This is a genomic window from Cyclobacteriaceae bacterium (genome assembly GCA_030584025.1).
Lineage (GTDB): Bacteria > Bacteroidota > Bacteroidia > Cytophagales > Cyclobacteriaceae > UBA2336.
In genome coordinates this window covers 2,364,528-2,422,198 of the sequence record CP129487.1, presented here as the reverse complement: position 1 = coordinate 2,422,198, position 57,671 = coordinate 2,364,528, and the positions used below count along the sequence as shown (strand labels likewise).

48 protein-coding genes (1 of these 48 only partly in view) are annotated in these 57,671 nt (G+C 43.3%); 30 read left to right on the top strand and 18 right to left on the bottom strand.

From position 1 onward, the window contains the following. The 13 genes from QY309_10800 to QY309_10740 all read left to right on the top strand — a co-directional run. Positions 1-1,828, top strand: partial view of a ligase-associated DNA damage response DEXH box helicase gene (locus QY309_10800; GenBank protein ID WKZ58359.1) — the 3' portion only. 647 nt of this gene lie to the left of the window's left edge; 1,828 of the gene's 2,475 nt are visible here — the last part of the coding sequence; its start codon lies beyond the left edge, outside the window; the stop codon is at positions 1,826-1,828. Positions 1,829-1,873: 45 nt separating this feature from the next. Next, positions 1,874-2,836 (top strand): hypothetical protein, encoded by a 963-nt coding sequence (locus tag QY309_10795; GenBank protein ID WKZ58358.1) that lies wholly within the window; start codon positions 1,874-1,876, stop codon positions 2,834-2,836. A 2-nt stretch (positions 2,837-2,838) separates the two neighbouring features. After that, positions 2,839-3,303: a nuclear transport factor 2 family protein gene (locus QY309_10790; GenBank protein WKZ58357.1), complete on the top strand. Its 465-nt coding sequence runs from the start codon at positions 2,839-2,841 to the stop codon at positions 3,301-3,303. A 41-nt stretch (positions 3,304-3,344) separates the two neighbouring features. Continuing rightward, positions 3,345-3,803, top strand: coding sequence for a hemerythrin domain-containing protein (locus QY309_10785; protein ID WKZ58356.1), 459 nt, complete (start codon positions 3,345-3,347; stop codon positions 3,801-3,803). A 13-nt stretch (positions 3,804-3,816) separates the two neighbouring features. Further along, positions 3,817-4,374 (top strand): hypothetical protein, encoded by a 558-nt coding sequence (locus QY309_10780; protein WKZ58355.1) that lies wholly within the window; start codon positions 3,817-3,819, stop codon positions 4,372-4,374. A 9-nt stretch (positions 4,375-4,383) separates the two neighbouring features. Beyond that, entirely contained in the window at positions 4,384-5,487 is a 1,104-nt protein-coding gene (locus QY309_10775; protein WKZ58354.1) for a serine hydrolase, read from the top strand. Positions 5,488-5,598: 111 nt separating this feature from the next. Beyond that, positions 5,599-7,560 carry a hypothetical protein gene (locus QY309_10770; protein WKZ58353.1) on the top strand — a complete coding sequence of 654 codons (1,962 nt, stop codon included), beginning with the start codon at positions 5,599-5,601 and terminating at the stop codon, positions 7,558-7,560. A 4-nt stretch (positions 7,561-7,564) separates the two neighbouring features. Next, positions 7,565-8,404, top strand: a complete 840-nt coding sequence (locus tag QY309_10765; GenBank protein WKZ58352.1) for a DUF2490 domain-containing protein — start codon at positions 7,565-7,567, stop codon at positions 8,402-8,404. A gap of 47 nt (positions 8,405-8,451) precedes the next feature. Further along, positions 8,452-8,994 (top strand): PepSY-associated TM helix domain-containing protein, encoded by a 543-nt coding sequence (locus QY309_10760; protein ID WKZ58351.1) that lies wholly within the window; start codon positions 8,452-8,454, stop codon positions 8,992-8,994. A 41-nt stretch (positions 8,995-9,035) separates the two neighbouring features. Then, the gene (locus tag QY309_10755; GenBank protein WKZ58350.1) at positions 9,036-9,725 is read left to right on the top strand and encodes a response regulator transcription factor; all 690 of its coding nucleotides are present in this window, start codon (positions 9,036-9,038) and stop codon (positions 9,723-9,725) included. Next, positions 9,700-11,082 carry a HAMP domain-containing sensor histidine kinase gene (locus tag QY309_10750; protein WKZ58349.1) on the top strand — a complete coding sequence of 461 codons (1,383 nt, stop codon included), beginning with the start codon at positions 9,700-9,702 and terminating at the stop codon, positions 11,080-11,082. Before QY309_10755 ends, QY309_10750 begins: the two co-directional genes overlap by 26 nt. Before the next feature lie 157 nt (positions 11,083-11,239). Beyond that, on the top strand, positions 11,240-12,880 hold the full coding sequence (locus QY309_10745; protein WKZ58348.1) for a SulP family inorganic anion transporter: 1,641 nt from the start codon (positions 11,240-11,242) through the stop codon (positions 12,878-12,880). A 3-nt stretch (positions 12,881-12,883) separates the two neighbouring features. After that, entirely contained in the window at positions 12,884-13,687 is an 804-nt protein-coding gene (locus QY309_10740; GenBank protein ID WKZ58347.1) for a universal stress protein, read from the top strand. Here the strand turns inward: QY309_10740 and QY309_10735 are convergent. Beyond that, on the bottom strand, positions 13,677-14,840 hold the full coding sequence (locus tag QY309_10735; GenBank protein ID WKZ58346.1) for a hypothetical protein: 1,164 nt from the start codon (positions 14,838-14,840) through the stop codon (positions 13,677-13,679). The genes QY309_10740 and QY309_10735 overlap by 11 nt on opposite strands. A 108-nt stretch (positions 14,841-14,948) precedes the next feature. Then, complete coding sequence (locus QY309_10730) at positions 14,949-15,698, bottom strand: prolyl oligopeptidase family serine peptidase (GenBank protein ID WKZ58345.1); 750 nt, start codon at positions 15,696-15,698, stop codon at positions 14,949-14,951. Between the two features lie 57 nt (positions 15,699-15,755). On the opposite strand from QY309_10730, the gene pdeM reads away from it, so the two are divergent. Together pdeM and QY309_10720 are read left to right on the top strand one after the other, a co-directional pair. Continuing rightward, entirely contained in the window at positions 15,756-16,421 is a 666-nt protein-coding gene (gene pdeM, locus QY309_10725; protein ID WKZ58344.1) for a ligase-associated DNA damage response endonuclease PdeM, read from the top strand. Beyond that, on the top strand, positions 16,411-17,778 hold the full coding sequence (locus QY309_10720) for a CapA family protein (protein ID WKZ58343.1): 1,368 nt from the start codon (positions 16,411-16,413) through the stop codon (positions 17,776-17,778). The genes pdeM and QY309_10720 overlap by 11 nt, the downstream gene beginning before the upstream one ends. Here the strand turns inward: QY309_10720 and QY309_10715 are convergent. Beyond that, positions 17,775-18,491: a hypothetical protein gene (locus QY309_10715; GenBank protein WKZ58342.1), complete on the bottom strand. Its 717-nt coding sequence runs from the start codon at positions 18,489-18,491 to the stop codon at positions 17,775-17,777. The two genes, QY309_10720 and QY309_10715, sit on opposite strands and share 4 nt — an antisense overlap. 113 nt (positions 18,492-18,604) lie before the next feature. Between QY309_10715 and QY309_10710 the strand changes: the two genes are divergently transcribed. Then, entirely contained in the window at positions 18,605-20,314 is a 1,710-nt protein-coding gene (locus QY309_10710; GenBank protein WKZ58341.1) for an amidohydrolase, read from the top strand. A 72-nt stretch (positions 20,315-20,386) separates the two neighbouring features. Here QY309_10710 and QY309_10705 read toward each other — a convergent pair whose 3' ends face one another. Then, positions 20,387-20,791, bottom strand: a complete 405-nt coding sequence (locus QY309_10705) for a TerB family tellurite resistance protein (GenBank protein ID WKZ58340.1) — start codon at positions 20,789-20,791, stop codon at positions 20,387-20,389. 127 nt (positions 20,792-20,918) lie between these two features. Here QY309_10705 and QY309_10700 point away from each other — a divergent pair, with 127 nt between their 5' ends. From QY309_10700 to QY309_10680, 5 genes are all read left to right on the top strand, one after another. Further along, positions 20,919-21,611 carry a head GIN domain-containing protein gene (locus QY309_10700; GenBank protein WKZ58339.1) on the top strand — a complete coding sequence of 231 codons (693 nt, stop codon included), beginning with the start codon at positions 20,919-20,921 and terminating at the stop codon, positions 21,609-21,611. A gap of 125 nt (positions 21,612-21,736) precedes the next feature. Beyond that, complete coding sequence (locus QY309_10695) at positions 21,737-22,534, top strand: sterol desaturase family protein (GenBank protein ID WKZ58338.1); 798 nt, start codon at positions 21,737-21,739, stop codon at positions 22,532-22,534. Between the two features lie 131 nt (positions 22,535-22,665). Continuing rightward, the gene (locus tag QY309_10690; protein ID WKZ58337.1) at positions 22,666-24,828 is read left to right on the top strand and encodes a glutamine synthetase III; all 2,163 of its coding nucleotides are present in this window, start codon (positions 22,666-22,668) and stop codon (positions 24,826-24,828) included. Positions 24,829-24,941: 113 nt separating this feature from the next. Then, complete coding sequence (locus QY309_10685; GenBank protein ID WKZ58336.1) at positions 24,942-26,420, top strand: M28 family peptidase; 1,479 nt, start codon at positions 24,942-24,944, stop codon at positions 26,418-26,420. Between the two features lie 18 nt (positions 26,421-26,438). Further along, positions 26,439-27,929 (top strand): M28 family peptidase, encoded by a 1,491-nt coding sequence (locus tag QY309_10680; GenBank protein ID WKZ58335.1) that lies wholly within the window; start codon positions 26,439-26,441, stop codon positions 27,927-27,929. Positions 27,930-27,938: 9 nt separating this feature from the next. On the opposite strand, the gene QY309_10675 is transcribed toward QY309_10680, so the two are convergent. Together QY309_10675 and QY309_10670 are read right to left on the bottom strand one after the other, a co-directional pair. After that, positions 27,939-28,751 (bottom strand): alpha/beta hydrolase, encoded by an 813-nt coding sequence (locus QY309_10675; GenBank protein ID WKZ58334.1) that lies wholly within the window; start codon positions 28,749-28,751, stop codon positions 27,939-27,941. A gap of 76 nt (positions 28,752-28,827) precedes the next feature. Continuing rightward, positions 28,828-30,477 (bottom strand): S41 family peptidase, encoded by a 1,650-nt coding sequence (locus QY309_10670; protein ID WKZ58333.1) that lies wholly within the window; start codon positions 30,475-30,477, stop codon positions 28,828-28,830. A 211-nt stretch (positions 30,478-30,688) separates the two neighbouring features. Between QY309_10670 and QY309_10665 the strand changes: the two genes are divergently transcribed. Continuing rightward, positions 30,689-33,649 carry an insulinase family protein gene (locus QY309_10665; GenBank protein ID WKZ58332.1) on the top strand — a complete coding sequence of 987 codons (2,961 nt, stop codon included), beginning with the start codon at positions 30,689-30,691 and terminating at the stop codon, positions 33,647-33,649. 181 nt (positions 33,650-33,830) lie between these two features. Here QY309_10665 and QY309_10660 read toward each other — a convergent pair whose 3' ends face one another. The 4 genes from QY309_10660 to QY309_10645 form a co-directional block, all read right to left on the bottom strand. Beyond that, a complete protein-coding gene (locus tag QY309_10660; protein WKZ58331.1) occupies positions 33,831-34,055 on the bottom strand; it encodes a hypothetical protein in 225 nt (74 codons plus the stop codon). A gap of 67 nt (positions 34,056-34,122) precedes the next feature. After that, positions 34,123-35,121: a beta-ketoacyl-ACP synthase III gene (locus QY309_10655; protein ID WKZ58330.1), complete on the bottom strand. Its 999-nt coding sequence runs from the start codon at positions 35,119-35,121 to the stop codon at positions 34,123-34,125. Positions 35,122-35,295: 174 nt separating this feature from the next. Further along, positions 35,296-35,721 (bottom strand): hypothetical protein, encoded by a 426-nt coding sequence (locus QY309_10650; protein WKZ58329.1) that lies wholly within the window; start codon positions 35,719-35,721, stop codon positions 35,296-35,298. Positions 35,722-35,849: 128 nt separating this feature from the next. Next, positions 35,850-38,852 (bottom strand): class I tRNA ligase family protein, encoded by a 3,003-nt coding sequence (locus QY309_10645; protein ID WKZ58328.1) that lies wholly within the window; start codon positions 38,850-38,852, stop codon positions 35,850-35,852. A gap of 172 nt (positions 38,853-39,024) precedes the next feature. Here QY309_10645 and QY309_10640 point away from each other — a divergent pair, with 172 nt between their 5' ends. From QY309_10640 to QY309_10620, 5 genes are all read left to right on the top strand, one after another. Then, positions 39,025-41,169, top strand: a complete 2,145-nt coding sequence (locus QY309_10640; GenBank protein ID WKZ58327.1) for a TonB-dependent receptor — start codon at positions 39,025-39,027, stop codon at positions 41,167-41,169. A 19-nt stretch (positions 41,170-41,188) separates the two neighbouring features. After that, positions 41,189-41,836 carry a hypothetical protein gene (locus tag QY309_10635; protein ID WKZ58326.1) on the top strand — a complete coding sequence of 216 codons (648 nt, stop codon included), beginning with the start codon at positions 41,189-41,191 and terminating at the stop codon, positions 41,834-41,836. Positions 41,837-41,942: 106 nt separating this feature from the next. Beyond that, positions 41,943-42,623 carry a hypothetical protein gene (locus QY309_10630; protein WKZ58325.1) on the top strand — a complete coding sequence of 227 codons (681 nt, stop codon included), beginning with the start codon at positions 41,943-41,945 and terminating at the stop codon, positions 42,621-42,623. Positions 42,624-42,642: 19 nt separating this feature from the next. After that, on the top strand, positions 42,643-43,656 hold the full coding sequence (locus QY309_10625) for a histidine kinase (GenBank protein ID WKZ58324.1): 1,014 nt from the start codon (positions 42,643-42,645) through the stop codon (positions 43,654-43,656). Further along, a complete protein-coding gene (locus QY309_10620) occupies positions 43,653-44,414 on the top strand; it encodes a LytTR family DNA-binding domain-containing protein (GenBank protein WKZ58323.1) in 762 nt (253 codons plus the stop codon). The genes QY309_10625 and QY309_10620 overlap by 4 nt, the downstream gene beginning before the upstream one ends. Here QY309_10620 and QY309_10615 read toward each other — a convergent pair. Continuing rightward, positions 44,392-44,811, bottom strand: a complete 420-nt coding sequence (locus QY309_10615) for a response regulator (protein WKZ58322.1) — start codon at positions 44,809-44,811, stop codon at positions 44,392-44,394. The two genes, QY309_10620 and QY309_10615, sit on opposite strands and share 23 nt — an antisense overlap. 145 nt (positions 44,812-44,956) lie before the next feature. On the opposite strand from QY309_10615, the gene QY309_10610 reads away from it, so the two are divergent. The 3 genes from QY309_10610 to QY309_10600 all read left to right on the top strand — a co-directional run bounded on the left by QY309_10610 (position 44,957) and on the right by QY309_10600 (position 49,899). Beyond that, on the top strand, positions 44,957-45,844 hold the full coding sequence (locus QY309_10610; protein ID WKZ58321.1) for a hypothetical protein: 888 nt from the start codon (positions 44,957-44,959) through the stop codon (positions 45,842-45,844). A gap of 102 nt (positions 45,845-45,946) precedes the next feature. Next, positions 45,947-49,003 (top strand): ATP-binding cassette domain-containing protein, encoded by a 3,057-nt coding sequence (locus QY309_10605; GenBank protein WKZ58320.1) that lies wholly within the window; start codon positions 45,947-45,949, stop codon positions 49,001-49,003. Between the two features lie 128 nt (positions 49,004-49,131). Beyond that, positions 49,132-49,899, top strand: coding sequence for a YdcF family protein (locus QY309_10600; protein WKZ58319.1), 768 nt, complete (start codon positions 49,132-49,134; stop codon positions 49,897-49,899). Between the two features lies 1 nt (position 49,900). On the opposite strand, the gene QY309_10595 is transcribed toward QY309_10600, so the two are convergent. The 7 genes from QY309_10595 to QY309_10565 all read right to left on the bottom strand — a co-directional run bounded on the left by QY309_10595 (position 49,901) and on the right by QY309_10565 (position 57,606). Continuing rightward, entirely contained in the window at positions 49,901-50,173 is a 273-nt protein-coding gene (locus tag QY309_10595; protein ID WKZ58318.1) for a hypothetical protein, read from the bottom strand. Between the two features lie 192 nt (positions 50,174-50,365). Next, positions 50,366-52,051, bottom strand: a complete 1,686-nt coding sequence (locus tag QY309_10590) for a hypothetical protein (protein ID WKZ58317.1) — start codon at positions 52,049-52,051, stop codon at positions 50,366-50,368. A 24-nt stretch (positions 52,052-52,075) separates the two neighbouring features. Further along, positions 52,076-52,624, bottom strand: coding sequence for a TonB-dependent receptor (locus QY309_10585; GenBank protein ID WKZ58316.1), 549 nt, complete (start codon positions 52,622-52,624; stop codon positions 52,076-52,078). A 98-nt stretch (positions 52,625-52,722) separates the two neighbouring features. Continuing rightward, positions 52,723-53,925, bottom strand: coding sequence for an IS4 family transposase (locus tag QY309_10580; protein ID WKZ58315.1), 1,203 nt, complete (start codon positions 53,923-53,925; stop codon positions 52,723-52,725). Between the two features lie 45 nt (positions 53,926-53,970). Continuing rightward, positions 53,971-56,262 (bottom strand): TonB-dependent receptor, encoded by a 2,292-nt coding sequence (locus QY309_10575; GenBank protein ID WKZ58314.1) that lies wholly within the window; start codon positions 56,260-56,262, stop codon positions 53,971-53,973. A gap of 240 nt (positions 56,263-56,502) precedes the next feature. Next, positions 56,503-56,838 carry a gliding motility protein GldC gene (gldC, locus tag QY309_10570; protein ID WKZ58313.1) on the bottom strand — a complete coding sequence of 112 codons (336 nt, stop codon included), beginning with the start codon at positions 56,836-56,838 and terminating at the stop codon, positions 56,503-56,505. A gap of 111 nt (positions 56,839-56,949) precedes the next feature. Next, a complete protein-coding gene (locus tag QY309_10565; protein WKZ58312.1) occupies positions 56,950-57,606 on the bottom strand; it encodes a 3-oxoacid CoA-transferase subunit B in 657 nt (218 codons plus the stop codon). Positions 57,607-57,671: the final 65 nt, after the last annotated feature.

Genomic DNA, 57,671 nt, shown 5'->3' with positions numbered 1-57,671 from the left:
GGGGGACGAAGGGGGGTGTGTAATTCGGGCAACTGTAAAAAAGAATATCGAAGTCATTTCCATACTTCCCGATTCAGTGGAGACCATGCCTTGGGCTGGTCATTTGGGTATTCAGTTGCTCGATAAAGTTGTGGAGATTGTAAAGAAAAGTACGAGTACACTCATCTTTACCAATACCCGCTCATTTGCAGAGATATGGTATCAGAAAATGCTGGACAAAGCGCCTGAGCTTTCCGGCTTGATTGCCATGCACCATGGCTCCATTAGTAAGGAGATGCGCAACTGGGTGGAGGACCAATTGTATGATGGAAAATTAAAGGCAGTGGTTTGTACATCCAGTTTGGATTTGGGTGTTGACTTTCGCCCTGTAGAAACGGTGATACAAGTGGGAAGCCCGAAAGGTGTTGCCCGGTTTCTTCAGCGTGCCGGTCGCAGTGGCCACCAGCCCGGTGCTACGAGCCGGATTTATTTTGTGCCCACCCATTCACTTGAACTTATGGAAGCGGCTGCTTTGCGTGAGGCCATTGAAAAGAATATTGTGGAAGAACGCATTCCCTACATCCGCTCGTTCGATGTATTGATGCAGTATTTAGTTACGCTGGCTGTATCGGATGGTTTTTACCCGGATGAGATTTTGAAAGAAATCCGTTCTACGTTTAGTTTCAACAGCATAAGCGATGAAGAATGGGAGTGGATGCTGAATTTTATTACCACCGGGGGCGATTCATTACAGGCTTACGATGAATACCGCAAAGTCATCATCGAAAAAGATGGCCGGTATAAAGTGGAGGACAGAAGAATTGCACAACGTCATCGCTTATCCATCGGCACCATCGTAGGCGATACATCCCTTAATGTAAAATTTGTCACCGGAAAATACCTCGGCACGATTGAAGAGTATTTTATTTCGCGACTTAATCCTGGTGATACCTTTTGGTTTGCCGGTCAGGTGTTGGAGCTGGTGCGCATTAAAGATATGGAAGCGCAGGTGCGCAAGAGTAAACGAAAATCTGGTTTGGTGCCTTCCTGGCAGGGTGGAAGAATGCCGTTGTCATCACAATTGAGTGAACTCATCCGCCTTAAGCTTGATGAAGTGGCACGGGGAAAAGAGCATGCCGTTGAACTAAGTTTTTTGAAGCCGCTCTTTGATCTTCAACGGATGCGTTCCCGTCTTCCAACAAAAAGGGATTTTTTAATTGAGTGTTTTGAAACTTCGGAAGGACATCATGTGGTGATGTATCCGTTTGAAGGTCGTTTTGTGCACGAAGGGTTGGCGGCATTGGTGGCTTATCGAATTGCACGGATCAAACCGATCACTTTTTCGATTGCCATGAACGATTACGGTTTTGAATTACTCAGCGATCAGGAAATACCCATTGAAGAGGCTGTGGAAACCAACGTATTGGGAACGGAAGATTTAATGAAGGATATTCATGCCAGCATCAACTCTACAGAAATGGCTCGCAGAAAATTCCGCGACATTGCCGCCATCTCCGGACTTGTATTTAAAGGCTATCCCGGCAAGCCAATTAAAGACCGCCACCTGCAATCATCATCGCAGTTGTTTTTTGAAGTGTTTCATGAATATGAAGCCCACAACTTATTGTTTCGCCAAGCGTATGAGGAGGTGATGGACTTTCAATTGGAAGAAGTGCGTCTGCGAAAGGCGTTGGAAAGAATAAACCAACAAAAAATAATCATTACCCACCCCGACAAGCCCACGCCTTTTGCCTTCCCGATTATGGTTGACCGGCTAAGCCGCGATAAGCTGACCAGTGAACAGTTAAAGGATCGCATTCAAAAGATGACGGTGGAGTATAAGGAGTAAGTAATTTCAGTACCTTAGGTGTACTAACCAACCTCCCGCATCCTTATGAAATACCTGAGTTTTATGGCTTTAGCCACGTGGCTCATCAGCGCGTGCACCACTTCAGATAAGGCTTCAGAAAAGTTATATACAATCGCGTACAACATTCACATACCCGATACAACCAAAGATGATTGGGAGATTATGCACATGAACGTTGATGGATCGGGCAAGAAGAACATTACCAACAACGATGATGTGGCCTGGACTTACTATGCCTTTAAAAATCGTTTGTTTTTTATAAGCGACCGCGATACAGCTTACCGACACTTTTTCTTATATGAGTCGGATGCAGATGGCAACAACCTGAGAAAGGTTAGTGACCTTCGCCTGGAGGATAGTTGGATGAGCAGTCGAAATGACGGAAAAGAAATGGTTGTGTCGGCACGGCCAGATCAATACACTCGTCTTCAGCTTTTCATTATCAATACGGAAGATGGAACATACACACAAATCACCAACGATACGGCTGCCTTCTTTCGTGATCCGTGTTTTTCACCAGATGGGAAGCAGATTGTCGTCAGCTATAAAAAGAACAAACGCGACCGGACCACACCGGAAGAATTATACCTGATGAATGCTGACGGAACGAACTTGCGGCAGTTGACACATTATCCGATGGATAATCCATCAGCAAAGGAATATGGTTACAAAGCCGGGTCGGCTAAATGGCATCCTACAGAAAATTTCATTTCTTATGTGTCAAAGCAAGATGGGAGGAACAGCATCTTCGCCATTACGCCCGATGGTAGCCGGCAATGGAAGCTGTTGGAAAATCCTGAATCTGAAGGTTGGCACGATTGGAGTTCAGATGGCAACTGGCTTGTTTACAATGGTTCAGATGCAGCAGAAAGTCGTTATGATATTTTTTTAATGAATTGGAAGACCAAAGAGGTGAAGCAACTCACGGATTCAACCTACAAATCGCAATTGGCTCCAGTATTTATCGAGAAGGTGACCAGTAAATGAGAATGAGATTTTATCTTCTGCTAATCCCTTATGTAATCCTCAATTCTTGTGTTCAGACAAAGCAGTATGAGGTGTCAGATATTGAGGTTTTTTTGGGAGACTACTATAGAATCATGTCGGATCGTGATTGGATTAAGTACAAAACATTTTTTATTGACAACGCTTCGCTGACAACCATCTGGCAGACTGAATCAGATTCAGTTCCGGGAATTTTCTCAGTGTCAATCGATGAATTCATCGATCAGACACCTCAGGGTCCGGATAGCCAACCGATTTTTGAAGAGAGAATGATCAGTCATGAAATAACTGTGAAGGGTAACCTTGCGCAAGCCTGGGTGAAGTATGAAGCAGCATTCGGTACGGATGAAAACCTCATGCGATGGAAGGGATATGATCAATTTTCTTTAATCCGCTTTAAAGTCGAGTGGCGGATTGTTTCCATTGTATATGAGTCGTTAGAAAAGTGATAACTTTTTGTGCGAATTAATTACAGGTGTTAACTTACACCATGAGCCAACCCATCAAACGGCATGCTTCACTTCAACCACTAAGTCGCGACCATCATCATGGTCTGTTGCTTTGTTGGAAAATCCGGGAAGGATTCAAGCGGCAAATCGATCCACTTCGCATAAAAAGTTATGCCGATTGGTTCTGGCAAGCGCATCTGGCTGAACATTTTCGGATTGAGGAGGAATTTGTTTTTCCGGTTTTAGGGAACACACATCCTCACGTACAACAAGCTATACTGGAGCACCGGAGCCTTGAAGAATTGTTCATGCAAACCACGGATGTTTCACAAGTGCTAAGTCAATTGGAAGCTGAACTTGAAAAGCATATCCGCTTTGAAGAGCGCGTGTTGTTTAATGAAATACAGGATGTGGCCACAGCCGAGCAGTTAGCCGAATGCGAGCGTCATCATAATTCAGGAGCTGATGTTACCGCTTGGGAAGATGAGTTTTGGCGTTAGCTTAACAAATTTTGTGAGATTGATCCTTGATCTTGTTATACGATTTAATTCATCGCTTGACGAACTAAAGCATAAGCGGTGGGTGACTCGATATGGATTTTGGTTCTACTTTGTATTTGGAATAAATGGTGCCATTGAAAGTAATTTTCATTACCTTATTTCTGAGTCTTTTGATAAAATTCAAGACAAGATTTTAGCGATTGGTGTTTTGGTTCTAACAGGAGTTTTGTTTGCTTTTTTGTATCGGTTTATCTGGATTAATGTTGTTTACTTTACTGGACGAATCTGGAATGGAAAAGCCACAAAATTTGAGATTGATACTGTGTTTGCGGTGGCATTAATTCCGCAGTGTATATTGCTTCTTTATTCAATCGTTTTAGGCACAATCAGTAATAACTTTCTATATTCGGAAATCAATGGTGCCCTTTACTTTATATGTATGTTTCTTACAATAAGGACTTTGATCAAGGGCTTATCATATATGCAAGGTTTTAGCTTTGGTATAGCAATATTAAATTTTGTTATTCCTCAGCTAATAGTAACAGTTATTCTTATGTTTTTTGGAATATAACGTCTCAATATGCGAAGTGGGGTACTTTTATTGATAATAGGTCTAGCTAGTATTGGTTGCAGCAACAGTCAGGTTTCTGAAGCACAAAATGGATTACAACCAGCTGAATTAAGCGCAGAAGCGATCAAACTTTTACATAACCACCTGAAAACTTTTCCGGATGAAACGCAGGTCTCTATGGCGCTTATTGATCAGGATACGATCCGGTATTATGGTGTGAGGAGGATTAACGGTATGCTTCAGGCTGAAGAGAATTCGACAAAGGTTTTTGAGATTGGGTCTATCAGCAAAGTGTTTACGGCAACTATTTTGGCAAACTATGTTGTGAGTGGGAAAGTGAAACTTGATGAGACGTTAGATCAACATGTCGATATTCCTTTTCACCAAGATGCTAAAATCACGTTTAGTTCATTGGCAAACCACACCTCGGGTTTGCCCCGTATGCCATCCAATTTTATGATGGGTGCGTTGTTCAATCCGTCTAATCCTTATAAAAGTTATGATGAAGAGAAATTGAATGAATATTTAATCAAGGAATTAAAATATGAATACCCGCCCGGCACTAAAAGTTCTTACTCCAATCTTGGAGCTGGTTTGCTAGGTCATGTGTTGTGTAAAATTTCCGGGAAGGAGTATCAGCAACTTGTAGATGAATTGATTTTTAAACAATATAAAATGAATTCATCAACCACTCAACGAGAAGATATTTCCGATTTGTTGATAGCAGGCAGGAACGAAAGTGGTTCTGAAACGGCTAACTGGGATCTTGGTGCACTGATTGGAGCAGGTGGCATTTATTCCTCTGTAAAAGATTTGGTTCTGTTTGCGCAGGCACAGTTTGACTCCACAAATGTTGAGTTGGCACTCACCCGGAAAAGTACATTTAAGTCAAATTCAACTTCCGAAGTTGGCCTGGGTTGGCATATGCGCAAACAGCAGTCGGGCGATGTGTGGCATTGGCACAATGGTGCAACGGGTGGTTATCGTTCATGCATGGCGTTGAATGTAAACAAACGTCAAGGTGTTATTATTCTCTCAAATATTTCTGCTTTTCACAAACAGGCTGATGAAATCGATCAGTTGTGTTTTTCGTTGATGAAAAACTTAAAATAGATTTTATCCGGCCAGCTGTTAGGTCTCAGGGCCGGTCATCAGATTTTGGTTAACTTTGCAGCCCTCAACCGGGTTATTTGTATTTAAAATGCAGAAAGAATCAAGATGCCGATGAATTGTGCTTGTAAAACGAATGTACGTTGGCTTACTCTGTTGATTTTCCTTTCAACGCTTTCTTCTGGCGCATATGCGCAGAAAATTTCACAATACCAGGGAAAAGTTCCCTTGGTGAGTGGGGATAGCGCAACCGTTCAATATGAGTACTATGAGTCGCGTGGCAACCGCATTTTACAAGGTAATTATCAACTATCAGCCACTACATCCCGACAACAAGACAGCCTGAGCTTTGAAAAAATTTTATGGAAAGGCGCATTTAACAAAAATGCAAAGCAAGGCGATTGGGATTATCAATATCAGCAACATAAAGTATGGGTGTCGGATGTAAACGAGTTTAACGTAAAGACAAGCCTTACCAGTGAGTTTAGTTCGTTGGATGCTCTTTATAAGGAAGGAAAACCAGACGGAAAATGGACATTTACACAAAATGTTTTTGAACAGGGAGAACGTAAAGCCATGCTGGCCGAAGGATCATTGCGGTTTTCGAATGGTGTTCTGGTGGATGCTTTTCAATTCACTTCACGGAAATCAGAGTTGCCTGTAGTAATTCGTGGCAGATTTGATGATGCTGGATTTTTGCATGATGCCTGGCAGTTGGATTATTGGCAAGACTCTATTCGTGTTCAAGAGATTCGTGTGTATGACCACGGATTTTTGCTTTCGTTGGTGAAAACAAAAAGGGAAGATAATGACACGATTCAATGGATTGTTTTTGAGGATGTTGTCTCCAAACTTCAGGAACTGAAAGATGAATCGGATAGTAATTTTGATCGTGATACCAGCCTTCACGAACTGCCTTTTGACATGGGTTACGATGCTTCATCACCTGAAATTGAGTCGCAACAGACAGGTAATGAAGTGTTGCAAACAGCTATTCGTGAATTTCTTTTTCTTGATACTGCATTTCGCAATCAACAAAAGTCCGTATTTGGCACAGCACGTTTTCGTTTTCCTGGTTCAGCCTCTGATAAGCCCGACATTGATCAGCTGAGGATTGTATTGGATTCGATTACCTTTAATCTTGGCCGGGTAAGGAACAAGAATTTTTTCGAACTCAGCAATCAACAAAGCGATTCGCTGGCGTGGAGTTATGAATTTTTGAAGAATTACCCACTGAAGCTTCGCAAGCTCTACGATATCGCGGCTTTTGTGTCAAGTTCCGAATTTCAATGGGTCGATCCGCAGATTTATTTTTCCCAGCGATCTTCGCTATGGCCTGCACAGGACTCCATCCGCTACACGTACAATGATAATGTGAATATAAAGGTGCTTCCATATAAGCAAAATGCTGTTACCAATATAGCCTCATTCCGGAAACGGATAGAGGAAGAGCGCGATCAGGTTGATCAGGTGGTAAGTTATGTGAATGAGGAATTGAAAACGGTTCTGCAATCTTTTCAACTTCAAAAATTGGACAGTATCATACTAAATGTAAAAGCAGAAATTGATAATCAGTATGAACAAATTAAAGTTGCAGAGGTGCAATATTATACATCTATTTTCAACAGACGTTTTTTAAATACTGAATTCAATCACTTGAAGCGCGGTTATACGGCCAGCAATGATTTTGAGGAAAAGCTGGCCATTGGGTATGATATTTTAAGTTTTTTGGATGTTGTTCAGTCTTTTCCTGAGAAACTTGGAAATATATTGTCCATGCGTGATTCCATTGATGTACTGTACACCGAATCACGCCTCGATCCATACACGTTCACGTACGTGGATACCAAATTAAAAAGACGTTTATATGAAAAGGTAGCGGAAGAATTGTTCCTATCCATGATGGAAAACATAACCGATACCGCCAAGGCTGAGGCAGTGGAACAGCAACTAGCTGACGTGGAAGCATTACAAAAGCTACTCATTCGTTTTCGTACACAAAATACAACGCAACTCGAAAAACAAATAAAGCCCAAAGCCTCTCCGGAAGAAATTCGAAAACTTATTGGGTTGTGATTTTATGAATAGTATGATTCTAAGCAGCAAATATTTATGGTTCCGGGTGGTGATTGGCGTACTGCTTGTGGGTTTGTGTTGGCCTGTATTTTTGGCTGCCCAAACTATTCCCGAACAGAAGGAAAAGGTAAACTCATCGGAGTTGTGGTTAGGTTTTTATACCAAATACAGAATTAAAGAACGCCTCTATTATTATGGCGAATACCATTTGCGAAGAAAGGAATTTATTGACCAGATGGGACAGATTTACCTGCGTTTTGGATTGTCGCATATTGTCAATAAGAATTTTGAAATAACGGGCGGTATCGTTACTCCATTTTATTGGTCCGCAAATCCTGAGCAACCCAATACCGATAAGGTTGTTCCGCAGTTCCGGTTCTGGCAGCAATTTCTATTCATCACGCCATTCGATCGGCTAAAAGTGTATCACCAGATCCGGTTAGAACAGCGGTGGAGAAGGGATTTTGTTGAGGAATCACCCTTTGAGCTATCATACCGATTTCGCTACAAAATTTTAGGGTATTATCCGCTTAACAATCACAAGCTGGTAAACAAAACCCTCTTCCTTTCCATGTATGAGGAGATCTTCATACAGGCAGGAAAGCCGGTTGTTTATGATCACATGGAAGATAACCGGATTTTTTTGGGACTTGGGTATATTCTGAATGAAAATATGCAGTTCCAATTGGGGTATCAATGGTCGTTCCGGCACAGTGGCTCACCTTTCAGGTATGAAAACCGTCACATGTTGCGGTTAAGTTTCTATCATAGCCTTGATTTCTATCAAAAAAAGAATCTTTCAAGACAGCCGGTAAGTGCGATTGATCCATTCGGGCATCACTAGCCTTTGAAATTTCGACTTATATTCGCGGCTTTAAATTTCTATAAATCATGAAACTTACGGCTCGTAATACCCACCGCGACATTGCCTATTTTTACCTGGGGCTTATCATCGCATTTTCATTTTCAGGAATTTTTTTGAACCACCGCCAGGATTGGCACCCCAGACGCTATAAAGCGGATATTCGGGAATTCACCATGTCACCCATCCACAAGGATTCCGTTACAGATGCTTTTATCGCCTCTTTCACTGATCAGCAAAAAATTGACGATAACCTGCGAAGGTTTGCCGTAAACGGAACATCACTTCGAATATCCTATGTAAATCATGATGTGGATGTTGATCTGACCACCGGTGAGGGAACAGTGGTTCATTATAAAGTAACCCCGGTGCTTGGTCAAATGACCATTTTGCATGTGGATACCAGCAAGTGGTGGATTTATTATTCCGATATTTTTGGTGCGGCCATGCTGGTGATTGCCATCACCGGAATGTTTATCGCAAAAGGTGAGCATAGCTTTAAGCGTAGAGGTTGGAAACTGGCATTAGCGGGTCTCATCTTTCCACTCATTTTTTTATTTCTATTGAGTTAAATAGGCGGTTTTGTAACTTGTAATCAAAACACACCTGCGTTTTGAAAGTATTACTCATTGAAGATGAACAACACGTAGCCGCCTTTATCCGAAAAGGGTTGGAAGAGAACGGCATGCAGGTCGTTCAGGCATTTGACGGTACCACCGGGTTAACCATGGCATTGAGTGATGATTATGATGTAATCATTTTAGATATTGTAATGCCGGGCATGAGCGGACTCGAATTGTGCACCAAGCTTCGAAAAGAATATGACAATCAAACACCCGTGTTGATGCTTACAGCGCTGGGTACGACCGATGATATTGTTGAAGGGCTTTCTTTGGGTGCGGATGATTATTTGCCCAAACCGTTTAAGTTTCGTGAGTTGTTGGCGCGCGTTCGTGCGCTATCAAGAAGAAAAATGGCCGTAGGCAAAACACTGAGTATCGATGATCTGGTTCTGGATGCGGATGCTAAGGAGGTACATCGTAGTGGTAAACGAATCGAACTCACTGCGCGCGAATACCGGTTGCTGGAATATTTGCTGGGGAATAAAAATAAAGTGGTATCCCGAACCGATATTCTTGAAAACGTTTGGGACATAAACCACGACCTGGGCACCAATGTAGTGGATGTTTATATCAACTATCTCCGGAAGAAAATTGATCATGGTCATCCGCATCCGCTAATCAAGACAGTGGTGGGTATGGGATACACCATTAAAGATGTCAGCCGTGAAAATCCGGAATAGGCTGTCACTTTTTTTTGCCATCACCTCTTCATTGGTGTTGTTCGCACTGGGTATCTCGGTGTACTTTTTCTCTTCACAATACCGCGAACGCGAATTCAATATTCGGTTGCTGAGGCGTGTTGACATTACGGAAAAAATGTTTTTGGAGCGGGAAAGTTTAACTGAGCAATCCTATGAACTAATCCGCGAGCAGTTTCTGAATGTGTTGCCTGAAGAAACTGAAGAAGTAATTCAGGTGAAGGAAGGATGGCGTGATTCGTTGAAGTATCAATACCCGGCTGAGTTTTTGGATGAATTATTACGCGAAGGTGTGGCTGCATACCTGAACGAAAACCGACAAGGTGCTGGCAAACTGTTTCATTTGGCCGGTGGAGATTATGTGGTCATTATTTCAGCTGTTGATTTGATCGGTATTAATGTTGAAAAGAATTTACGGAATATCCTGGCGGTGGCTATGTGTTCAGGCATTGCCTTGATGATCTTCTTAAGTCATACAGTTACCGGCAGGTTGCTTCGGCCTATCTCAGAGAAAATACGAAAAGCAAATAGCATTAGTGTAAGTAATTTGCATGAACGATTACGGGTGTTCAATCCTGATGATGAGATTGGACAATTAGCTATTGCCTTCAACAGGTTGCTTGATCGACTGGATGATGCATTTAGTTCACAAAAACTTTTTGTTGCGAATGCTTCTCATGAAATCCGTAATCCATTAACCAGTATCATGGGTGAGGCTGATCTTGCATTAGATAAGGAGCGTTCGCCAAAAGAATACCAGGAGGCCCTGCGGACCATCCAAACCGAGGCTGATCGACTCAATATGTTAGTGAATAACCTGCTGCAGCTTTCAGCGGTTAGCTACAATCCTGCTGAGTTGAAACGTGAAGTCATGACGGTGGCCAGCTTGTTGATTGAAACGAAGAAGAAATTTGATTTGCTGGATCCGGATAATCAATTGAGTTTTGATCAGGATTTGAGCAATGCCTTTCAACACGTTTACATCCAGGCAAATCGCACATTGTTAGTTACGGCTTTGATAAATATTTTCGATAATGCCTGTAAGTTTTCTTCAGGAGCTCCGGTAAAGGTTTCGGTAGAGTATGAAAATTTCAAAGTAAAGATTTCAGTTAAGGATCAGGGTATTGGTATTGCTCCGGAAGATATTCCAAAATTACCGCAGCCCTTCTTCCGGGCCGATAATGTACGCAACATCAGGGGTACGGGCATAGGCATTCCGCTTACTGTAAAAATTATTGACCTGCATGAAGGCGAGTTTAATGTAATCTCCGCCTTGAATAAGGGAACTACGGTTATCATTACCCTTCCGGAATTCAAAAATGGGTCATCACCTTTCTAATCTTATTCTAATCTCAGTTTAATTCTATTATAATCTGATCTTGCCTTTAAGCCATTAAAAGCGGTATCCTGAAACACTTCTAATCCGATTATAATGTGAGGTTAATGCCCGACTAATACTCAGCTTATTTCTTTGTAGCCTGTTAAACTGAGCGATTATGAGCGAGCAAGCATACAAAAGAGAAGGTTTATTTTCATCTGTCCGTTACGATTTTCCTGCCAGTATGGTGGTGTTTTTTGTGGCTGTACCCCTGTGTTTGGGGATAGCCTTGGCCAGTGGTGCGCCACTATTTTCAGGAATTATTGCCGGGATTGTTGGGGGTATTGTAGTAGGATCAATCAGTAATTCACAATTGGGTGTAAGTGGTCCGGCCGCAGGCCTGACCGTAATTGTATTAGCAGCCATTCAGCAACTTGGCTCATTTGAAGTTTTTTTGGTAGCGGTGGTACTGGCCGGTCTTCTCCAAATTGGTTTAGGTTTAGTTCGTGCCGGTATCATTGGCTACTACTTTCCAACTTCAGTGATCAAGGGTATGCTAACTGCAATTGGTATCATCATCGTACTCAAACAAATTCCGCATGCATTTGGGTATGATGCTGATTACGAAGGTGACATGGCGTTTTCTCAAGCCGATGGACACAATACATTTTCTGAACTGTACTTTATGATACAGGCTATTACGCCTGCAGCTGTGCTGATCAGCGTTACCGGTTTAGGAATTATTTTACTATGGGATCTTTATTTGTCTAAAAAACATCAGGTTTTTAAACTGGTTCAAGGACCGCTTGTGGCGGTTGTGTTTGCCATTATCTATCAGGTAGTAACTTCAAAATATTTTCCTTCATGGGCATTAAGCGGTGAGCACCTGGTAAGTGTTCCGGTTGCAGAAAGTGTTAGCGGATTTTTCAGCCAATTTATGCTCCCCAACTTTAGCGCGATTACAAACCCTGAGGTGTGGGTAGTGGCGTTTACCATTGCTGTTGTGGCCAGTATCGAAACGTTGCTTTCGGTTGAAGCCACCGATAAACTTGATCCCTATAAGCGAACCACCAATACCAACCGCGAGTTGATTGCGCAGGGAAGTGGAAATTTCATTTCCGGCTTAATCGGTGGTTTACCCGTTACCCAGGTTATTGTTAGAAGTTCTGCTAATATTCAGTCGGGTGGTAAAACCAAGTTGTCAACCATTCTTCATGGTATGATGTTGCTTTTGTGTGTAATCGCTATTCCGCACGTGTTGAACCTGGTGCCGCTGGCGGTGTTGGCCTCTGTATTATTGGTGGTGGGATATAAACTTGCCAAGCCTTCCGTATTCAAGGAAATGGCACGTTTGGGTTGGAGCCAGTTTCTCCCGTTCATCACCACTATCCTGGGTGTAGTGTTTACAGATTTGCTGAAGGGCATAGGAATTGGTTTGGCTGTAGCCATTGTGATTATTCTTAGAAACAGTTACAGAAATTCACACTTCCTTCATAAGGAAAAAGTAGATGACGGTAAGGATACGGTGAAACTTACGCTTGCTGAAGAAGTTGTATTCCTTAACAAGGGCAGCATCAAGAAAGAGCTAAGCGAAATCAATGCCGGTTCAAAAGTTACCATTGATATGAGTAAGTCGGTTACTATTGATCATGATGTATTGGAAATCATTGAAGATTTCAAAAAGCAAGCAGAGGCCAAGAATATTGATGTGGAATTGATTCGTAAAAACCGCGAACGAATTGTTCAGCAAGGCAATGCGAATGGACATAAAAACAGTAATGGCTCACCGTCACGTGCGAAGGCTGAGCGTAATTCCTGAGTTATGAAGAAGCTAACGTACCTCGTTCCGGTTGATTTTTCTCCTTGCTCGTTAAACGCATTGCAGTATGCCATTATGCTGGCACGCCATGCAGAAGGAAAGGTAGTGTTGAGTCATGTGGTTGATCTGAGCGAGGTTCCGGAATCAGATAATCCTGTTGTGGTTACCTGGAGCCTCGATCGGCTTTCCAGAACCGCTCAGGAAAAAATGAAATCGCTCCGCGAAATGATTTCTTTGGAAGGAGTTCCGGTTGAAGAGGATATCGCGATTGGTCATGTCGGGCATGGTGTTATCAAACAAATATATAAAATAAAGCCAACCGTTATTGTGTTAGGCCGGAATACAGAACGCGAACCAGGTAAGCATAGCATGCTAACCCATATTTCTAAAAACACGCGTACACCGGTCTTGGTTGTTCCGGGTTCACATAACCCCCGTATTCCGAACAAGGCCATGTTGGCCACCGATATGAAATCTTTTAGCTTAAAGGATTTTGCTCCGTTGATGAATATAATCCGCAAAACTGCCCAGCAGTTGGCAGTGTTGCAGGTTACGGGTAGTCAAGGTAGTGGTGAGCATGCCAGGGCATGGGTTGCGAAATTGAATAAATCGTTTGATTTTGAAGCCACCCTGATTACTACCGATGCACCACGTGTTGAGCATGGTATTGAAGAGGCTGTTCGGGAAAATAAAGTTGATTTTCTTTTTGCCATACAGCAACAGGGTCTGTTCGAAAGAATTTTTAATAGCGATAAACTACCACCTGTTGTTCATGCGGGTGTACCTGTTTTGCTGGTTAGAAAGTAAATAGGTTTGTGAGGTATTCAATAATACTGTTTCGGATGGTGGGGTTAGCTCCGGATGCAAGCGCCACTGAAATAACCAATCCTAATGTAGCGTACAGGAAGTCTCTTCCAATAAGTTTAAGGGCTTTACGTTTATGCTTGCTTCCTTTCTTTCTGCGGGAGAGGCTTACGGCAATTTCACGTCCACCAATGGTTCCCAAAAATACCCATGTGGTACTCATCGGTACGGTGCTTATGAATAACTTATAGATGAGCAGTAGCACGTAGGTGAAGTCGATAAGCGTTGCTGCGCGTACATCTGAAATTCGAACCTTTTCACTTACTACTTCCTGAATTTTATCACCACGCAGGTAAAACAAAATGCCTAATCCGAAAAATATAGTGCCAACAAAAATTATAAACTGGTAAAGTTCCAATTTTCTTGGTAGAAAGACAGCAATATTTGCTCCATCCTGCATCAACCACACCGCCCATAACGAACCACTCACCAACCACTGCACAACCATCCATCCTTTATGAAATTTGCGTTTTTTGAAATAGCGGCTGATTAAATCATAAGCAAAGTACCAGATCAAAAACGAGAGCGCAAAGGCTAGGATATATCCCGATACACTTTTCCAGACAACAGAAGTAATTCCACTTGCATCTGCGCTGAATACACTCAGCAGGAGGAAGGTTGTTGAAACGGGCATACGGAGCCGCGTCAAAATAAGCAATACAACCGGGGCAATAATCTGAAAATAGGAGAAGTCCTCATCAAACGGATATTTTGTATTCCCGTTGTCATCAAGCAAACGCTGGTAGGTAACATCGCCATTGAAGTATATGTAGCTGAAGGTAATGGTAGCGAGCATGATCAGGCCGGTGAACAACCAGAGCACATACCACTTTTTGTCTTTGTTACTTTCAATGAATGTACCCAGCGATTGGATGCTATCATTGGCCACGGCTGCGTAGGCAGCAAAGAGAAAGCCGAACCACATGGCCATCTTTCCATTAAAGGTGGCGAATGCTGCAATGATAAAGGCAATACCAATCAGCACCAGAAAGGTGCGTTCTTTTGTGGCCCACTCCAGCATGTTCAAGTACGGAACATCGCTGGTGTTCTTACGCCTTTTAGCAGTTACGTTTGGTTTTAGCATCCTATCGGCCACAACATTCAGGGGTAAAAATGTCTGTAAATTTATTCTCCAATGTTACCTCAATGTTAAATATTTTAAGCCAGTGAAAGTGTTGTCATGCGTGATTGTTTTTGCTGAAAATTATGGATCGACAAATATTTTTTTACTGAAGAGCCAGCTTAGCAATTCTGGTTCCTGAAACGCCTGTACCCAACTATCATGGCCAACTTTTTTGTATTCGGTGTAGCGTGGATCACCTCCTGCTTTCTTCAAAGCCTTCACCATGCCGCGACTTTGCTCGGGCAGTACAATTTCATCTTTCTTTCCATGAAACACCCACACCGGTATGTGCGCAATGGTACTGGCCTGATTCCAATCGCCACCACCACAAATCGGAATGGCCGCTGCAAATTTATCAGGGAAGCGTGTAAGCATGTACCACGTCCCAAATCCACCCATTGATAGTCCCATCAGGTAAACACGCCCGGCATCAATCGGATGAGTGCTGAGCAAAGAGTCCACAAGGCTCATTATTGTTTCTGCGGGAGGACTTATTTTTGTAAACCAATCCCCTGGTGCCCATCGCTCTTGTTTTGGACATTGTGGTGCCAACACAAAGGCTGGAAAATTTTTTCTGTTTTCGGCTGAAAGAAACAGATCGGTGATGTATTTGAGATTGAGTTGATTGTCGTTACCGCGTTCACCCGACCCATGAAGGAAAATGACCAATGGATAAGTTTGACCTGATGATAATGTTTCGGGAGCCAAGAGGCGGTAGGGGAGTGTGTCGTTAACGGAAAGAAATGAGTGAGCAGAGAACTCGGGATAATCTTGCGCAAATCCGGTAACAGAAATCCACAAACAACTCATCAGAATTGATATTTTTGTCATGCGCTTTTGTTGAAAATTGTGCATTTCAAGGTATCAATTTTATTTTAAGTCACGGCCATGAAAGTGACCATTTTTGGAGAAGAGTTTGTGTTGTTGTCGCAGAAGGCATTGTTTTGGCCAGCGCAGAGAATGGTGCTATTAGCCGATATGCACCTGGGAAAAATTAATCATTTCAGAAAGGCCGGCATTCCGGTTCCGGTAAAAGCAAGTGAACGAAACTGGGAAGTGCTGATTGACATAGTTCAGTCCACAAAGGCAAAGCGCATTATTTGTGTGGGCGATCTTTTTCACAGTCATTATAACTATGATTGGGATATTGTGAAGCAATTCACACAAGCATTTCCTCAGGTTTCGTTTGAGCTGGTAACCGGTAACCACGATATACTCGCTGATCACCTGTATGCCCGCAGTGGTGTAACGGTGCATGGAGAGCACTTGCGTATTGAAAAATTTATGTTGAGTCATTTTTCTGCCGAAGAACCTGATCCGGAATGCTACACGTTATCAGGACACATACATCCGGGTATACGGTTGTATGGAAAAGGTAAGCAATCGATGATGTTACCGTGTTTTTACTTTGGTGAGCGTCAGGGATATTTGCCCGCATTCGGTATGTTCACCGGCCTGTCGCGCATACAGCCAAAAAAGACTGATCAGGTTTTTGTTGTAGCTGAAGGTTCAATCATTCAAATTCAGGATTTACAACTGACGCATGAAATGTAAAGCGCTGATTGTTCAGTTTTTATTGGTGACTTTCTGTGTATACAGACTTGTTGCACAAGATACTACCCGTATTTCACTCCTGTTTTTAGGCGACATCATGCAACATGAAACGCAGATCAATGCCGCCTACAATCCGAAAACCGGAAAGTATGATTATTCGAATTGTTTCAGATTTCTAAGACCCTATTTCCAGTCTGCTGATCTGACGATAGGCAATCTTGAATTGACCCTAGGGGGAAAGCCCTACACCGGCTACCCGCAATTCAGTGCGCCCGATGAACTGGTGTATGCCTTGAAAGATGTAGGTGTGGATGTTTTGGTTACAGCCAATAACCACAGTGTGGATCGCAGAAAGAAGGGCCTTGAGCGAACCATTCGGGTGTTGGATAGTTTGGGTATTCCGCACACCGGTACGTTTACCGATACGGTTGAGCGCATGAACGATTATCCGTTGTTGTTGCATCGCAATGGATTCAGGCTCGCGTTGCTGAATTATACGTACGGAACAAACGGAATTCCGGTAACAAAGCCCAATGTGGTAAATCCGATAGACACCACACTTATCCGAAAAGATTTGAAGCGGGCCAGGGAACTAAACCCCGATGCTATAATTGTATTCATGCACTGGGGAAATGAATATCAAAATCAACCTACCAAGCAACAGCGACAGTTAACTGAGTTTTGTTTTAAGCACGGTGCACAATTGGTGATTGGCGCTCACCCACACGTGTTACAACCGATGGAATGGAACATAGAGCAAAATCAATTGGTGGTGTATTCGCTTGGTAATTTTGTTTCCGGGCAACGCCCCCGCTTCCGCGATGGGGGTGCGATGATTCAGGTTGGATTAAAAAAAATAGTTCATACGGATACGTCAATGACGACTATTGATACAGCCAATTACCGGTTACAGTGGGTGTACCGAACGGTGGAAGCCAAACGGGAGTTTATAGTCTTGCCGGTATCAACATTTGAACAGGATACAACTGGTTTTATTAAAGACGAAACTTCAAAACTGGCTTTCAAAACTTTTATTGATGATTCGCGTGCTTTGTTGGATAAGTACAATCAAAATATTTCAGAGGCAACAACGGTACCACCTGATACTGTGGTCTCGTTTACTGTACGTGTTGCGCAAGCATCAACTTCAGCCGATGTTTATGCTATTCTAGATCAGTTGGATACTTTCCCGTTTGGCCTCACCAGTTTTCAGAAGGAAAACCGATGTACTGTTTTTTATACCGGAAAGTTTATAAACAAAGCACAAGCGGAGGCGTACGTTCTGCGTATTCGTTCGCAATGGCCTTATGCCGAGGTAGTAGAGGTGATCAACGATCGGTTACCCGATCAACCTTAACGCCTTCTTCTTTTCGGTGGCGCAGGCTTGCCACCACCGGAACTAAAAATCAGACCGATGGAAAACTCCAATCCCGTAAGATCAATTTTTGAATCCGGATAGGCTACATCGACAGTGGTTATAGTATTTCCGGTTCCTGCCGTATAACTTCCGGTTAACGGAAACCCCGACTGACCAACCAGGTAATTGCATTCAATAGAAACGCCAACCTGATTGGTAACGTACACCGTTAACTCCGCACCGGCATGATATCCAAAGCCGGGTTTGTTTTCGTAAGAGAGATTGGCATTGAGCACATCCTGCGAATAATGGTCGCGCATGACCCGATCCATATTTCCATAATTGATTTTTTGATCGAAGCCATAGAAAAAGAAACCGCCACCTTTAATGTCGAATTGTACGTTGCCGCCTTTTAATTCCAGTACCAGTTCGGCAGGAATGAAGATGGTAAAATTCGGACCCACAAGTGGATCTTTGGTTTCAAAGGGTAAATCTTTTACGTTCAGTCCACTCATTCTGTATAATGAAGCTCCGGTTTCCAATGCTAGAAAGTTAGTCAGGCTAATGCCCACACCCCGTATGGAAAACGGACTGATGGGTGTAGAGAAGTAACCGTTTTTTGGAATGAAGTAGGAGAAGGAAAGACCAAAATCCTGTGCGCGTGCTGATACACTTACCAGAATTATCAATACAAAGGAGTAAAGGATACGCATGGATTAATTTTTTTTAAGGTGCCACCACCATTTATAATCGTCCGCTAAGATAAGCCCACTTATTTTTCAAGTAAAATATATGTAACATTAGGCACCTGATTAATGCTAAATCTATGAAATACATCTCTGCTTTATTCTTCTTTGGAGTTTTTTCCTTTTTCATTTCGTGTGGCCCATCCGTTCAACCTGCAGATAAGGTTATTCTGGGGGGTACAATCTATACGGTTGATGAAACACAACCCACCGTTGAAGCTGTGGTGATCAACGGAAATATCATTGAATTTGCCGGCAAAGAAACTGAAGCCAGGAAATACATTGGTGAGAAGACAGAAGTAATTGACCTGGAAGGTAAAACCATGACGCCTGGTTTTATTGAGGGGCATGGTCACTTTATGGGTGTTGGCTATAACGAACTTAACCTTGACCTGATGTACGTAACCAGCTATGAGGAACTCGTTGCCAAAGTGAAAGAAGCGGTAGATAAAGCTCAACCAGGACAATGGATACTTGGACGGGGTTGGCACCAGGATAAATGGGACACAAAGCCAGATAAAATGATTAAGGGATTTCAAACGCACCATTTATTAAGTGAAGTTTCACCAAATAACCCGGTATTTCTTCGTCATGCCAGCGGTCATGCCGCATTGGCCAATGCCAAGGCAATGGAAGTGGCTGGGGTCAATCAATTGTCGGTAGAGACATTGAAAGAATCTTCGGAAGAGGGCGGAGAGATCATACGTGATGAGATGGGTAACCCAACGGGAATTTTCAATGAACGTGCCATGGGAATCATTTCAAAACATATTCCGCAAGATGATGAATCACGCGATAGCCAGGCATTGTCGTTGGCGATACAAGCATGCTGGCGTAATGGCATTACCAGCTTTCACGATGCTGGCGCCTCACGCGAAAACATTGAACTGTTCAATCAATTTAAAAATGACGGAAAATTAGGTGTTCGCCTGTATGTGATGCTTACAGGTTGGGATCGTGACCTGGTGTACGAGTGGTTTAAGAAAGGCCCGGTGGTTGATCCGGATAACCTACTCACCATTCGATCAGTAAAATTGAATTGTGATGGCGCGTTGGGTTCACGTGGAGCGTGGTTACTTGAACCGTATACTGACCGAAATGATTTTTACGGCATGGCGACCTTCCCGATGGATTCTGTCTTGTCTGTTTCGCGCACAGCATTGAAATCAGGATTTCAGGTTTGTGCGCACGCCATTGGTGATCGTGCCAATCAGGAAATACTTAATCGGTATGAGCAGGCCATAAATGAAAATCCGGGTGTTAAAGATCATCGGTTCAGAATAGAACATGCGCAACACCTTCATCCAAATGATATTCCGCGTTTTGGTAAGCTGGGTGTTATTCCCGCCATGCAGGCCATTCATATGTCGAGTGACAGACCGTGGGCGATAGAACGGTTGGGAGAGAAGCGAATTAAAGAAGGAGCCTACATGTGGCAATCACTGTTAAAGAGTGGTGCTGTGATTGTGAACGGTACGGATGCGCCAGTTGAACCCCTCAATCCGATTCCAAGTTTTTATGCATCGGTTACCCGCAAAACGTTAAAGGGAGAGCCGGAGGGTGGCTATGAACCCGAAGAAAAGATGACGCGTGCGCAGGCATTGCGATCCTATACATTGGATGCTGCCTACGGAGCGTTTGAAGAAAACATTAAAGGATCGATTGAAAAAGGCAAGCTTGCTGATTTGGTGGTGTTTACTGAAAATATAATGGAGGCCGAAGAAATGGATATCCTGAAAGCAGAAGTAGCCATGACCATTGTAGATGGTAAAGTAGTTTACAAGAAGTAATTCTGGATGATTGAATAAAACAAAAATCCCGGTCGTGACCGGGATTTTTTGGTTTAAAATGGTTTGGTTGAATCAGTCGCGAATATATTTCTCTGCCTTTTGCCGAAGCATATTGCGGTCGGCAGTAATGGAAGGATCGCTGTAGATGTGTTGGGAAAGTTCACCCACAACAGATTTTTTGTACCCCAGTTTTTCAGCTATTGATTCACAGAAAATAATCTCACTACGAAATACCTGGCCGTCCATTTTCATCATTTGAATGAGGTAATACAGGTGTTCGAACTTTTCATCGTTGGTCATGGCATTCAAGTCACCAATCGGCTTGGGCTTGTTAATCAACTCCTGAACTTCTTCAGTAGATAACCCATTCGCCTTACCCACCATATGGATCAGCTTGGACTCTTTTTCTTCAATTTTGCTATCACTGGCAGCTAAATTGATCAAAACATTAAGTTCTGCTTTCTTGTTGAATTGCATTGGTTAGCTGGTTTTAAATCATTGAAATATAGCTAAAATTACAATGTTTTGATACACTTGCAAAAAAATCAAGCCGAATTAGACGTTTATGCAACCCTTCTATTGGCGCCTTGTCTTTAGATCAAATATGAATAGCATGAGAGCACAATGGACAATTTTATTCTTCTTGTTTTCCGGAACGCTTGTATTTGCACAGCAAACTGAAACCAGAAACCTGGGATCGTTCAAGGGTGTAAAAGCGGCCACAGGTATTGATGTTTACCTGAAAAAAGGCGACCGGGAAAGTGCACGTGTTGAAGTATCAGGTACTGATGTAGATAATGTAATCACGGAAGTGTCTGGAGATTACCTGAAAATCCACATGGCTGAAGGTAGGTATAACCGAACCAAAACAGTGAAAGTTTATGTGACCTACGTTCAACTATCCAAGCTATCGGCCAGTTCAGCTGCCAGTATTTACGGAGAAGGAACTATACGTACACGTTCAATGGAAATCAGCGCTTCCAGTGCAGGATCAGTTGAAATCAGTATTGAAACCGAGCAATTGGAAGTTGGTGTATCAAGTGCGGCTGATGTCGAGTTAACCGGAAAGGCAAAATTTGCTGAACTGGAAGCCAGCAGTGCGGGTGAAATCGATGCCTATGATCTGGAGGCAGAAGAGGTGGATGCAAATGCAAGTAGCGCTGGTTCCATACGGGTTAATGTAACTCAAAAAATTGATGCCCGTGCCAGTAGTGGAGCGGACATCCGCTATAGGGGCAACCCCATGAAAACCAACACCAATTCTAGTAGTGGCGGGTCTGTTAGAAAATCGAGTTAAGAATTTACTGGAATGATATGCGAAAGTGCCGGTTCAATACCGGCATTTTTTTATTCATTCAACATGCCCATTGTCGTTTGATTTTTAGAATGGCTTCTTAAGTAAACTTTCCCGAACTTTGAAGTATGAGTTTTTACCTGGTGGGCAGCAAAAGTTTCTGGACAATCCTTACGGTGGTATTTCTTCGATACCTCATTTTGGCCTCCCTTGCTTTCATTGTGTTTTACATTATCCTGAAACACGCTGATGCTTTTCGTAAAATTCAATCCCGTTTTCCGGCAAACCGCGATTACCTTAGGGAAATTGGATATTCTGTACTGACATCATTCATTTTTGCCGGTGTTGGGTTTGCTGTATTTCTCACACCACTTTCCCAATACACGCAAGTCTATTTTAACGTATATGAATACGGCTGGCCTTACCTGGTATTCAGTATTGTACTGATTATTTTTCTGCACGACACCTACTTCTATTGGATGCATCGGATGATACACCATAAATCCGTTTACAGAATCATTCATCGGGTTCATCATCTTTCTACAAATCCATCGCCATGGGCAGCCATGGCATTTCATCCGCTGGAAGCGGTATTGGAGGCAGGTATTATCGTATTGGTGGCTTTTCTTTTCCCGGTCCATCCACTGGCCATTGGTATCTTTCTGTTGTTTATGATGATCTACAATGTATATGGTCATCTGGGGTTTGAACTTTATCCAAGAAAATTTGCCAGCGGAAAAATTGGCCGTTGGATCAACACCTCGGTAAACCACAACATGCATCACCAGTATTTTACGGGTAACTATGGCCTGTATTTTTTGTTTTGGGATCGTTGGATGGGTACCCTCCACCCGGATTATGAAGCCCGGTTTGATCAGGCTACCTCACGAAATACCCTTGAATCCTTGAAAAATTCAAGCCTTTGAATGCTTGAGGTCTATTTTTAAGCTCATTTACAATTTGATATATATTTTTTTGTGAATGCAGGGTAAAATTTATACCTGTTTATCAAAAATATATACCTTTGGCGCCAAATCAGACTCAAAAAACAACCACTATGGCGCACCTACGATTTGAAGCACTCAAACGACTCAACGAACAGCCCCGCAGACACCTCGATTTACCCTCTCCTAAAGTATCCGATTTCTTTGGTGAGATGGTCTTCAGCATGGATCAGATGCGGGCTTCTTTATCGCCCGCGGTTTACAAAAAAGTAAGCCAGGCCATTAAAAATCATGAAAAAATTGATGAGGACACTGCCGATGCCGTAGCCTCAGCGGTAAAAAGCTGGGCCATAACCAAAGGCGCAACCCACTTTACGCATTGGTTCCAACCGTTAACCGGTGGAACAGCCGAAAAGCACGATTCATTTTTCGATGCCCTCGCTGGTATTGAGAAATTCAAAGGCAGTGAACTGGTTCAACAAGAGCCTGATGCTTCTTCATTTCCCAGTGGAGGAATCCGTACTACGTTTGAAGCACGCGGATACACGGCATGGGATCCAACATCGCCCATGTTCCTGTATGGAAAAACGCTTTGTATTCCTACTGTTTTTGTTTCGTACACAGGCGAAACGCTGGATGCAAAAGGACCTCTCTTAAAAGCATTGAAGGCGGTTGATATTGCAGCTACCAAGGTGGCTCAATTCTTTGATAAGGATGTGCAGTCGGTAAAGGCTTCATTGGGTTGCGAGCAGGAATACTTTGTAGTGGATAAAGGTTTGTATAATGCCCGCCCTGATTTGGTAATGGGTGGCCGTTCGGTATTTGGTCATTCGCCTGCACGCGGTCAGCAAATGGAAGATCATTACTTTGCTTCTATTCCTTCGCGTGTATACGACTTCATGAAGGAATTTGAAATTGAAGCGTGGCGCCTGGGTATTCCCGTTCGCACGCGTCACAACGAAGTGGCACCGAGCCAGTTTGAAGTAGCGCCTTTGTTTGAAGAAGTGAATGTTGCCAATGACCACAATCAATTGTTGATGGACGTGATGTGGCGTGTGGCTGAACGCCATAACCTGAAGGTATTATTCCATGAGAAACCTTTTGCAGGATTGAATGGAACCGGTAAACACAACAACTGGTCTTTGATTACGGATACCGGTGTTAATTTGTTTGCGCCTTCCAGCAGTGCGCGTGACAACCTGATGTTCTTGACATTTTTTGTAAACACCATCAAGGCTGTGCATGAATATGCCGATTTGTTGCGTGCCAGTATCGCCACTGCCGGTAATGATTTTCGCCTCGGGGCCAATGAAGCGCCTCCGGCTATCATGTCGGTTTTCATTGGTTCACAGATGTCGGCCGTGTTGGACGAATTGGAGAAAAAAGGAAATGTGAAGATTGAGAAAGGCGACAATATGTACATGAAGCTGGGTATCGATCAGATCCCGGAAATTATTCTGGACGCCACTGATCGTAACCGTACTTCTCCGTTTGCTTTTACTGGAAACAAGTTTGAATTCCGTGCAGTAGGCGGTAGTGATAATTGTGCAGTACCCATGACGGCTCTGAACCTGATAGTGGCTGATCAGCTGACTAAATTCCATGAAGCGGTTTCAAAGGAAATCGATAAGGGAACTGAAAAGCGTTTGGCGATTGTGAATGTGCTTCGCAAATACATCAAGGAGTCGAAAGATATTCGCTTTGAAGGAGACGGGTATTCAGATGGTTGGGTGAAGGAAGCAGCCAAACGTAAACTCAGCAACATCAAGAATACACCTCGTGCATTAGAGGCTTACTTGTCTGAAAAATCAGTTTCCATGTACGAGCGTCATGGCGTGTTGAGTCATGCCGAATTGGAAGCGCGTAATGAAATTCGGTTGGAGGCTTACATCAAGCGGGTGCAGATCGAATCGCGCGTAATGGGCGACCTGGCTATGAACCACATTGTGCCCACAGCCATAGCCTATCAAAATAAACTGATCACCAATGCCAACGGTTTAAAAGGTCTTGGAATTGATAATAAGGCTGTTATTCAAACCATAAAGGAAATCACGGAGCTGATTAGCATTATTAAAAACGGGGTTCGCCAAATGATTGAGGAGCGCAAGCGAATCAACAAAATTACCGATACCCACAAGCGCGCCCTGGCGTATTGCGATGATGTAAAGGAAAAATATTTCGAAGAAATACGCGATGCCGTGGATAAACTTGAACTTTTGGTAGATGATGAGGACTGGCCTCTTGTAAAATACAGAGAACTTTTGTTCCTTCGTTAGGTATTAACCTAAACCTATGACGAAAAAGCGGGAAGCCTTACGGGTTTTCCGCTTTTTTATTATCCTATTTCCGTCTCAAAGGATATATTTAAAATTCGATTTAAGCTTCAATTATGAGAAATGCATTCGTTTTGATGGGGTTGATTTTCTCCATCACATTATGGGGTCAGAAAAACCCGGTTACCGAAATTACAAAAATTATTAGTCAGCCTGAGGTGGAGGCCCACCTTGGTTTTCTGGCAGCCGATGAAATGCGTGGCCGCGATACCGGATCGCCCGAGTTAAAAATTGCGGGCAACTACATCGCCAATTATTTCCGCCAGCATGGTTTGAAAACAGTACCAGGTGCTGAACAGTTTTTTCAGCCGGTTGACCTGGAAAGGTTTACCCCAGCAACAGAAGCTTCAGCTGAAGTGGGTAATGAAAGCTTTCAAATTAAAGAAAGCCTGGTGATAATTGATGGTGCTGATATCTCATGGAACGGTGAATTCGTGTACGTTGGATATGGTTCGAATGACGAACTTGATAAGATGGATATCAAGGGGAAAATGGTATTGGCCCTGGCAGGTTCAAAAGATGCGGATAATGTCAATAAGATTTTCAGTGCCAGCACAGGTAAGTATGCCGAAGTGAAAGCACGTGGAGGAGCAGGACTTGTTGAGTTTTTGACTTTTTCTCAGTTCCCGTTTCCAGCGCTTGCAAATTTTTTCATGGGTGGTCCGCGTTGGGGACTTAAATCAGCAGGTTCAACCATACCACACGTTTGGCTAAAACCAGCAGATGTAAAAAAAATCAATTTCAAAGAAGGTGAAACGTACACCGGCAAGCTTTCAATCTCCGGATTGAAGCGCGAACTGATAGAAGGAAGAAATGTAGTGGGACTAATTGAAGGAACAGATCCGAAGTTAAAAGATGAGTATGTGATTGTTACCGCGCACTATGATCATATTGGTGTGGGTAAGCCCTCAGCCGGAAGTCAGGATACTATTTTCAATGGAGCACGCGATAACGCGATCGGTACCGTGGCTTTGTTGCAAACCGCAAAGTACCTGGCACAATACCCAACCAAACGATCCGTTTTGTTGGTAGCCGTAACATCGGAGGAGAAAGGATTACTGGGAAGTCGTTGGTATGCTGATCATCCGCTGGTGCCTTTGGAAAAACACGTGTTGAACATTAACTGCGATGGGGTGGGGTATAATGATAAGTCGATCATAACCAGCATAAGTCTGGGCCGGACAACAGCTGATGAGGTGGTTAAAAAAGCGATCAAGCCTTTTGGTCTTGGTCTTGGTGGTGATCCTGATCCGAAAGAAGGTTTCTACGATCGTTCTGATCAGGTTTCATTTGCATCGAAAGGTGTTCCGGCCATAAAGCTTCAACCCGGTTTGGCTAAAATGGATGATGAAATCAGAAAGTACTACCACCGACAGGCCGATGAAGTATCAACACTTGATTTTGAATACCTGACAAAATTCTACCGCACATTTGTGTATGCTGTAACGTTGCTGGCCAATGAACCTACACCACCGTTCTGGGTAAAGGATGATAAATATGAAGCAGCTGGTAAAAAACTTTATAATAGAAACTAACCCTCAACTAACAACTATATGAAACTAAAAAATCACTTACTGTATTTTTTGCTCCTCATAGGAGCGGCCGTACACGCACAAAAAGGTAATCCGGTTGCAGATGTAACGCGTTTGGTTACACAATCTGAAGTAGAAGCGCATTTAACTTTTTTGGCTTCCGATGAAATGCGCGGCCGTGATACCGGTTCGCCTGAATTTGAAATAGCAGCCAACTATGTTGCTGCGCAGTACAAAATATTTGGCTTAAAGCCAGCACCTGGTCAAAGCAGTTATTTTCAATCCGTTCCTTTGCAGGATTCACATCCGGCAACAGGTGGTGAATTTTCTTTAGGATCGGATGTATTTAAGTTTAAGGATCAATTCATTTTGTTTGAAGGCACTAACATGAGTTGGAAAGGTGAAGTTGTATTTGCCGGATATGGTTCGCCTGAAGAATTGGAAAAAGCTAATGTGAAAGATAAACTCGTAATCGCGTTAGCGGGTACGAAGGATAGTGGAGGAAATGCCATGGCTATTTTCACGGCTGCCGGTGGAAAATACAATGATGCTGTTAAGGCCGGTGCAGCTGGATTGGTTGAAATATTTGCCTCTCCGCAAATTCCCTGGCCTGCATTGGTGAACTACTTTGCCGGTAATGTAACCACAAAAGTGAAGACGGGTGGCGATAATCCGGCTCCTCATTTATGGTTAAAAGATGGTGAGTTTGAGAGTTTGAAAAAAATCAAAGACGGAGCCTTAAACGGTTCGCTTAGCATCCAAGGTGTTAAGAAAATTGATGTTCCTTCACGCAACGTAATCGGCATGATTGAAGGTACTGATCCGAAACTGAAGGGTGAATACCTGGTGGTATCAGCCCACCTTGATCATGTGGGTGTGCAGAAAAATGCGCAGCCTGACAAAGATTCTATTTTTAATGGCGCACGCGATAATGCCATTGGTGTGGTGGGCTTGATTTCTACGGCCAAGTATCTGGCTCAGTATCCACCCAAGCGTTCGGTATTGTTTATCGCACTTACTGGTGAAGAGAAGGGGTTGTTGGGAAGTAAGTATTATTCAGAAAATCCGGTAGTACCGCTGAATAAAACCGTCTTCAATTTTAATTGCGATGGCGCAGGTTATAACGATGTAACCATGGCTACCATAATTGGTATGGAACGCACTACTGCCGAAGCTGATCTGGCCAAGGCTTGCCAGGCATTTGGTTTGAAAGCAGCCGTTGATCCTGTTCCCGAACAAAACCTGTTTGAACGTTCTGACAATTACAATTTCGCGGTGAAGGGAGTACCAGCCATCACATTTGCACCCGGCACCAAAGCATTCGATGCAGATTTGATGAAGTATTACCATCAACCTGCTGATGAAGTAGGTTCGCTCGACTTTAACTACCTGGTGAAATATTTCAGGGCGTATGTGTATGCAAACATTTTACTAGCCAATAACCCTGCTGCTCCTACCTGGAAGGCAGGCGATAAGTTTGAAGCAGAGTCGAAAAAACTTTATGGCAAGTAAATAGTTCAATTACTCATTTGAATACATTCCGGCAGGCTTATCAGGAAGAAATTCCAGGATGGCCTGCCGGATTAGTTCTGGGCGGTTCCACGGTATAAAATGATTAGCGTTGGCTTCCAGTACCACTGTAACATTTGCGTTAATCAATTCAGTTTGCGCAAAATTGGCATTGCCTGCGGGTACAAAAGAATCTTTACCACCTTGAACAACCGTTACCGGACAGGATATCTTTTTCCACTGCGATTTAAGTTCTTCCAATTGTGGTTTCAGGTGGTATATCTCTTCATTGGAAGCACGAAAGGATCGCGGAAGCACCCAACTTAAAAAGGGTGTAGCCAACGGGGCCCTGAACCACATTTCATTAGGCTCCAGGTCCGGATCAATGGAAGGAGCAACCAATACGAGTCCATCAACAAGATGAGGGAAGTCCATTGCCATACGCGCCACCACGGGCCCACCCAGTGAGTGTCCGATCAAAACAATGGGTCGGTTGTTTTTGTGCTTTTCAAGGATGGGCTTAAGCATTTTGGCCTGCTGTTCCAGTGAAGGTTCGGCAACACCAAGACCGGCATGGCCAAACCCGGGTCTGTCAGCGGTGATCAATAATGCGTGCGATGTTAAAACTGAATCGGTAAGAAAATGAGTAAAGGCGCTTAATGATCCTGGTGAGCCATGTACAAATAACATCAAAGGTTTTGTGGTATCACCTGCCTGGGCATAGTGGAGCGTTCTGGATTCGGTTGTGTAGAAATGATGACTTCCGTTTATGGTTTTTGTATCCAGAAAATGCTGCAATTCTTTTTGGCTCATCCGAAACGTCATGCACGAATGGCAAAGAATCAATATTAGCGAAAGGCATACTAAACCAGGTAGCCAGGTTTTTCGCCACATGCGCATATCAAATGCTGTTCAGAAGCTTTTTGTATTGCGTAGCGTTCGAAAGAACCTCGGTGGATTTTTTTATATCCTCGTCATTTTTGAGTCCTACCTGTATGCTGCCACGTTCAAGATGAAAGCGGGAAATGATATCTTCCTCCAGCAGTATTTTAATCTGATCCTTATAAAGCATTAACTCATTTTTCTTATTCTCTGAAATTCGAGTGCTTATCTGTTCAATCTGAGATTTTAATTCGCTGTAATACCGTTCGCGTTTAGCTTCATCACTCAAAGCGGCAAGCTGCTGGTCAAGTCTTGAGTTATACCGATAGTCCTTATCCTTCATCCAGGTTACAAACTGCTGATACTCTTCGGATGAAAGGGAGAAGTTTTTTGGATCGGGTTCGTTTTTAGTGTTGTACGCATAACGGGTTGCGTAATCAAAGATGTAGCCCAGGGCATAAACCGTATGCGTAACCGGGTGCAGTTCATCATGTGTTACAGCGATATCTGGTTCAATGCCACCGCCATCATACACGGTGCGACCGTTTGTTGTTTTAAATGCAGTCTTTAATGAGTCCGGAATAGAGGCAACGCTGCCATCATCCCTGCGGTGTGTATAATCCATCACCTGAATGCAGCGACCGGTTGGGGTATAATATTTTGCTGTTGTAATTTTTACCTGAGCGTTGTATGAAAGCGGTCGGGGCACCTGAACCAATCCTTTTCCGAAGGAACGTTCACCCACAATGACTGCGCGATCATAATCCTGCAATGTGCCGGCAACAATTTCTGAGGCCGATGCACTACCTCGGTTAATCAACACTACAACCGGAATTTCCAGATCAACCGGATTATCCAATGTGGCGTAGGTTGCATTTTGATCAGCAATTTTTCCTTTGGTGCTTACTACGGGCTTTCCTTTTGGTAAGAAGATGTTACAAACGTTAACCGCTTCCATTAACAGTCCGCCTGGGTTATCGCGCAGATCAAGTACTACACCCTTCGGATTATTTTCTTTTAATTTGATAAGTGCATTGCGCACATTTTTTCCTGCCTCCGGAGTGAATTCACTCAGGCGGATGTATGCGTAATGTTGATCAAGCATGCCAGCGTACGGCACGTTGTTCATTTTAATTTTCTCGCGCTTGAATTCAAGTGTAAAAGGTTCATCGCGACCAATTCGTTTTACCGTTAAAGTTACCGGATCGCCCACCTGACCTTTCATCAGATCCCCAGCTTCCTGGCGGCTTACCTTGGAAAGATCAACCTGATCGATTTTTAGAATTTCATCCCCAACTTTTAAACCGCCTTTCTGTGCAGCAAAACCTTCCATAATCATGGTCACCACAGTGCGATCGCCAAACTCACGGGTGATGGCACCAATGCCACCATATTGGCCAGTGTTCATCGTTCTGAAGTCTTCAATCTGATCTTCCGGAATGTAATTGGTGTACGGATCAAGCGATTCGAGCATGGCATCGATGCCAGTTTTTACCAACCTGTTCGGGTTCACTTCATCAACATAATGGGCATTCACTTCTTTAAAGAGGGTAGCGAAAATGTCTAAGTTTTTGGCGATTTCGAAGTAGCGATCGGCCGGTGGGGTAAACGAAAAGGCCAGAATACCCACCAGGGCAATGGCAACAATAAATTTCAATCTCTTCTTCACAGTTTGCATATCTCAATTAACGTATCACAATGCAGATTTGATACACTCCTTTTAGTAACCGGAAAATTACGGATTTGAAAGGTCAGGCACTGCTTCTATGTAGGATTAATTCCGAAACAAGAAGAAAACCCCATCAATATGTGATAAATCCCTATTTTCTGCGTTATTGAATTTCATTACTTTTCAACATCAAACTAACCCCTGATTAATTATGAAAAGATTCCTCCTTGTTGGTGTCCTTATCTGGACAGTTTTCTCCTGTTCTGAAAAAGCAAAGTTTGAAAGCAAAACAGGCGAAAGCGGTGGGTACTCCTACGAGTACGTTACCAACGACCCACTGAATGCCCGTATCTACACATTAAAAAATGGTCTAAAGGTTTACCTGAGCCAATACAATGCAGCTCCGCGCATTTACACGCAAATTGCGGTAAAAGCCGGTGGTAAAAATGATCCGGCTGATGCCACGGGCCTTGCACATTACCTGGAGCACATTATGTTCAAAGGCAGTGATGAATTCGGTACACTGGATTGGCAAAAGGAGAAAGTGATGCTCGATAGTATTGAAAGTATGTTTGAATACTACCGAACGCTAACCGATTCCATTGAACGGATTAATTATTACAAGAAGATTGATCAGTATTCAAACGAAGCGGCTAAACTGGCCATCGCAAGTGAATATGATAAAATGATAACCGAATTGGGTGGCCGCGGACTGAATGCCTACACCACTGAAGATCGTACGGTTTACATCAACGACATTCCGGCCAATCAGCTTGACAATTGGTTACAAATTGAAGCGAGTCGCTTCCGCACCATCGTACCGCGTTTATTTCATACAGAATTAGAGGCTGTATATGAAGAGAAAAACGGTAGCCTGGATAATGATTACTGGAAAAGTTTTGAAGCCATGTTCGCATCTGCGTTCAAAAAACATCCATATGGTACGCAAACAGTAATCGGCACGATTGATCATTTGAAAAATCCGTCTATAACAGAAATCAAAAATTATTTCACCAAGTATTATAAGCCTAACAACGTGGCCATCTGTTTAAGTGGTGACCTTGACTATGACAAGACGATCGCCCTGGTTGATAAATATTTTTCAGATTGGGAAGCGAATGAATCATTGGAGCCATGGAATGCGGTGGTTGAAGAGCCGATAACAGATCAGATGAACGTTGAAGTGATTGGCCCGGATGCCGAGTGGATTTACCTGGTTTATCGCTTTCCGGGACGCAACGCAAAAGAGTATCAACTGCTTCGGTTAACGGATATGATTCTGGCTAACTCCAAAGCCGGACTGATTGATATCAACCTGAAACAACAACAACGGGTAATTGAGCCGAGCTCATTTGTATATGATTTGAATGATTATAGTCTACATGTATTCAATGGAAAGCCAAAAGAAGGCCAGACGCTTGATCAGGTTAGAGATCTTTTTCTGGAACAGATTGAGTTGCTGAAGAAGGGTGAATTTGATGATTGGTTGTTGGATGCAGTGGTGAATGATTTAAAGAAAAGTAAAATACGACAGTATGAAAGTAACTACGCCCGTTCCGATGAAATGGTTATGGCCTTTACCAATAACATTTCATGGGCTGACTACATCGGTGAAATTGAGGCGCTTCGCCAGTATACGAAAGAGGATGTGGTGAAGTTTGCCAATGAATATTATACGGATAACTATATCCTCATTAAAAAGCTTACGGGTAAGGATCCGAATACCAAGAAGGTGGTTAAGCCATCTATTACAAAAGTTGCCTTGAACAAAGAGGATAAGTCACCTTTTCATGTGGCCATTGCTAAAAAACCGGTTGAAAAGTTGCAGCCTGTTTTTCTGGATTATGAAAAGGATGTGCGCAAGCTGGCGTTACGTGAAGATGTTCCGGTGTTGTACAATCAAAATAAGGAGAATGATTTGTTCAGGTTGTATTACCTGCTGGATGCCGGTACGAATAATGATCCGAGGCTCCGTGTAGCCGTTGAATACCTTGAGTTTTTAGGCACGGAAGAGCTTTCGGCTGAGGATATTAAGAAGGAGTTGTATAAGATCGGTTGCGGATTTAGTGTATCTGCATCCGAAGATCAGACCTACATCAGCCTGGAAGGACTTTCTGAGAACATGGATAAAGCCATTGCAATTATGGAGGATTTGCTTGCCAATGCCAAGGCAGACGAAGAGGCGTTGAAAAAATTGGTCGATGACATCTTTAAAAAGCGCGATGATACCAAAAAGGATAAGTATGCCATTATCTATGATGGTCTGATGAATTATGGGTTGTACGGTCCTAACTCACCGTTTACCAACGTATTGAGCAATAGTGAACTTCGTAAACTGCAAGCACAGGAGTTGGTTGATTTGATCAAAGGCTTTACTAAAATGAAGCATAAGGTGTTGTATTATGGCCCACAGTCGGAGGATGGTTTGATCGCCTCACTCAAAAAACTTCATCAACTACCTGAGGTACTCAACGATGTTCCACCCGCCCGCGATTTTCAAATGGCTGATGTTACCGACCCTGCCGTATATTGGGCGCACTACGATATGGTCCAGATGGAAGCTCTGTTCATGATTAAAGGCTCGCCCTTTGATAAGAATAAAATGCCATTAAGCCGGATGTACAATGAATACATGGGTGCTCAGGTGTTCCGCGAATTACGGGAAGCACAGGGATTGGCGTATGGAACATTCACGTCTTATCAAACAGCTTCCAAAGCTTCAGGCTCGGATTCATTTTTTGGATACATCGGTACACAAGCGGATAAACAGAGTGAATCGTTAAAGGCATTATCGGATATCATTTACACCATGCCGGAAACAGAAGATGGTTTTCAGGAAGCCAAAGAAGCTGTGCTTAGTGTGATTGAAAGTGAACGCATTGTAAAACAAAGCGTATTGTTCAATTACCTCGCGGCTGAAAAGCGCGGATTGAACTACGATATCCGGAAGGATATTTATGAGCAGGTAAAAAACATGTCGCTTGCCGACATTAAAAAGTTTCAGGAAGAAAACATCAAAAACAAAAAGTACAACCTGGTGTTGGTTGCCAGTCGTGATAATATTGATTTGAAAGACCTGGCTAAATACGGTAAGGTTAAGGAGTTGTCGTTAGATGAGATTTTTGGATACGAAAAGGAGCAGAAGATAAACCTGGAGTCTCCGAATCAATAAAATGTTTAGAGGTCATCTCAAAAATCAGTTTCACATGTCAGCCTGAGCTTGTCGAAGGCTATTTCGAGTTATAAATCGGTTTCGACAAGCTCAACATGACATTGTGAGTATTTTTGAGATAGCTTCTAGTTGTCCTGCATCTTAAAGGTGCAGGACAATTATTTTTTAAGATGGGTTTTGATTAAAACTTATCCGGAATCTGAATAATCCGCACCACCACTTCGTGTGGGTCACCGTCTTTATCCAACAGGCTGAATTTCACTGACGGATTATCGCGGTTAAGTTGGGTTTCCACATTTACAATCTGGTTATCCTGCAAATGCTTTTGGATTTCTTTTTGAAGAATGAACATTGCGTTGGCAAAATCAACTTCAATGGGACTGGGGTTGTAGGTAGATGTTTTCATCGGGGTATGGCTCAACAGATAAGGTGAGGGTTGTAAATCCTTAACCTTGAACTAAAAAATCATTTATTTACCACCGGATCAGCGCAGAGGCCCATGTAAAACCACTGCCAAATGCGGCCAAACAAATTACGTCATTTTCTTTGATTTTACCTTCTGCCCAGGCTTCACTCATGGCAATGGGAATAGAGGCCGCGGTGGTGTTTCCATAGCGCATGATGTTGTTGTAAACCTGCTCGTTGGAAAGCGCCATTTTCTCCTGAATGTACTGACTGATGCGCAGGTTGGCCTGGTGGGGTACCAGAAGAGAAATGTCTTCTTTGGTCATGTTGTTGGCAGCCAGGGCTTCTTTAATCACCTCCATAAAGCGCACCACGGCATGTTTAAATACCTGGTTTCCGTTCATCACTACCTTGTAGTGGGTTGTATCGTTAATCTGTTCTGGCTGGCGTTCTTCGCGGGGACGGCTGCTGCCCGGATCGCGTACATAAAGCTCTTCTGCAAAACGGCCATCGGAATGAAGGTGTGTTGACAATATGCCCGGCTTATCGGAAGGCTGAAGGATGGCAGCACCCGCGCCATCGGCAAAGATTACTGCGGTGTTTCGCCCACGCGTACTCAGGTCAATGGCCGTGGATTGAATTTCAGCGCCCACCACGAGTATGGTTTTGTACATGCCCGTTTTAATAAACTGATCGGCAACTGAAAGGGCGTAGATAAACCCGGAGCATGCATTACGCAAGTCAAGTGCACCGATGCTCTCCAGTCCTAATTCACGTTGTAGCAAAACTCCTGAGCCAGGAAAGAAATAATCCGGTGTTATGGTAGCGAAGACAATAAACTCAACATCCTTTTCCGTTAAGCCTGCTCTTTCCAATGCCATGCGACTGGCTTTTGCGGCCATATTGGCTACCGTATCCTTGGTAGGATCAACCCACCTGCGCTCTTGTATGCCCGTTCGTTCAACGATCCATTCATTGTTGGTATCCATTACAGTCGACAGGTAATCGTTGGTAATGACCGTTTCGGGTACATGATGGCCAAGGCCCACAATCTTAGAGTAGCGCATAAGCAATTCCGTTAAAGGGGCCGAAGTTAAGCAAATGTTAGCTAAACCTAATGGGTGTTAGGGGAATTGTTAGTGAGCAAGTTTCCGGGATGTGGGTGTTGAGATTTAAAAGTAAATCCCAATACTCAGTCAGTCCGGACTTTGTTATTGGGATTTGAGAATGTGGAATTTGTGTTACTTATAAGCACTAAACCCTCGCTCAATAAATTCAAAGAAGCCATGCTTGAATTCTGCAAATACTTTGGCGAAAGCCGCTACCTCTTCAATAACAGCCGCGTGATCTTTAAAGTATTCAGTGTCGGATTCATTTAGTTCTTGTAGCATGGTAGCCAGTTGCTTTTCATGGTCGCGTAGTTTTTTGCGAAGGGCATCCACCAGTTCACCGTTGTAGTAGGTAATCAGGTGTTGGTAGTGGTCGACTTGCTTTTTGAATTCCACATTATCCATTTTCGGTGCGTGCTGATCGAGTAAATTCTGGAAGAAGGCGAGTTCACGCTTCCATAATTCAGTGGCAGAAATCCACTCTACGCTTTCACGGTGCATGCCAATCAGGCTGGGCTGTAATATGTATTTTCCGGTTTGACTTGTAACGGAGATCATGATTGTATGATTTAATTGGTTGAATTAAAAGTGATTTTAATTCTGTTAAATCAACATGATCCCCGTCACGATGTTATCTGATAAATGTCAGGATGTTTACCTGTGTGGTTCAAAAAAGGGAAGAGGCATTAAATCACCACATTCACAATCTTGCCCGGCACCACAATTACCTTCTTCGGTGGTTTGCCTTCCGTCCATTTGGTCACCAACTCAGAAGCCAATACCATTTTCTCAATGTCCTCCTTGGGCATGTCGAGTGCGAATTCCATTTTGGTGCGCACCTTGCCGTTGATGGAGATGGGGTACTCGAACGAACTTTCTTTCAGGTACTCTTCATTCACAGCTGGGAACTGTGCTTTCAGGATCGTATTAGTATACCCAAGTTTTTCCCACAACTCTTCAGCAAGGTGTGGTGCATAAGGGGAGAGGGCGATCACGAGCGGCTCCAGAATACTTCTCTTATTACACTTTAATGAGCTCAGTTCATTCACGCAAATCATGAATTCACTTACGCTGGTGTTGAACGAGAAATTGTTAATATCCTGTTCAATCTTCTTTAGCGTTTTATGCAGGATTTTGAATTCATCACGCGTTGGCTCAGCATCACTCACATTCCAGTTGCCTTGTGCATCGTGAAACAGATTCCAGAACTTGCGCAAGAATTTAAACACACCATCAATGCCGTTGGTGTTCCAGGGTTTACTTAACTCCAACGGACCAAGAAACATTTCGTACAGACGCAGTGTGTCTGCGCCATAGGATGCAATGATGTCGTCAGGGTTGACTACGTTATGCTTCGACTTAGACATTTTTTCGACTTCAGTTCCACAGATGTATTTCTCTTCATTTTCAGCAATAAAAATTGCTGTTCCAAAATCAGGCCTCCATTTTCGAATCCTAATTTGATCTAATTCGTCATTTTGATTAACTAAATCGATTGATATATTAATTGGTTGGCAATTAGCTATGTCACGAAGTTCTAAACTTAAGATGCTAAATGTCGATTCGTTCTTGCTAAAGTATTCTTTGAGTGATTCCTCTAACTTGTTCTTAATCCTTTGAAGAGTCTCATGGGTAAGTTGTTCTTTCTTAGCTCTTGAAACTAAGGTGCTCGATATAAAGATTTGGGGAGATTCAATGTTTTTTGATGCACTCCAAGTCATCCCAGTTAACCTGTAAATAAATTTTGATATCCCCTGAATATGTCCCTGATTAATCAACTTCTTAAACGGCTCTTCAGCGCTTACATAACCCAGATCTTTCAACGCCTTGCACCAGAAACGCGAATACAATAAGTGGCCGGTAGCATGTTCTGAACCACCCATATACAGGTCAACATCCTGCCAGTAATCGATTTCTTTTTTATCCGCAAAGGCAGTTTCATTTTTCGGATCCATATACCGGAACCAATACCAACTTGAACCCGCCCAGCCAGGCATGGTGGTTAACTCATAAGGGTAGGTCTCTGGAGAGGGGTTGGCGTGAGGCCTATACCCCCAATTCTTTGCCCTTGCCAACGGAGGTTCACCCGTTTCAGTCGGCTTGTACTCATCAATTTCAGGAAGGGTAATGGGCAAATCTTTTTCTTCAACCAGTTTCGGAATGCCGTCTTTGAAATACACCGGGAATGGTTCACCCCAATAACGCTGTCTGCCAAAAATGGCATCGCGCATGCGGTAGTTCACTTTGCCTTTCCCAATTCCTCTTTCTTCCACAAACTTTATCCCCGCTTCAATGGCTTCATCAACGGTGAGGCCGTTCATGAAATCCGAGTTGATAATTTTGGCATCCCAACTCACAAACGCTTCCTCTTCTACGCTTGGGCCTTCCACAACCTGTACTATGGGTAACTTAAAATGTTTAGCAAAGCGGTGATCGCGTTCATCGTGACCAGGCACGGCCATTACCGCTCCAGTTCCGTAGCCTGCCAACACGTAATCGGAAATCCATATGGGAATGCGCTCGTTGTTAAACGGATTGATGGCATAGGCGCCCGTAAATGCACCGCTTACGCGTTTCACCTCTGTCATGCGTTCGCGTTCGCTGCGGTTTTTGGCAACCTGTACGTAGTCATTCACCGCACTGCGTTGTTCATCAGTTGTAATTTGATCTACCAGTTCATGTTCTGGAGCCAGCACCAAAAAGGTTGCGCCATAAATGGTATCAATCCGTGTGGTGAAGACTTCAATATTGGAGTTGGAATTTTCTACACTGAATTCAAGTTGCGCTCCTTTGCTCTTCCCAATCCAATTCCGCTGCATCTCTTTCAACGGCTCGGGCCAATCGATTGTATCCAATCCGGTAAGCAAGCGCTCAGCGTAAGCCGAAATGCGCATGCTCCATTGTAACATCTTTATTCGTTCAACCGGGTAGCCACCACGTTCGCTTACACCATCTTTTACTTCATCGTTAGACAATACGGTGCCTAATGCTGCACACCAATTCACCATGGTTTCGCTTTGGTAGGCGATGCGGTAGTGCTGTAAAAAATTTTCCTTTTCTTTTTCGTTGAACTTCTTCCATTGGTCTGCGGTAATGATTGGTGTATCCTCATCACAGGCGGCTTCAATGTTCTGGTTACCACCTTTCTCTAACTCAGCAATCAATGTGTTAATGTGCTCTGTTTTTCCATCGAATGGTCGATGGTCGATGGTCGATTTGTCTATGGACTTTTTATTATACCACGCATTGAACAGTTGCATGAAAATCCACTGCGTCCATTTATAGTAGGCTGGGTCGCAGGTCTGTACTTCGCGACTCCAATCGTACGAGAAGCCGATCTGGCGCAACTGGCGCTTATACGTTTCAATATTTTTTGCTGTAGTAATAGCGGGGTGTTGCCCGGTTTGTATGGCATATTGTTCTGCCGGAAGGCCGAACGCATCAAAGCCCATCGGGTGCAGCACATTGAATCCTTTTAAACGCTTGTAACGCGATACAATATCCGTAGCAATATAGCCCAGCGGGTGCCCTACGTGCAGTCCGGCACCAGAAGGGTATGGAAACATATCCAGCACATAATACTTCGGCCTGGAGGGGTCAGTTTCTACACGATAAACGCCTTCCTTTTCCCATTTATCCTGCCATTTCTGCTCAATTCGTCTGATCTCTTCTTTGCTGTATTCGGCCATTGGTCTGCTTTACTTTCGTTAGAACCAGCAAAAATAACCCAATCCGGTTAAAACCCCATCGCCTCCATCAAACAACTCATCCGCCAGGTTCGACAGTTCAGTAACTCATTTTTTACTGGCCCAGCCAGGGGGATAATCTTTGTCGTACAAATCGCCAAAAGAAACCCTTGAAATGAAAAATGTACTGATTGTTTTCTTCACGCTGATAGCCTTGCCCATGTTCGGTCAGGTTACCCTTTCGGGGATGGTAACGGATGTAAAAGGCGAGCCGGTGCCGGGCGCCAACGTGCTGTTGTTGAATACCTATGATGGAACTACCTCGGGCGCTGAGGGTAAATTCTCGTTCACCGCTTCCGAGAAGGGTATTCAAACCCTGGTGGTGAAGTTTATCGGATATAAAGAATACCGACAGCAGGTGGATTTGGGCAAATCACATTTAGGGTTGAGCATCATTCTGAAAGAAGAAGTCAACCAGCTTGAAGCGGTTACCATTACCGCGGGTGCTTTTGCTGCCAGCGATGAATCACGAAGAACCATTTTCAGGGCGTTGGATATTGCCACTACAGCCGGTGCCACAGCCGACATTGCCGGAGCGCTAAACACATTGCCCGGAACACAAAAGGTAGGCGAGAGCGGAAGGTTGTTTGTCCGTGGTGGCGATGGCAACGAAGCACGCACGTTCATCGATGGCATGTTGGTGTTGGATGCGTACGGTCCGGCCGCACCGAATACACCTTCGCGCGGAAGATTTCTTCCCTTTATGTTTAAAGGTACCAGCTTCAGCACCGGAGGTTACTCGGCAGAATATGGCCAGGCGCTTTCTTCAGCCTTGGTACTGGATTCGAAAGATGAAGAGCAATCTTCTCGCACGGATTTTGGATTGTTGTCGGTGGGTGCTGATGTAGCCCACACGCAGGCATGGAAAAATGCATCGTGGGCAGGTAAGATCGGATACACAAACATCCGTCCGTATTTCGGATTGATCAATCAGGAAATCGATTGGGAGAAAGCTCCGGTTTCTGTTGAAGGAAGCTCAGCCTCCCGTCAGCGTGTTGGAAAAACTGGTATGTTCAAGGTGTATGGTAATTTCAATCACTCTAATTTTTCCCTGCACCATCATGATATTGATGACTATGATGTGACCACTTTGATTGACATCACCAATAACTTCCGGTACATCAACGGCTCATACAAAACGTCATTGAATGAAAAGTGGTCGTTGCGCAGCGGACTTTCATACACGCTTACGCAGAATGATTTGCAACAAGGCGATATCAGACTAAATGAATTTGATGAAGGTACACATGCCAAGGTTGTGTTTGATGGTTCAATTTCGGATAAAGTCGAAATCCGAACAGGGGCAGAGGTTATCAATCGCGATTACAGGGCTGCGGTAGATACATCAGCTTTTGTACCTGGCTTTCATGAAGTGATCAGTGCGGCTTTTGTAGAAGCAGATCTGTATGCCAGCAATAAATTTGTTACACGCGTGGGTGGTCGGGTTGAACATAATAATTTGCTTAATCAGGTTTCGGTTGATCCCCGCATTTCATTGGCTTACAAAACCGGTAAAAGCGGTCAGGTTTCTTTCGCCTACGGCAAATTCAGACAATCACCAAAAAATGAATGGTTGCGTTGGGATAATGAACTTGAGGCTGAGAAAGCTGATCATTACATTTTGAATTACCAAATTATTGAGAACAACCGCACATTCCGTGTGGAGGGTTATTACAAAACCTATGCTGATCTTATAAAATTTGAAAACGGAAATCCATTTGTCTTGACCAATGAAGGTTCAGGTTATGCACGGGGCGTGGAATTATTCTACCGCGATAACAAAACCATCCGAAATGCAGATTATTGGATTTCTTATTCCTTTCTGGATACCGAACGTGATTACCTGAATACACCGTATGCAGTAACACCAACATTTGCGTCCGCGCACAATTTTTCGGTGGTGTACAAATATTTTGTTTCAAGTTTAAAAACTCAATTTGGCGCCACTTACTCATTTACCAGCGGAAGGCCGTACAACAACCCGAATGAAGATCGGTTCAACAATAGGCGTACAAAAAGCTATCAGGATTTAAGTGTGAACATCAGCTATTTGCCCAAGCCCAACCTAATTGTTTACTTCTCGTGCACCAACCTGTTAGGTCGCGATAACATTTTTGGTTACGAATACAGCACTACCCAAAATAGCGAAGGGTTTTACAACAGCCGTGCCATACGTCAGCCTGCGCCACGGTTTGTTTTCCTGGGAATATTTTTAACCCTATCAAAAGATAAATCGATTAATCAATTACCAAGTCTTTAACCCTTTAACCAACACAATTATGAAACACGTAAACATTATTCCGCTATTGATAGCTGCCTTTGCCTTTTTGGCTATCCACACGTTCGCTAACGATCGGTACACCGAAGCCATGCAAAAAAATATTGAGGTAGTGTACACGGCAAAATCTGTAGAAGAAATTCAGGCTGCTGTAAATGCGTTTGAACGCATTGGCGATGCGGAAAAATCAAAGTGGGAACCTTTTTATTATGCATCGTATGGTTATTTAATGATTGCATTGCGGGTAAATGAGCCTGCTGCCAAAGACAAACAGCTTGATCTGGCTTTGGAGACACTAAAAAAGGCAAGTGCCGTTAATTCGGCTGAATCAGAGATTGTAGCGCTGGAGGGCTTCATCCACATGATTCGGGTTACGATTGATCCGGCTTCACGTGGTCAGCAGTACTCAGGCTTGGCCATGCAAACTTTTGGGAAAGCTATCGGGATGAATCCTGAAAACCCGCGTGCATTGGCGTTGATGGCGCAGATGCAATATGGTACCGCTCAGTTTTTTGGTTCGCCAACAACCGAGGCTTGTGGTACCTTGAATAAAGCGTTGGAGAAATTTGAAACGTATAAATCAACCAATCCGCTTGCGCCAGTTTGGGGTAAGTCAATGGCTGAGGGAATGAAAGCGCAATGTAAATAGCATTAGAATTAAGCTTCGAGTTTCGAGCTTTTAGCTGCAAGCCGAAAAGCTTGCAGCTCGAAACTCATAGCTTTAAATCCAACGCTTCATAACTAATACTCACAGAATGATTATTAAACTCCTAACATACACACACATCATAGCCGGAATAATTTCTTTGATTGTTGCTCCACTTGCCATGGTTGTGCGCAAAGGAGGTAAAGCCCATCGGTTCTGGGGCAAGATCTTCTTTTGGTGCATGACGTGGATTTGTTTTTCTGCCATTGTATTATCAACCGTTAAGTGGATTCCGTTTTTATTATTGATCGCGGTGTTTAGCTACTATGCAGTGTTTGTCGGGTATCGATCACTGTACAGAAAGCAACTGCATCAAGGCAAAGGAGTAACCTGGTACGACTGGATGTTTGGCATTGTTGCCGGACTTTTTAATACCGGTTTCTTTGTGTGGGGTATTTACCTGGTTTTTACTCATCAGACTTCTCTTGGTATGCTGGCCGCAGGCTTTGGCTTTGGTGGCATGGTGGTGGTTTGGTCGGAATTGAAGCGGTATATAAAACCACCGCGAGATAAATTCGATTGGTTCTACAGCCACATGGGCAACATGATGGGTGGCTTCATTGCCTCGGTAACTGCTTTTTCTACACAAGTGATGACTTTCCTTCCCGGTATTATGCAATGGATATGGCCAAGCCTGGTGGGTGTGCCGTTAATTATTTTTTGGGTACGATCTTACCGGAAACTATTAAATTCGGGCAAATCATTGGCACAGTTTATTGAAATGCGTTAAGGTGTCTTATCTTGTTGATATGAAATTATCGAAGGCGGTAAAAAGGGAAATACGCGATGTGTTGTTGCTGCTATTGTTTGGTTTGTTAATGACCGTTGTCTTCGGTTACACAAAGACCAAGCAACAATTTTGGATTGTAGGATCGTTTACAGCCCTGATGTGGGTCTTCTTGTGGAAAGGCAACGGACTGATTAGCGGAATAATTTCTGATCGGATCAACTGGTTAAAGGCTCCTCTTAAAAGTTTTCTTGTTTTATCGTTGGGTAGTATTTTATATACCGCCACCAGTATTGTGCTTTTAACACAACTTTATAAACTCATTTTCGATGTTGATTTCGGGAAATCGCAGTACATGATTTTTTCGGCCACTGTAGTCACGATAATTATTTCCCTGTTTATGCATGGTCGTTCGTTTTTGCTTGAATGGAAACAAAGCGCGCTTGATGCCGAGAAGCTGAAACGCGAAAACGTAACGGCACGGTATGAAAGTTTGAAAAATCAGGTTAACCCACATTTTCTCTTTAATAGTTTTAATGCCCTCACCAACCTGGTGTATGAAAACCAGGATTTAGCGGCCAAGTTTATCAAACAACTTTCGGAAGTGTACCGTTATGTGCTGGATACCCGCGATCGGGAGTTGGTTACAAAAGAAGAGGAGTTGAAATTTCTAGAGTCCTATCTATTCTTGCAGAAAATCAGGTTTGGCGACAACTTACAGATATCCATTCAACTGGATAATGTCAAAACTTACTTTCCTCCGCTGGTGCTGCAAATGCTCATTGAAAATGCAATCAAACATAATATTGTGGCAGCTGAGCAACCGCTTTTTATTAAAATTTATGAGTCCGATAGCTATATCGTAATTGAAAATAAACTTCAGCGTAAAAAAGTACTTTCCGAAGAGTCTGCCGGAGTAGGCCTCAGTAATATCCGGTTGCGGTATGAATTCTTATCAGATCAAAAAGTAGTGGTTGAAGCGTTGCACGATAAATTTATTGTACGCCTTCCGGTAATTGAACGGGTTGAATCATGAATGTACTGATTATTGAAGACGAGATCCAGGCGGCCAGACGATTGGAGAATCTGATTAACGAGTTGTTGCCTCAGGCGATCATTTCCGGAAGGACGGATTCTGTGAAGAGTGCGGTGAAATGGTTCAATAACAATCCGCATCCGGATTTGATTTTTATGGACATTCAATTGGGTGATGGACTGAGTTTCGAAATATTCGAGATGACAACGATTTCTGCACCTGTAATTTTTACAACTGCCTATGATGAATACGCCCTTAAAGCCTTCAAGGTTAACAGCATCGATTACATACTGAAACCAGTGGATAAAGATGAGTTGCGTGGAGCTCTTGAAAAATTCAATACCCTGAAACTGACCAATGTTGGCAAGGTTGATTTTTCCAACAGCATTACCCAGGTAATGGAGCTGCTGACCAAAAAATACAAGGAGCGATTCGTGATTAAAGTAGGAGAACACTTGCGTACCGTTGAGGTGAAGGATATTCTCTATTTTTTCAGTTCAGACAAAGCCACGTTTTGCACCACACGTGAAGGACGCTCGCACATTCTTGACTTCACCCTCGATCAGCTTGAGTTGATGGTAAACCCGGAGGAATTTTTTCGAATAAATCGTAAATACCTGGTTGGTACGGCAGCCATACAGGATATCATCAGCCACACTAATAGTCGGTTGAAGTTGATTTTAAAAGATTGTCCTGATCAGGACATCATCGTTTCGCGTGAGCGGGTTCAGGAATTTAAGCAGTGGCTTGACCGGTAGTTTGAGTCAGTCTTTTTTTCAGTTCTTCAATATCGCTTTGCTTAATGGGTTTGGTGATGTAATGGATTACATTCTTGTACTGAAAAGCTTCGTCTTTATCTTTTTTGTTGTTCGAGCTGGTGAGTACAATAATCCGAACCTTTTTCCGCACGGCTTCGGGCATTTCATTGAAGCTTTTTAAGAACCCAAACCCGTCAATGTTAGGCATGTTTAAATCCAGAAAGATAATATCGGGGGGCTTTGCGTTTGGTTGCTCAAGTGCGTCAATGGCCTCTTGCGCTGACTTATAGGAGATTATGTTATTGGAAAAGGCATACACCTCCAAAAATCTTCTTTGAATAAAGAGATCAATTTCACTATCGTCTATCAGTATGGTTGTATCCACAATTGCCTGCACCGTTACGGATGATTAAAGCCATTTATATAAACTTACCACAAATCAACTATAAACTGGTAAAAATTGACTCAAAAATTGTTTTTTTTACGGTTTTACGGCACCAAAAAATGTGTTAAAATTGACCTTCTAAACCCAACCGAAAACTATGAATTCTAAAAATGCCCTTTATTCTTTGTTCGCCATTTGCCTGGTATTTGGTTTGAGCTCGTGTGGAAAGTCCGGAGAGAATACTGCCAATGCCGATGAATTTAAAGAAGCAGAGGAAAGCCTTCGTTCTACTATAGAAGATGTTGTATACAACATCCCCTCACCAACCGAAATTCCATACCTGATTGAACAAACCGGTGCTGAATTTAACCAAAGCCTTGTAAATCCACGTTCAAAAGCGGATTCGTACATTAACCGTACGGATAAAGCAGCCTTGAACCTGGGCGTGTATACAGCTGATATCGGGTATTTAACCTCCTATGAGAAAACGCAGGAAGCCATTGACTACCTGAATGCGTGCAAGAGCCTGGCAGATTACCTGGGCATTATCGGAACGTTTGATGTGGAGATTTTAAAGCGTTTTGAAGCCAACATTGCAAACAAAGACTCTCTGGCAATCCTGTTGGACGAGTCAATCAAGCAAACCGAGAAGTTTTTAAAAGACGACACCCGTAACAAGCAGGCTGCTTTGGTGGTAGCTGGAAGTTTTGTGGAAGGTTTACATATTTCTACCGGTTTGGTTAATTCTTACCCTAAGGATTTACTCCCAACCGATGCCCGGAATGTAATCCTTACCCCGGTTATCCAGGTTATCTTAAATCAACAGAAATCAGTTTCGGAATTATTGAAGATGTTATCGGCTATTGAGCAAACCGATCCGGTAAGCGGCATGGTGCGCGACCTGAAAGAGCTTGAAGCAGCCTATGCTGCGTTGGACATCGAAGACAAGATCAAGAATAATCGGGCTGATCTTGCGCTTAGCGATAAAAATCTGGAAACCATTTCCGCAGTTGTGGCTAAAATGCGCCAGTCGATTGTGGAATAATTCCTTGAATTCATTTGCATAGAAATGGGGCCGCAAACACGGCCCTATTTTTTTATCATAACTACAGTTCTTTACTATCTTTAATAAATAATCAGCCCCCATATGAGTGAAGAAATTCTTAAAGCCCTTCTCAGACTTTTTGCCGTTGTAGCCCGCCAGGATGAAGTAACCCGACAGGAGCGAGAGCAGGTCAGGAAGTTTCTTCTTGAGCACCTCAATGAGTCGAAGGTGGAGCCATACCTCACCATGTTTGATGAATTTGTGAAGACCACTGGCAATGTGGAGGGTACGGATGAAGCCTCTAACGTGAAGCGCATTTGTACTGAAATCAATCTGGGCCTGGCACAGAAACAGAAGTATATCGTTGTGCTTGAACTGGTGCGGTTAATTTTGGCTGATTCGGTGATTACCTCGCGTGAACAGGAGTTGATGCTGGCGATTTGTGAGGATTTTAAAATCAGTTCCACCGATCTTGAATCCATTAAAACATTTTTGTCAGCCGAAGAGTCGGCTCACCTGGATCACGCAGGTTTGCTTATCATCGATCCGAAAGACGACACCGCCTTTAAGCAGGCCCTTCACATTCAACGAAAAAATCTGAAAGGATTTATTGAGATACTTTACTTGGAACAAGTTGAATTATACCTGGTGAAGTATGTGGGTAAGTCAGATGTTTACCTCAATGGTGTTCCGTTCCGTTCAGGTTCCATTAATGTGTTGAGCGTGGGCAGTACGTTACGCTGGGATAAAGACGAACCCGTTTACTATGGCGATGTACTCAGCCGTTTTAAGCGTTTGGATAAAGGCGAGCGGATTTCCTTTCAGGCGAATGACATTCATTTTAGGTTTAAAAACGGAGGCATCGGGTTGCAGGAAGTTAACCTGGCAGAAGAATCCGGTAACCTGGTAGCCCTGATGGGAGCCAGCGGATCAGGTAAATCAACCTTGTTGCATGTATTGAATGGCTCTGAAAAACCCACGAAAGGGCAGGTGTTGATTAACGGCATCGATATTCATAAACATCCGGAAAAAATTGAAGGCGTAATCGGCTTTGTTCCGCAGGATGACCTGCTCATCGAAGACCTTACGGTGTATCAAAACCTGTATTATGCGGCCAAACTTTGTTTCAGCGATTTGCCTGAAGATAAGATTGATGCATTGGTAATGAAAACGTTGGAAGACCTGGGGTTGGCTGAACGAAAGGATCTGAAAGTAGGATCGCCCCTTCAGAAAACCATTAGTGGTGGACAACGCAAACGCCTGAATATCGGGTTGGAGTTGTTGCGCGAACCGGCCATTCTCTTTTGTGATGAGCCCACCAGTGGACTTTCATCACGCGATTCGGAAAACATCATTGATCTGCTGAAAGAACTTTCATTAAAAGGAAAGCTTGTATTTGCCGTAATCCATCAGCCTTCATCCGACATCTTTAAAAAATTTGATCGCCTGCTCATCTTGGATACCGGTGGATACCAGATTTACTATGGAAACCCAGTGGATGCCATCGTGTATTTCAAACGCGCCATCGATATGATCAACAGCGATGTGGGGGAATGTTATGAATGTGGCAACGTAAATCCGGAGCAGATTTTCAACATCATTGAAACAAAGGTGATCAATGAATACGGACAGTTTACAAATGAGCGAAAAATTTCTCCCGATCAATGGTTCCGCATGTACAAGCAAGCGGGCAGCCTAGCGCTTGAATCCATTTCTGAAAAACCGGTTCAATCTACGTTGCGCATACCGGGCAGGTTAAAGCAAATTAAGTTATTCTCCTTGCGGGATGTGCAAGCCAAAATTCACAACCGGCAATACATGATTATTAATTTGCTGGAAGCTCCGTTGCTGGCCTTCATTCTGGCGTTCATTGTTCGGTTTTATAATATTGATGATAAGCTTCAGAGCAGTTATGTGTTTGCCAAAAACCTGAACCTACCGGCATACTTGTTCATGAGCGTGATTGTTGCCCTGTTTATGGGGTTGACCGTAAGTGCTGAAGAAATCATTCGCGACCGTAAAATTCTGAAGCGCGAGGCGTTTTTGCATTTGAGCAGAAGCAGCTATCTGCTTTCAAAAATCGGAATCTTGTTTCTGTTGTCTGCTATTCAAACCCTTACCTTTGTATTGGTTGGGAATTATATCCTTGAAATAAAAGGCATGTTGCTTGAGCATTGGCTGATTTTATTTACCGTCTCGTGTTTTGCCAATACACTCGGGTTAAACATTTCCTCCGGGTTCAATTCGGCTGTTACCATTTATATTTTAATTCCGCTATTGATTATTCCTCAGCTTATTCTCAGTGGTGTGGTGGTGAAGTTTGATAAGCTGAATCCCGTTATCGGAAATACGGCCACGGTACCATTTGTGGGCGACATTATGGCCTCACGATGGGCTTTTGAAGCGGCCATGGTTACGCAGTTTAAGGATAATAAATACGAACAGGAATTTTACCTGTACGATAAGGTTATGGCTGATGCCGATTACCGGAAAATTTATTTTATCCCTGAACTGGAAAGCAAGTTGCAGTTTTGCCTGGCGAATCGCGATGCGGAAGACCCTGAATTGAAGCGAAAATTCTCATCGGATCTAAACCTGTTGCGCAGTGAAATCAGGCGTGAAGCAGAGTCGGTTGGTCGCGAGCATTACGAATGGATTGACCGGCTGGACGAAAACCATTTTGATTCTGTTACCTACAACGAAGCCATTGCGTTTTTGGGAAACCTGCGGAGGCTATACATCAATCGATATAACAAAGCTGATGGTGAGAAAGAGAAGAAAATAACCTTGATGACTGATTCCCCTGAGGAGGAGCGTGCTTACGAAAAGCTGCGCGATGGTTACCGCAATGAAGCCATAGCTGATTTTGTGAAAAACCTGACCGAAACGCACCGCATCATTGAAAAAGACGGCAAGTTGATTCAAAAGATTTATCCCATTTACAAGGATCCGGACCCGGATCACGTTATCGATTTCGATGCCCAGTTCTACATGCCTAAAAAGCACTTTTTGAATATGAATATCGATACGTTGTTTTTCAATACAGGAGTTATCTGGTCGATGACGTTGGTGTTAGCTATTCTTTTGTACTTTGATGTGTTGCGGAGAATCATTGACGGCTTTGGTAATCTATCCAACCCGTTGAACCGCAGGGTTTAAAATGGCTTTTGGCTCGCTTCAAGGTGTTTTTATGTTCACAGCAATCATTTAATTTTGTACAAAACCCGAAGGCATGATTGTTTTACTGCTGATTTTGTTGCTGCTGATCCTCGTCAGGATATTCTAGCATGTTTTTCACGCTTTCCAAAATACTGGGTTATCTGACTTCTCCATTGGTTTGGGCCTGTTTGCTGTTGGTAACATCCTGGGTCATCAAAAAAAAGCGATGGAAGCGCAGGTTGTTTTATGCCGGAATCATCACGTTACTTTTTTTCTCGAACGATTTTATCGCCAATGAAGCTATGCGGTTATGGGAAGTACCGGCAACACCCTATGCCACTATTTCCAAAACCTACCCGTATGGCGTGTTGCTAACCGGTGTTACGTCTACCGATTTGCATTTCACGCAACCCGCAGATCGTGTATATTTTACTCGCGGGGCTGATCGGGTTGTGCACACCGTTGACTTGTACAAACGCGGTGTGGTGAAAAAGATTTTAGTGTCGGGTGGGAGTGGACGACTGATAACAACCGGTAAAAAAGAAGCCGATGATATTGTGAAGGCGCTGGTGTTGATGGGTGTTGCGGAAACGGATATCCTGTTAGAAAATGAATCGCGGAACACCGCGGAATCGGCACGAAAGGTAAAAGCGATGTTGCATGGGCCGGGCGAAATCCTGTTGATCACCTCAGCCTTTCACATGCGCAGATCAAGAGGTTGTTTTAGAAAAGTAGGTTTACAGGTAGATACCTTTAGTACGGATTTTTATACACACCCGCGCTATTTCACCCCCGATGTATTGCTGGTGCCCAAGGTAGAAGCCCTGCAAATCTGGCAACGTTTATTCAAGGAATGGATAGGCATAGCCGCATACCGCTTGGCCGGCTACCTGTAAGTTATAACACCGAAGAGGGCTTGCGCCAACCTTCGCGGGTTTCCTGGTTCAAGTACTCGGTTAAACTTTCAAGGCTGGAGAATACCTGAATTTTACGTGGTTCGGTTTGTTGCTCGGCAGAGGGAAACATCACTTCCACAAAGAATCCCTTCACCATGTACAGGGAGAAATGACAACTGTTGCGCACCTGGTTGCCAATCAGGGTTCCTTTATTTCGCAGGTAGTTAATTTGCTGGGCAGGTGAAAAGCGTTGAAAAAAGAATTTTGTAAACATAGGGGTAGCGTAAAAGCCATGACGTGCAAATCTGTATCCAATGTGCTAAAAGCCCGATTGGACTTTGCTTTATAGGTTTCCATAAAGTTGAAATCCTGATTTGGGATTGTAAACCGCCTGATTTTCCAAAGTTGAGGAAAAGAAAAAAGGCTGCCCAAGTGGCAGCCTTTTCTTTTTTGATTAGTAAATGAATTAAGGGTTAACAGGCAATGAAGTTCCGTTGTATTGTGTCATACAAATTTTTGGTACCTGAGATTGGAATTTGTTATTAATAGCATCAATAAAGATGTTCGCTGTGAATGCATTTCCACGGCTATTTAGGTGAATGCCATCTTCGGAAAAAATACCAGCCGGAGGCGCAAAAGATGAAGCTACGGTTACTCCATCTATTAGTATTCCTCTTGAAGCAGGATTGGCTGATGCCATGAAAAGTGTATTAAAAGACGTATTAATATTCGCTAATGCAAGACGAGTACTGTTCGCATCTACAGCTTCCTGAATTTTTTGGTTGAATTGAGCAATTCTTGTCATGATTTCAACAGTTTCTGCAGGTAGTAGAACATACTGGTCGGCCAGTGGCACGGAAACTCCATTTACGAGCAATGGATTATTGCTAACGCAAGTACCTAAAACTGAACCAGCCGAAAGTGTAATTAGATCGTTTTCGGTTGCTTGTCTAACTTTTCTATAAGGCTCAAGTTGAGCCCTTTGCTCAGGGGTCATTTGTTCAGCAACCACTAATAAATCCCATCCGGGTCCTAGATCAGTTGCGTTTTTATCTGCAATTACTATTCTATTAGTATTACTCGCTGCAAATGAAATTTTCCTTGCGTCCAACTCCGCGGCAGAGCCAAAGGCACCATCGAAATTCGGATGTTTCAATGCCTCGACTGCCAGATTATATCCCCCAAATGCTGTATTTGTCGCGGTGGCAGTTTCAGCATTCATTGGAATAGCATTGTATCGAACTGTGGTGAAGAAAGGAAGTGAAGTTATATTGGGAATATTTCCAACAACACCTTTAAATTCCGTTCCTGTCAACAGCGTTGCAACTATTCCATTAAAGTAAGTTCCAAAATCTTCGGCCGAGGTAAGAGAATATGCACCAGAAGCTCCTGTGGCAGCATATAGAATTGCATCCTCAATCCCTAACCAAATCAGATAAAAACTACCATTGGCAGCTCTAGCATCATCTACAATTCTAGAGGTACCAGGTGAAGAAGCAAACCTTGCATACAAAGGATTATAAGCAGGATTTCCAGTAGATGGACCGCCAGTTAGTCCAGTTAAGAATTGTTGTAATGTAACTAGTGGTACACCGAAATTATTCAAAGCCTCTTTGTCACCCGCATACGGAGCAGGTAATTCACCATTATTATACGGAGCAGGGAGGGCAGGTGTAGCTGGTACTGGTGAGGGACAGGTGACTTCTGGTGCACCTGGAAATCCTGCAGGATAGGGAGCAGCAGACCTTGGTCCAGTTGGACCATCAGGATCAAATAAGACCAGTCGGCCGAGTATAATGCCGGCCCCCGGGTTTGATAATTGCAAATTAAAACCATTGACAGATCCAATATCTGGTTGGTTGAAAGCAGCAGGTGTCCCACTGGCACAATTAAACTGACTTGAAAGTAGTTTGGGTAATGAATTATTCTGCCCTGCTGTGAAGAGGGAGCCTCCTTGAAACCCGGCAACAAATCCATTTCCAATGGATACGAACTTCTCAAAGGACACGTTTGTACCAACTGATGCCCCAGCTGGACATGAATTACATGCGGCTGGTGGTGCATCTGGATCTTGTAGTTCTAAAACTTCTTGCTCGCATGAAAAAGTAATTAACATGCTGGCAGCGAGTATGTATATGAATTTGTTCTTCATGATCATTTCTATTTATTGTTAATCTTATCTAAAGAATTCATCAAAAGTCAATGAGAGGTAGAACTGCTGTCCTACAAACGGAGCACCGAAGTTGGTGCGGTAATCGCCACCCAGCAAGTTGGTGCCGCCCAGTTTGGCAATGGTTTTAATGGAAGGAATCCGATAGCTAACCTGTGCATCCAGTACGCCAAATTCAGGTACATTCCAATTACCGAAAGAAGATTCCCACAGGTAAGCATCTTGCCAGCGGAAGTTGATGTTAAATCCAAGATTGGTTTTGTTGATTCTCCTGTTTCCAATGCCCACATTAATTTTATTTTCGGGCATATTAAATCCAGAGATGAAACTGTCTTCATCTTCTTCAAAGGTGGCGTAATTGTATGAACCACTCAGTGTATATCCTTTCAACAACTTGTATTCAACCCCTAAACCAAAACCGTAAGAGTTAACATCATTTGGGTTGTTTACGTAAGGGGAAAACAGTGATCCTGCATTGATTTGTTCTCCTTGGTGGTCAGTTGCTTCTTTACTTACGACAATCTCTCCACCAATGAAATTGTTATAAATTGTCATTCTTGTCCGACTAAAGTAAGAGAAAAAGAGATGATTCTCATAGGGAGAAATAATGAAAAACCGAGGCATTAAAAATGGGGGTAGCTGGCACATCAATTTTAAGTGATTGTGGGCAGCGGGGGTTCATGAGCCTTTCGCCAAGCTTTGTAAGTATCGTGGATGAAGCCAAAGAGTTCTACGTAGCTCATCAAGTGCAGTCTGATAACGGTAATCATGTTGGCAAACGATTTTTTGGTTTCGGCTTTCTTTCGAATGACTACCATTAGCAGTTGGGCAATCAGCACGCAATACACTTGTATTTTGATCGCATTTTCGCTTTCACCCCAGAAGTAGCGGATGGGGAAATTCTGCTTGATTTGCTTGAAAAGCAGCTCAATCATCCACCGGTATTTGTAAATCAATGCGATTTGCTGAGCAGGTAAACTGAAATTATTACTGATGAAGATAAACATCTTGCCGTCATCGGCACGGAAGGTGATACGCCTGAGCTTTAAACGCTGCTCTTCACCATCAGCTTTATAGCCAATAGTGATGTATTGTTCTTTCAATATCCCCTTGGCATTTTTCTTTCTTGTGTTGTCTGTAATCACTTTAGTGACGTGATATACTGCGTTGGCTTTCATGCGCGTAACGAACCAGATTTTTTGACTCGTCCATTTGGCAAACTGCCCGTACAGATTGTAGGCACGGTCGAAAACCAGAAAGCTGTTGGCCGGTAACTTAATGTGATAGAGGAATTTACGGTCGTGTTCTTTGGCTTCAGTGATTCTCAAAAATTCCGTTACGCCACTGAATGCATTCATGAGGGCATGAACTTTAATGCCTCCTTTCTTGCGCGAGCCATCTAATGGATTGCGTCCTACGCCACGAAGAATATCGCTGAATAGTCGGATGGTGGTGCTGTCGATGATTTTCAGATTGCGGATGCTCAATCCCCGCAACCGGCTGTCCGAGATAAAGCTATGGTACTGCTTGAGCAGTTTGAAATAGATCGTCTCAAACACCAGGTAGCTTCGTTTGTTGTTGGCATCCGATAATGTGCTACGGGGCGGAGCTTTATCCAATCCCAGGTGAGCAAGTTTACCTTCACAGGCCAGCATGCCTTCGCATATCTCCCGGAGTCCATTGCAATAGCTGAAAACCCCATACAACAGGCTTACCAGGTGAACCCGAAGTGGAATACGCTTGTAATACCGGTTGCTATTATGCTTTTGGGCCGATTGCTTGATGAGTGAAGTAGAAACGCAAGAAAGTATTTGAGACAAAATCGGCTGTCCGACAAATTTCTTAACTTTATCCATGATTATGACTGATGTGGTAATCAAACATAATCCAAAAGGGCAGCCCTAAACAAGCCGCCCTTTTAAAATTTTAGTCGGACAATAATGATAAATTGTATAATAACCATTTATATCAACTAACATTCTGTTGTTGAAACTACCTTTATAACCTATTTCTAAAGCTGTGAGTTTTTCTGGTTGTACATAGGGTATATCTGTTGTGACTAATAAACTTGAATTACCACCCACAGGATCACCAGTATCGGGATCTAGAGTTCCTCCGGATGCTCTAAAGGCATTATAAGAAGCCCTTGTCCAAGCTCCACCGTTGTGAATTCCGTAACGTGCAGCATTCGCTTCCGTGCTGCCTAATAATGTTCCTCCTGAAGAAGGGAAGAAGATAAACTGTGCTTGTGTATCGGGGTTTCGGAAGCCGGTTTGATAAGAGGCCCGTATATTATGTGTTTCACTGAAGGTATACACAGCAGATAATCGTGGTGTTACCTGACCATCAAAGTTTTCATTCTTATCGTAGCGTAAAGATGCAGTAAGTCGCAATGATTCCCCTAATGTTTTGGCTAGCTGACCATAGAAACCAAATTCATTGATTTTGATACGCTCATTACCATCGCCTTCAGGGTCTTCGTTAAATACGGTACCATCACTGAATAAATCATATTGACGGAAATTACCACCTACCATGAAATCGACTGCTTCAATTTGGTTAAATTGGTAGTTAAATTCACCATGATATAGGCGAGAGTTATCAACAAATGAGGAACCTTCTGGATCTCTTTGAAATAGATTTTTTCTAACATCATTCATTAGTTGAGTGAATTGAGGAGTTCCGGGCAAAGGTCTTACCTGGACATCAGGATCAGAGTTATCTCCATCAACGTTGTCTGCGTACCTTCTTGCTTCAATGTGTGCGGCTTCTGGATTACCAGCAATGACTCCTGGGATATAGCCTTGCATGGCCAGAACATATCGCTGTGCATACTGTGGTGCCCATTTTGTAGCCGTTGGACTTAAATATTCATTCATGTAACCACCTTGCGCGCTCATGTTCCATGAGTCCCCATCCCTGGTTTCTGTCATATAACCACGTACAAAGAAGTTTGATCCTTTGAGTTCAAGTTTGTGAAAGTTTTGAGTGAAATCACGTAGCGCATACTTTTCAGTCCCTTGGTAGATTGAGCTACCACCACCAAAGCGCCAGTTGTACAACAACTCCATTTTATCCGTTAACTTATAGTGGAGCGCCACATCAGCTTTCATGCTTCTGGCTTCATCGTTATCGAGAATATCTTCTTCACGGAAACCGGTTCTTCTTAAATCAAGTGTACCGAAAGTTCCACCAATCGGAACTGGGATGGGTGTTTCATCACCATATAGGTTTAGTCCATCGAAGTTGGCGGCACCGCTTAAATCAACAGTTGATTCCGGGCGCAAACGATCAGTCTTGTAGTCATTGCTTTTCCAGTCGGTAGCCTGCATCAATGAGAAGTTTAGCTTAAAAGCAAACTTATTGTTAAATGCCTTGGCATAACGAGCAGAGAAGTTATACATCGGAAAACTTTCGCCTTGTGCGTCTGAGGTGGTGATACCGCCTTTTACCATAGCGCTGAAGCCCTGGTATTCAAACGGACTTTTGCTCTTCATCATCAGGATACCGTTGAATGCATTGGGTCCGTAAAGGGCAGAAGCCGCACCGGGTACAAGCTCCATACTCTCCGCATCCAGTTCGCTCATCGCTACAATGTTTCCTGTCGGGAAGTTTAGCAGAGGCGCAGAGGTGTCCATTCCATCCACTAACTGTACAAAACGCACGTTTGCAATGGAGGCAAAACCGCGCGTGTTCACCTGTGTGAAGTTTAAGCTACCCGAGTTTACCTGAACACCTTTAATATTTGCAAGCGCATCAAAGAAATCAGGAGCGGCAGTTTGTTGGATACCGAGGATGTCAATTTTTTCAACGGTAACTGGAGCTCTCATAAATGATTCTTCAGTTCGACCTCCTGTTACAATTACTTCACCTAAGGTTTCAATGTTCTCAACCATGGTAACACTAAGTCCAGTGGTGTTAGCATCGGTTATCTCAATTTCCTGGGAGATATATCCAATAAATGAGAACTCCAATGTAATCGGGGGAGCCTGTGAAGTGGTTACCGTAAAATTTCCTCTCACATCGCTGATTGTTCCAGCTACAGTTCCCTTTACTTTAATGTTAATACCCGGGATGGGGTTGCCAGCATCATCCTTCACCGTTCCTGAAACGGTGGTCTGCGCAAAGGCCATCGTGGCGGCCAGCAGCATCAGCAGCGTTAGCCCCATCGAACGTTTGTAAAACTTCTCCATACAGTTTTCTTTAAAATGGTTGGTTTTTGGAATTAAATAGTTGTGTTTATAAAAATGACAATACGAACATTCGTACTTCCCTGAAAAGTACAAAATTAATTCAAAAAATAAAGAAAACGGTTGCGGTTTCGTTAAAGTAAAACTCTAAGTAACAGGCGCAGATAGAAATCGAAATTTAGTATGCAAAGCAGCGTATTTGCTTTGTTTTTGCGTTCCGACCTTGTTGATCAGACTAACTGTCTATACCCCTTTTTCGCTGTTCAAATGTTTTACCAGTCGGTCGCACAGTGCGTTTGTTTCCTGGGCCATGTATTCGTCACCGGTGGCGGTTAAAATGCTCTGAGCCAACCCGCCCAGACAATCAATGTAGAATCGCTTCATTTCATCAACGGGCATGTCCTTGGTCCACAAATCTATACGCAGTGTATTTTTTTGGCCCTCATCCCAAAGCGATATGCTGATGCTTTTGGTTTCAGTAGGGGCAGCATCGGGTTTATCGGATGCATCCCACAGGATTTTATCGGGTATATTGTTTTGGTCGAGTTCTACGGTGAAGTTTATAGTGGTTTTACGCATGTGCTTAATTTGAAAATTTGAAAATTCGTTGATTTGAAAATGCCTTTTCGGGCTGCAAGATACATTATCAAACTTGCCTACCGGCAGGCAGGTCTTCAAATTGCTTCATTTTCAAATTGACATCTCGGGAATCTCACCCTCGATAGTCAACTTACCGGCAGTAGCATTTTTGATTTGCTCTACGGAAACACCGGGAGCGCGTTCCAGTAGTTTAAAGCCACCTTGCGGCAGCACATCCAACACGGCCAGGTCGGTAACAATTTTCTTCACACAGTTAATACCGGTAATGGGTAGGGTACAGGAGGGCAAAAGCTTAGAGGCGCCATCTTTACTGCAATGTTGCATGGCTACAATAATGTTGTTGGCCGATGCTACCAGATCCATAGCCCCACCCATGCCCTTTACCATTTTACCGGGTACTTTCCAGTTGGCGATGTCGCCATTTTCAGAAACTTCCATCGCGCCAAGAATGGTCAAGTGAATGTGACCGCCCCGTATCATGGCAAAGCTTTCAGCCGAGCTGAACAGGGCAGAGCCCGGCATCATGGTAATGGTTTGTTTGCCGGCATTGATTAAATCCGGGTCAACTTTATCTTCGGTAGGGAAGGGGCCAATGCCCAGTAATCCATTTTCCGATTGCAACACTACATTGAGGTTATCAGGAATATAGTTGGCCACTAACGTGGGAATACCAATACCAAGGTTGATGTACATGCCATCTTTAACCTCTTTTGCGATGCGTTTTGCGATACCGTTTTTGTCTAACATATAATCAATTTGAAGATGTTTAAATTTGAAGACCTGCCTGCGGTAGGCAGGTTTGAAAATTAGGA

What these genes read in the sequence shown, in the direction of transcription:
- QY309_10795 (WKZ58358.1), top strand. Translation starts at nt 1,874, where the DNA reads ATGAAATACCTGAGTTTTATGGCTTTAGCCACGTGGCTCATCAGCGCG.
- QY309_10790 (WKZ58357.1), top strand. Translation starts at nt 2,839, where the DNA reads ATGAGATTTTATCTTCTGCTAATCCCTTATGTAATCCTCAATTCTTGT.
- QY309_10785 (WKZ58356.1), top strand. Translation starts at nt 3,345, where the DNA reads ATGAGCCAACCCATCAAACGGCATGCTTCACTTCAACCACTAAGTCGC.
- QY309_10775 (WKZ58354.1), top strand. Translation starts at nt 4,384, where the DNA reads ATGCGAAGTGGGGTACTTTTATTGATAATAGGTCTAGCTAGTATTGGT.
- QY309_10770 (WKZ58353.1), top strand. Translation starts at nt 5,599, where the DNA reads ATGAATTGTGCTTGTAAAACGAATGTACGTTGGCTTACTCTGTTGATT.
- QY309_10765 (WKZ58352.1), top strand. Translation starts at nt 7,565, where the DNA reads ATGAATAGTATGATTCTAAGCAGCAAATATTTATGGTTCCGGGTGGTG.
- QY309_10760 (WKZ58351.1), top strand. Translation starts at nt 8,452, where the DNA reads ATGAAACTTACGGCTCGTAATACCCACCGCGACATTGCCTATTTTTAC.
- QY309_10750 (WKZ58349.1), top strand. Translation starts at nt 9,700, where the DNA reads ATGTCAGCCGTGAAAATCCGGAATAGGCTGTCACTTTTTTTTGCCATC.
- QY309_10745 (WKZ58348.1), top strand. Translation starts at nt 11,240, where the DNA reads ATGAGCGAGCAAGCATACAAAAGAGAAGGTTTATTTTCATCTGTCCGT.
- QY309_10740 (WKZ58347.1), top strand. Translation starts at nt 12,884, where the DNA reads ATGAAGAAGCTAACGTACCTCGTTCCGGTTGATTTTTCTCCTTGCTCG.
- QY309_10730 (WKZ58345.1), bottom strand. Translation starts at nt 15,698, where the DNA reads ATGACAAAAATATCAATTCTGATGAGTTGTTTGTGGATTTCTGTTACC.
- pdeM (WKZ58344.1), top strand. Translation starts at nt 15,756, where the DNA reads ATGAAAGTGACCATTTTTGGAGAAGAGTTTGTGTTGTTGTCGCAGAAG.
- QY309_10720 (WKZ58343.1), top strand. Translation starts at nt 16,411, where the DNA reads ATGAAATGTAAAGCGCTGATTGTTCAGTTTTTATTGGTGACTTTCTGT.
- QY309_10715 (WKZ58342.1), bottom strand. Translation starts at nt 18,491, where the DNA reads ATGCGTATCCTTTACTCCTTTGTATTGATAATTCTGGTAAGTGTATCA.
- QY309_10710 (WKZ58341.1), top strand. Translation starts at nt 18,605, where the DNA reads ATGAAATACATCTCTGCTTTATTCTTCTTTGGAGTTTTTTCCTTTTTC.
- QY309_10705 (WKZ58340.1), bottom strand. Translation starts at nt 20,791, where the DNA reads ATGCAATTCAACAAGAAAGCAGAACTTAATGTTTTGATCAATTTAGCT.
- QY309_10700 (WKZ58339.1), top strand. Translation starts at nt 20,919, where the DNA reads ATGAATAGCATGAGAGCACAATGGACAATTTTATTCTTCTTGTTTTCC.
- QY309_10695 (WKZ58338.1), top strand. Translation starts at nt 21,737, where the DNA reads ATGAGTTTTTACCTGGTGGGCAGCAAAAGTTTCTGGACAATCCTTACG.
- QY309_10690 (WKZ58337.1), top strand. Translation starts at nt 22,666, where the DNA reads ATGGCGCACCTACGATTTGAAGCACTCAAACGACTCAACGAACAGCCC.
- QY309_10685 (WKZ58336.1), top strand. Translation starts at nt 24,942, where the DNA reads ATGAGAAATGCATTCGTTTTGATGGGGTTGATTTTCTCCATCACATTA.
- QY309_10680 (WKZ58335.1), top strand. Translation starts at nt 26,439, where the DNA reads ATGAAACTAAAAAATCACTTACTGTATTTTTTGCTCCTCATAGGAGCG.
- QY309_10675 (WKZ58334.1), bottom strand. Translation starts at nt 28,751, where the DNA reads ATGACGTTTCGGATGAGCCAAAAAGAATTGCAGCATTTTCTGGATACA.
- QY309_10665 (WKZ58332.1), top strand. Translation starts at nt 30,689, where the DNA reads ATGAAAAGATTCCTCCTTGTTGGTGTCCTTATCTGGACAGTTTTCTCC.
- QY309_10660 (WKZ58331.1), bottom strand. Translation starts at nt 34,055, where the DNA reads ATGAAAACATCTACCTACAACCCCAGTCCCATTGAAGTTGATTTTGCC.
- QY309_10655 (WKZ58330.1), bottom strand. Translation starts at nt 35,121, where the DNA reads ATGCGCTACTCTAAGATTGTGGGCCTTGGCCATCATGTACCCGAAACG.
- QY309_10650 (WKZ58329.1), bottom strand. Translation starts at nt 35,721, where the DNA reads ATGATCTCCGTTACAAGTCAAACCGGAAAATACATATTACAGCCCAGC.
- QY309_10645 (WKZ58328.1), bottom strand. Translation starts at nt 38,852, where the DNA reads ATGGCCGAATACAGCAAAGAAGAGATCAGACGAATTGAGCAGAAATGG.
- QY309_10640 (WKZ58327.1), top strand. Translation starts at nt 39,025, where the DNA reads ATGAAAAATGTACTGATTGTTTTCTTCACGCTGATAGCCTTGCCCATG.
- QY309_10635 (WKZ58326.1), top strand. Translation starts at nt 41,189, where the DNA reads ATGAAACACGTAAACATTATTCCGCTATTGATAGCTGCCTTTGCCTTT.
- QY309_10630 (WKZ58325.1), top strand. Translation starts at nt 41,943, where the DNA reads ATGATTATTAAACTCCTAACATACACACACATCATAGCCGGAATAATT.
- QY309_10625 (WKZ58324.1), top strand. Translation starts at nt 42,643, where the DNA reads ATGAAATTATCGAAGGCGGTAAAAAGGGAAATACGCGATGTGTTGTTG.
- QY309_10620 (WKZ58323.1), top strand. Translation starts at nt 43,653, where the DNA reads ATGAATGTACTGATTATTGAAGACGAGATCCAGGCGGCCAGACGATTG.
- QY309_10610 (WKZ58321.1), top strand. Translation starts at nt 44,957, where the DNA reads ATGAATTCTAAAAATGCCCTTTATTCTTTGTTCGCCATTTGCCTGGTA.
- QY309_10605 (WKZ58320.1), top strand. Translation starts at nt 45,947, where the DNA reads ATGAGTGAAGAAATTCTTAAAGCCCTTCTCAGACTTTTTGCCGTTGTA.
- QY309_10600 (WKZ58319.1), top strand. Translation starts at nt 49,132, where the DNA reads ATGTTTTTCACGCTTTCCAAAATACTGGGTTATCTGACTTCTCCATTG.
- QY309_10595 (WKZ58318.1), bottom strand. Translation starts at nt 50,173, where the DNA reads ATGTTTACAAAATTCTTTTTTCAACGCTTTTCACCTGCCCAGCAAATT.
- QY309_10590 (WKZ58317.1), bottom strand. Translation starts at nt 52,051, where the DNA reads ATGAAGAACAAATTCATATACATACTCGCTGCCAGCATGTTAATTACT.
- QY309_10585 (WKZ58316.1), bottom strand. Translation starts at nt 52,624, where the DNA reads ATGACAATTTATAACAATTTCATTGGTGGAGAGATTGTCGTAAGTAAA.
- QY309_10580 (WKZ58315.1), bottom strand. Translation starts at nt 53,925, where the DNA reads ATGGATAAAGTTAAGAAATTTGTCGGACAGCCGATTTTGTCTCAAATA.
- QY309_10575 (WKZ58314.1), bottom strand. Translation starts at nt 56,262, where the DNA reads ATGGAGAAGTTTTACAAACGTTCGATGGGGCTAACGCTGCTGATGCTG.
- gldC (WKZ58313.1), bottom strand. Translation starts at nt 56,838, where the DNA reads ATGCGTAAAACCACTATAAACTTCACCGTAGAACTCGACCAAAACAAT.
- QY309_10565 (WKZ58312.1), bottom strand. Translation starts at nt 57,606, where the DNA reads ATGTTAGACAAAAACGGTATCGCAAAACGCATCGCAAAAGAGGTTAAA.